This is a genomic window from Rhizobium sullae, assembly GCF_900169785.1.
In the GTDB taxonomy this organism is placed as follows: Bacteria; Pseudomonadota; Alphaproteobacteria; order Rhizobiales; family Rhizobiaceae; genus Rhizobium; species Rhizobium sullae.
In genome coordinates, this window is the sequence record NZ_FWER01000049.1 from 1 (window position 1) to 44,076 (window position 44,076).

Below are 44,076 nucleotides of genomic sequence, written 5' to 3' on the forward strand. Positions count from 1 at the left end.
ATTGGGAGAAAGCGACCGACCGGCTGCTTTGGGATAAGGACGTGAAGACGCCGGTCGGGCTGATCGTCCATGGCGCCCGGGAGGTGAACAACTTTTTGGCCGACGGCCAGTATTTCTTCGTCGACATCCTGCGCGAGGGCATCGTGCTCTACGAGCTCGACGACCGGCCGCTGGCCGAGCCGAAAAAGCTAACCGCCCTGGAGCGCTATAAGGCGGCTGCCAAACACTATTCGGCGATGCTACCAGCATCCGACCGCTTGTTGGAAACAGCGCGCTTTCATCTCGAAAAGACGAAAAGCGATCCGGAATGGACAAAGGATACTGCATTCACGCTGCACCAAGCGATCGAGCGACTGTATTCAGCGCTGCTCCTCACGCTGACCAACTACAGCCCGCCGTCGCATAATCTGAAATTCCTGCGGGGGCTGGCGGAAGACCAGGACCGCCGGCTCATCGACGCCTGGCCACGTGACCAGCACCGCTATATCGCCTGGTACAACATTCTCAACGAAGCCTATGTAAAGGCCCGATACTCGAAACACTTCGAGATCACCGAAGAAGCGCTAGCCTGGCTGCTTGAGCGAACGGAACACCTTCACCGGCTCGTCGAGGCCATTTGTAAGGAGCATCTGACGGAACTCGAGCGAGCAAGCCGCGACAATTGACAGTAACCTTGGTCTCGGTTGGTTCGCGACCGGGCGTGGGTAGCGCCGCCTGTGAAAAATTTTCGCCGCTATTTATCCGGCACCGCAGTGCTTTTGCGGACATCAGCATGGTGCGCTGCAGCACGTATTGCGGATTCCTTCTTTTTCTTGCCGTCGATCTCCTCTAAGTCTTGTCGTACCCGACGTGGCAACAAAGGTGATATATATGGCAGGTGAAACTGTTCTCGTGGTCGGCGGAGCCGGCTATATCGGCTCTCATACGTGCCTCGATCTGGCGAACAAGGGTTACAAACCCGTCGTCTTCGACAATTTCTCGAATGGTCATCGCGAATTCGTCAGGTGGGGTCCCACCGAGGAAGGCGATATTCGCGATCGCGCCCGGCTCGAGGAGGTGCTGGCCAAGCACAAGCCTTCGGCGATTTTGCATTTTGCAGCGCTGATCGAAGTCGGGGAATCGGTGAAGGATCCTGTTTCCTTCTACGAGAACAATGTTATCGGGACGTTGACCCTGCTTTCGGCCGCGCAGGCCGCAGGCATCAAGGCTTTCGTCTTCTCGTCCACCTGCGCGACATATGGGCTGCCGCAGAGCGTGCCGCTTGATGAGGCGCACCGGCAGGTGCCGATTAATCCCTACGGGCGGACGAAGTACATCGTCGAGCAGGCGCTCGCCGATTATGACCAGTACAAGGGTCTCCGTTCCGTGATCCTGCGGTATTTCAATGCGGCGGGCGCGGATTTCGAAGGACGGATCGGCGAATGGCATCAGCCGGAAACGCATGCCATTCCGCTTGCAATCGACGCGGCACTCGGCCGCCGGCAGGGTTTCAAGGTCTTCGGCAGCGACTACGAGACACGCGATGGCACCTGCGTGCGCGACTATATCCACGTGCTCGATCTGGCGGATGCGCATGTGCGCGCCGTCGAATATCTGTTGAGGGGCGGCGATTCCGTTGCGCTGAACCTCGGGACGGGGACGGGCACGACGGTCAAGGAATTGCTCGGGGCGATCGAAGACGTGTCGAAGCGGCCTTTCCCGGTCGAATATATCGGGCGCCGGGAAGGTGATTCGCACACGCTGGTTGCCAATAACGACAAGGCCCGCGATGTGCTTGGCTGGGTACCGCAGTATGATCTTTCGCAGATAATCCAGTCGGCCTGGAACTGGCATTCCAGATCCAATCACTGAGGCGGCTTTCATGAAGCGGCCGAACGTCCTCCTGATCACCGCGGATCAATGGCGCGGTGATTGCCTTTCGGCCGCTGGCCACGCCTGTGTAAGGACGCCGAATGTCGATGCGCTGGCAAGGGAGGGCGTGCTTTTTCGCAATCACTTCGCCGGCGCGGCACCCTGTTCGCCGGCGCGGGCGACGCTTTATACCGGCCTTTACCAGATGAACCACCGGGTTTGCCGGAACGGCTCGCCGCTCGACCGCCGCTTCGACAATCTGGCGCTGGCGGCAAGGCGCGCCGGCTATGACCCGACTTTGTTCGGCTATACGGATACCGCGCCTGACCCGCGCGAACTTGACAGGAACGACCCGCACCTTCAGACCTACGAAGGTCTGCTGCCAGGGTTTACCGCGCGCCAGCTCCTGCTTGAGCATGAGAAGCAGTGGCTTTCCTGGTTGCGCTCACGCGGGCATCGCGATGCAGTCAGCCGGCACATCCATGTTCCGGCAGGTAGCGCCCGCGGGGAAATTTCGGCGGAACCGACTAGGTATTCCAGGGATGAAACACAGACTGCGTTTCTTGCAGGGGAATTCATTCGCTGGCTTGGCGAACAGGACGCGCCATGGTTTGCGCATGTCTCATTCCTGCGGCCGCATCCGCCATTTTCGGTGCCTGAGCCCTTCGGCAGCATGTTCAAACCAGACGACGGACCGGAATTTTCACGGGCGAAAAGCCATAGGATCGAAGAGGCGCTGCATCCTTATCTCGGCTACTCGATGCCGAAGAACGACAAGGGCAGCTTCATATATGGCGCCGAGGGTTCGGTCAGCGACTGGAAAGCCGAGGATTTCGCGGCGATCCGGGCGATCTATTACGGGATGATTGCCGAGGTGGATGCGCAGCTCGGCCGGATCTGGCAGGGGCTGAAGGATGCCAGTGCTTGGGACGATACGATCGTCATCTTCACCTCCGACCATGCCGAGATGATGGGCGATCACTGGACACTTGGCAAAGGCGGGTTTTTTGACGGCAGCTATCACATTCCCCTGGTGATCCGCGACCCAACGGCGCCGGCAAGAGGTCATGTGGTCGAGCGCTTCACGAGTGCGGCGGATATCTTTCCGACACTTTGCGACAGCTTGGGCGTCGAGACAGCCAACCATGTCGACGGCCGCTCATTGCGCTCGTTTATCGATCATGGAGATGCGATCGACTGGCGGGAGGCGGCATTCTGGGAATTTGATTTCCGCGACATCGCCAATGGCGAAGCGGAGGGCCACTTCGGTCTGAAATCGAACCAGTGCAATCTCGCGGTGATCCGGAACGAGCGATTCAAATATGTGCATTTTGCCGCCCTGCCGCCGCTGCTCTTCGATCTCAAGGCCGATCCGATGGAGCTCAACAACGTCGCTCCCGATCCAGCCTACGCGGCAACGCGTCTGGAGTGCGCCGAGAGGTTGTTATCGCTCCGGGCGCGGCACCTCGACCAGACGCTTGCTTATACAGAACTGACGGAAAAAGGGCCGGTCACGCGCCGGCCCTGATGGTTCACGAGAAGCGACCGAGATAATCAATCTTGCCGACCGGTGCGCCCTGATTGCGCAGGATCGCGTGTGCCGTCGCAACGTGAAAATAGAAGTTCGGCAGTGCAAAGGTCGTGACATATTCGTCGCCGCGGAAGGTCATCTTGTTTCCGCCGGGCGCGATCGTCACTTCATTCGTCTCGGTGCCTTCGAGCGCTTCCGGCGCTATCGTCGCGAGATAGGCCTCGGTCTTGACGATGCGCTCGCGAAGTTCGGCGATCGTCGTTTCGCTGTCCTCGAATTTCGGCGCCTCGGTGGCGGTCAGGCGGGCGACTGCCAGCTTGGCGGTGTCGCTCGCGCGTTGATATTGGCCGGACAGCGGCAGCATATCGGGTGCCAGCCTGGCGGTGACCAGTTCATTCGGATCAATCCCCTTCTCATTTGCATAAGCCTCGGCCTTGTCGAGATAATTTTTCAGTGTCGCAAGCCCGCGCTGAAACACCGGAACGGTCAGGCGGTACATGGAAATGGACATGGCTTCTCCTTGGGGATTTTTGGTGGGCGCAGCGGTTTCTATCGTTACGTCCGCACATCTAGGCGCGCAGCGTGACGATTTCATCGGCCTGTCCGCCCGTCGCGGCTTTCTATTTTCATTTCCTTAAAAAGAGTTGACGCCGCGTGCAGAAAATGGAATGAATATTCCGCGAGACAAATTTTACGGTTTGTTTGTTCCGTTTTGGACGGGAACTGCGCAACGGGAGTGGCAGCGCGACATATTACGGCTTTTGGGCAGCGCCCAAAGCTCCGGCGTGAGGAGGGTGCAGCCGGACACCGTTTTGTGGAGGAAATAAAATGAGAAAGTTTATCCTGGGCACTGCGATGGCGCTCGTCATGTCGACGGCTGCTCACGCAGAAACCGTTGGCGTTTCCATGGCGCTCTTCGACGACAACTTCCTGACCGTTCTGCGCAATGGCATGCAGGATTACGCCAAGACGCTGGATGGCGTGACGCTGCAGGTTGAAGACGCACAGAACGACGTCGCCAAGCAGCAGAGCCAGATCCAGAACTTCATCGCATCCAAGGTCGACGCCATCATCGTCAACCCGGTCGATACAGATGCCACCACCGCCATGTCGAAAATTGCCGCCGATGCCGGAATTCCACTCGTCTACGTGAACCGCGAGCCAGTGAATGTCGATACGCTTCCGGACAAGCAGGCGTTCGTTGCTTCCAACGAACAGGAGTCAGGCACGCTGGAAACCAAGGAAGTTTGCCGCCTTCTCGGTGGCAAGGGCAAGGCTATCATCATGATGGGCGAGCTTTCCAACCAAGCTGCCCGCATGCGCACCAAGGACGTTCATGACGTCGTCGCGACCGACGAATGCAAGGGCATCGAGATCGTCGAAGAGCAAACGGCCAACTGGTCCCGCACCCAGGGATCCGACCTGATGACCAATTGGCTCTCCAGCGGCATTGAGTTCGATGCCGTCATCTCGAACAATGACGAAATGGCAATCGGTGCGATCCAGGCGCTCAAGGCTGCCGGCAAGGATTTGAGCAAGATCGTCATCGGCGGCGTCGATGCCACGCAGGATGCGCTCGCCGCCATGCAGGCCGGCGACCTCGACGTGACGGTGTTCCAGGACGCTGCCGGTCAGGGTAAGGGCTCTCTTGATGCGGCTCTGAAGCTCGCCAAGGGCGAAAAGATCGAGAAGAAGGTCTACATTCCCTTCCAGCTCGTCACGCCGGAAAACGTCAAAGACTTCGTTGCCAAGAACTGAGGCGAAGAAATTGCGGATGTGGGCCAAACGGCCCGCATCCGTTTCGTCCGTCGTCGGATATCCGGAGAGGAGATGAGATGGCCGTCAGCCCTTCCACTATGGCCGCTGTTCGTGCAAGCGGAGCCGTCCCGAACGCGGAATATCTCCTGAGCGCCGAGGGCATCCGCAAGGAATTTCCCGGTGTGGTCGCACTCGATGATGTGCAGTTCCGGCTGAAGCGCGGCTCCGTGCACGCGCTGATGGGAGAGAACGGCGCCGGCAAATCGACTTTGATGAAGATATTGGCCGGCATCTATACGCCGGACAAAGGTGACGTGCGCCTGAAGGGCGTGGAAATACAGCTCAAGTCGCCGCTCGACGCGCTGGAAAACGGCATTGCCATGATCCATCAGGAACTGAACCTGATGCCTTTCATGACGGTTGCCGAAAACATCTGGATCCGCCGCGAGCCCAAGAACCGGTTCGGCTTCGTCGACCATGGCGAAATGTACCGGATGACTGAAGAGCTTTTCCAGCGGCTCAATATAACCATCGATCCTGATATCGAGGTTCGCCACCTCTCGGTCGCAAGCCGTCAGATGGTCGAGATCGCCAAGGCGGTTTCCTATAACTCCGACGTGCTCATCATGGACGAGCCGACATCGGCGCTCACCGAGCGCGAAGTGGCACATCTTTTTGAGATCATCCGCGGCCTGAAGGTGCACGGTATCGGTATCGTCTACATTACCCACAAGATGAACGAGCTGTTCGAGATCGCCGACGAGTTTTCGGTATTCCGCGACGGCAAATATATCGGCACGCACGCATCGACTGATGTGACGCGCAACGACATCATTCGCATGATGGTCGGCCGTGAGATCACGCAGATGTTCCCGAAGGAAGAGGTTCCAATCGGCGACGTGGTACTTTCGGTCAAGAACCTGACTCTCAACAAGGTCTTCCATGATGTTTCGTTCGACGTGCATGCGGGCGAGATCCTCGGCGTTGCAGGCCTTGTGGGCTCAGGCCGTTCGAATGTCGCCGAGACGCTGTTCGGTGTGACGCCGGCAAGCTCCGGCACGATCGAGCTTTTCGGCAAGAAGGTCGATATCAGTTCGCCGACCGACGCGATCAGAAATCACATGGCGTTCCTCACGGAGGACCGCAAAGATACCGGCTGCCTACTGATCCTCAACGTGCTCGAGAACATGCAGATCGCAGTGCTGCAGGACAAATTCGTCAAGGCCGGCTTCGTGCAGGAAGGCGCAATAGAAGCGACATGCGAGGACATGGCGCGCAGGCTGCGTGTCAAGACGCCGAACCTCGACGAGCGGATCGAGAATTTGTCGGGAGGCAACCAGCAGAAGGTTCTGATCGGACGCTGGCTGCTGACCAACCCGCGTATCCTTATTCTTGACGAACCGACGCGCGGCATCGATGTCGGCGCCAAGGCGGAGATTCACAAGCTCGTGACGGAGATGGCCCGCAACGGCGTCGCGGTCATCATGATTTCGTCGGAGATGCCGGAGGTTCTCGGCATGAGTGACCGCATCATGGTCATGCATGAGGGACGGGTGACCGGTTTCCTCAATCGCGACGAAGCAACACAGGTCAAGGTGATGGAGCTCGCCGCACAGTGATCTGCGGCCCCAATCAATCGCCGGAGGGAGGTTTAACATGAATACTGAGGCAGCCGAAAGCCAGGCTCCGCTTGCAACACGGACGAGGCGGCACCGCGTGCCGCCGGAACTCAGTATCTTTTTGGTGCTGATCGGTATCGCGCTCGTTTACGAAATTCTCGGCTGGATTTTCGTCGGCCAGAGTTTCTTGATGAACCCGCAGCGCCTGACGATCATGATCCTGCAGGTGTCGGTGATCGGCATCATTTCGGTCGGTGTCACGCAGGTGATCATCACCGGCGGCATCGATCTCTCATCCGGTTCCGTCGTCGGTATGACGGCAATGATTGCGGCGAGTTTTGCTCAGGCATCGACATGGCCACGTGCGCTCTATCCAGGCCTGACCGACATGCCGTTTTTCGTGCCGATCGGCGTGGGCCTGCTGATCGGCCTCCTGGCCGGCTACATCAACGGACAGTTGATCGCCAAGACAAAGATTCCGCCCTTCATCGCGACACTCGGGATGATGGTCTCGGCGCGCGGTATTTCCAAATGGTATACGAAGGGCCAGCCGGTATCAGGGCTTACGGATCAGTTCAATTTCATCGGTACGGGCATCTGGCCGGTTATCGTGTTCCTTGTTGTGGCACTGATCTTCCACATCGCCCTTCGCTATACGCGCTACGGCAAGTTTACCTATGCGATCGGCGCGAACGTGCAGGCGGCGCGTGTTTCTGGTATCAATGTCGAAGCGCACCTGATCAAGGTCTACGCGATCGCCGGCCTTTTGGCAGGTCTTGCTGGCGTAGTCACGGCAGCTCGTGCTCAAACCGCACAGGCCGGCATGGGCGTGATGTACGAACTCGATGCGATCGCTGCAGCCGTTATCGGAGGCGCGTCGCTGACGGGCGGTGTCGGCCGCATCACCGGTACGGTGATCGGCACGGTCATTCTCGGCGTGATGACGTCGGGCTTCACCTTCCTGCGGGTCGATGCCTATTACCAGGAGATCGTCAAAGGCTTGATCATCGTGGCGGCCGTCATCGTTGACGTCTACCGGCAGAAGAAGCGGACAAAGCACTAATCAGGAATGGGGCCTTCGGGCCCCGTTTTTATTTCAAGCCAAGGCATTTACCCATCCGCATAAATTTCTGAGAAGGGGGCTGGTCAATTCTGCCAGCTTTTCTATTCTGCACGCTTGTCATTTGCTCGGCGGGGCAGAGCAGGAAAACAGATGCAGCTTGTCTTTGATGGCCACAATGACGTTCTCCTCAGGCTTTGGACACATGAAAGGGATGGCAACGACCCGGTTGCCGAATTTCTGAACGGAACGACGTCAGGCCATATCGACGGACCGCGCGCCCGGCAGGGTGGTCTCGCCGGCGGCCTCTGCGCCATATACGTGCCCTCTGGCGATCTCGTCTTTGCCGATCCCGATCAGAACGGACATTACGCAACGCCGCTGGCGGCACCTCTCGACCGGCTGCCGTCGCTCGGCATTGCGACCGAGATGGCGGCGATCGCACTGCGTCTTGACAAGGCAGGCGCCTGGCGTCTCTGCCGGACGGTGAAGGACATCCGCAATGCCATGGCGAGCGGTATCTTTGCCGCGGTCATGCATATTGAAGGCTGCGAGGCGATCGGGCCTGATCTTGCGGCGCTCGAGGTCTTTCATGCGGCGGGCTTGCGCTCTCTGGGACCTGTCTGGAGCAGGCATAATGTCTTCGGGCACGGCGTGCCCTTCGCCTTTCCGATGTTGCCGGATACGGCGCCGGGGCTGACTGGTGCCGGCTTTGAGCTGGTGCGCGAATGCAATCGCCTGGGCATCATGATCGATCTGTCCCACATAACGGAAAAAGGCTTCTGGGACGTCGCGAAGACAACAGATCAACCGCTGGTCGCTACGCATTCGAACGTGCATGCGCTGACGCCGGTGGCGCGCAATCTGACTGATAAGCAGCTTGACGCAATCAGGGAGAGCAATGGGCTTGTCGGTCTCAATTACGCGACAGCGATGTTGAGGCCCGATGGCCGCTCCGAGGGCGACACACCAATCAGCGACATGATCCGCCATATCAACTATCTCGTCGACCGCGTCGGGATCGATTGCGTTGCGCTCGGGTCCGATTTCGATGGCGCGACAATTCCGGACGAAATAGGCGACGCGGCCGGCAACCAGAAGCTGATTGCCGCTCTCCGGGACGTTGGATATGGTGAGGTGGACTTACGGAAACTCGCCAGCGAGAACTGGCTTCGCATCCTGGCTTCGGCGTGGGGGGATAAGAACGTCTGAGCCAAAATACCGCTTTGTAATCAATCAAGAACAAGGGAACAGACCGATGATGATTACCAAATTCAGCCGCAATTTTCGCGCCCTTTCCGCAGGGGCTGCGCTTTCGCTGCTCATGCTGACGGCGCCTGGCGCTTATGCCGAGACGCCGAAGGATACGCTCGTCGAAGGTTTCGCCATCGACGACATCATTACCATGGATCCGGGCGAGGCTTTCGAGCTTTCGACGGCGGAAATGACCACCAATACCTATAGCCTGCTGGTTCGCCTCGACCTGGACGACACGTCGAAGGTCAAGGGTGATCTTGCCGAAAGCTGGAGCGTCTCGGATGACGGCCTGACCTATACGTTCAAGCTGAAGCCCGGACTGAAGTTCGCCTCCGGCAATCCGATCACGGCTGAGGATGTTGCCTGGTCCTTCGAGCGCGCCGTCAAACTCGACAAGAGCCCGGCGTTCATCCTGACGCAGTTCGGTCTGACTGGTGACAACGTCACCGAAAAGGCCAAGGCGGCGGACGAAAATACCTTCGTCTTCACGGTCGACAAGGCCTATGCGCCGAGCTTCGTGCTGAACTGCCTGACGGCAACAGTTGCCTCCGTGGTCGACAAGAAGCTGGTGATGGAACACCTCAAGCCGATGACGCCGAGCGCGGAATACAAGTATGACAACGACTTCGGCAATGAATGGCTGAAGACTGGCTATGCCGGTTCCGGTGCCTACAAGCTGCGCGAATGGCGCGCCAACGAAGTCGTCGTGCTGGAGCGCAACGACAATTACTACGGCGACAAGGCGAAGCTGAACCGCGTCATTTATCGCTACATGAAGGAAAGTGCCGCGCAACGTCTGGCGCTGGAGGCGGGCGACATCGATATCGCGCGCAACCTCGAGCCAGGCGATCTCGAGGCTGTTTCGAAGAACGCCGACCTTGCGTCGACGAGCGCACCGAAAGGCACGATCTATTACGTCAGCCTCAACCTCAAGAACGAGAACCTGAAGAAACCGGAGGTACAGCAGGCCTTCAAGTATCTCGTCGATTATGACGCGATCAGTTCGACCCTCATCAAGGGCATCGGCGAAATCCACCAGACGTTCTTGCCGAAGGGCCAGCTTGGCGCGATTGACGAAAATCCGTTCAAGCTCGACGTTGCCAAGGCCAAGGAACTGCTGGCAAAAGCCGGCCTTCCGGATGGCTTCTCCGTGACGATGGACGTGCGCAACACGCAGCCGGTCACAGGCATTGCCGAATCCATGCAGCAGACGCTGGCGCAAGCCGGCGTGAAACTCGAAATCATTCCGGGCGATGGTAAGCAGACGCTGACAAAATATCGTGCCCGCACACATGACATGTATATCGGCCAATGGGGTTCCGACTATTTCGACCCGAACTCGAATGCCGATACTTTCACGGCGAACCCGGACAATTCGGATGCGGGCACAAACAAGACGCTTGCGTGGCGCAATACCTTCGAAACGCCGGAACTCGACAAGCAAGCCAAGGCCGCGCTACTTGAGCGCGATAGCGCCAAGCGTGCTGCGATATATCAGGACATTCAGAAGAAGTACCTTGAGAACAGCCCCTTCGTCTTTATCTTCCAGCAGATCGAAGTCGCCGGCTATCGTAAGAACCTGAAGGACTTCAAACTCGGACCGAGCTTCGACACGAACTTCGTCGGTCCGATCGCCAAGGAATAATCCGGCAGGATTCGTTCGTTGAGCATTCTGGAAACAAAAATGGAGGCGCGGCCCGCAAAGGGCCGTGCCGCTCCTCTCGCGAAAGCAATCGGGCGTTTCCTGGTTGCTGCCGTGACGACCTATCTCGGACTTCTGGCCGTCACCTTTTTCATCGGCCGTGTCGTGCCGATCGATCCGGTTCTTGCGATCCTGGGCGACCGCGCGCCGACGCATGTCGTTGAGCGCGTGCGTGAAGAGCTCGGCTTCAATCTGCCGCTCTATCAGCAATTCTTCATCTATATCAAAGGTATCCTTTCCGGTGATTTCGGCAATTCGGTTCTGACCACCAATCCGGTGATGACCGATATCCGGCGCGTCTTTCCGGCGACGATCGAGCTTGCGACCCTCGGCACCATCATCGGTGCCGTAATCGGCATTCCGCTGGGCGTGCTTGCAGCCGTCCGGCGCGGCAGCCTTGCCGACCAGATTGTGCGTGTCGTCGGGCTTGTCGGCTATTCCGTGCCGATCTTCTGGCTGGCGCTGATTTCGCTCGTCATATTTTATGCGCAGCTGCGCTGGGTGGCCTTTCCGGGGCGCATCGACATCGTCTTTGAATATACGTTCACGCCGATTACCGGCTTCTATCTGATTGACAGCATCTGGCAGAGGCAGTGGGATGTATTTTATGACGTCTTCCGGCACATCATCCTGCCGGCATCGCTGCTCGGCTATTTCTCGCTCGCCTATATCAGCCGCATGACGCGCAGCTTCATGCTGAACGAACTCAGCCAGGAATATATCGTTGCTGCACGCGCCAAGGGGCTTTCGGAAACCCGCGTAATCTGGGGCCACGCATTGCGTAATGCAGCGGTGCCGCTCGTGACTGTGATCGCACTTTCCTATGCCGGTCTACTCGAGGGCTCAGTGTTGACAGAAACCGTTTTCTCCTGGCCCGGCATTGGCCTTTACATTACCAATTCGCTTCAGAACGCCGACATGAACGCCGTCCTCGGCGGCACGATCGTCATCGGCACGGTCTTCATCGGCATCAACCTTCTGTCCGATCTCCTCTATCGGACGCTCGATCCAAGGACGCGAAGCCGATGACAGTTCCGGCCAGCCAGCCAGCGCCGATGAGCCGCCGCCAGTGGCTGCTTTCCGATCGTCCGCAATCGCGCATGCAGGCCCGTCTCGGTCGGGCCTATGTGACCTGGCGGCAGTTCAGTGCGAACAGGCTTGCCGTCCTTGGTCTCATTATCATTGTCGCGCTGCTGCTCGTTGCCGCCTTCGCTAATCTGTTGGCCACGCATTCGCCGGTGGTCGGCGACCTAAAGAATGCGCGACTTCTGCCGCCGGGTACCGGCGAGTATCTGCTCGGCACGGACGACCAGGGTCGCGATATCCTTTCTCGCCTGATCTACGGGTCGCGGCTGACGCTGTTCGTCGTCGTGCTCGTAGCGATCATCTCGGCGCCGATTGGATTGATTGTCGGCACGGTCTCCGGCTATGCCGGCGGATGGGTGGATGCAGTGTTAATGCGTATCACCGACATCTTCCTGGCGTTCCCGAAGCTGGTGCTGGCGCTTGCCTTTGTCGCCGCGCTCGGGCCGGGCATCCAAAATGCGATCATCGCGATTGCAATCACGTCATGGCCTCCTTACGCCCGCATCGCCCGCGCGGAAACGCTGACGGTGCGGCGCTCGGATTACATCTCGGCCGTCAGGCTGATGGGCGCATCGCCAGTCCGCATTATCATCCGCCATGTCATGCCGCTCTGCCTCTCGTCGCTGATCGTTCGCGTAACGCTCGACATGGCTGGTATTATCCTGACGGCTGCCGGTCTCGGTTTTCTCGGTCTCGGCGCGCAGCCGCCACTGCCGGAATGGGGCGCGATGATCGCCTCGGGTCGCCGTTTCATTCTCGATCAATGGTGGGTCGCAGCCATGCCGGGTATTGCGATTCTCATCGTCAGCCTCGGTTTCAACCTGCTTGGCGACGGCCTGCGCGATGCGCTCGATCCCAAGGAGACCGACCAGTGACGGCTTTGCTGACGGTTGACAATCTGAAGGTCAGCTACCCGACGCGCACCGGCGTGATCGAAGCTGTTCGCGGCGTTTCCTTCACACTGGTCAAGGAACGCCTCGGCATTGTCGGAGAGTCTGGATCCGGCAAGTCGCAGACCGGCCGCGCGATCATGGGGCTCACGCCGAAGCATGGCATCGTCACGGCCGACAGGCTCAACTTCGCCGGCATCGATCTGCTCCAGGCTTCAGCGAAAGAGCGGCGGCGTCTGCGCGGCAAGCGCATCGCCATGGTGTTGCAGGATCCGAAATATTCACTCGATCCGGTGATGTCGATCGGCCGGCAGATCTGCGAGACGCTGAGAACGCATGAGAAGGTCGGCAAGGCCGAGGCGACCGAACGGGCGCTTGCCATGCTGGAGGCGGTGCAGATCCGTGATCCGAAGCGTGTCTTCGATCTCTACCCGCATGAGGTCTCAGGTGGCATGGGCCAGCGTGCAATGATCGCCATGATGCTGATTGCCGGGCCGGAACTGCTCATCGCAGACGAGCCGACCTCGGCACTCGACGTCACCGTGCAGCTCGACGTGTTGAAGATCCTGGACAAGCTGGTTTCCGAGCGCGGCATGGGGCTTATCTTCGTGTCGCATGATCTGCGCCTTGTTTCCTCGTTCTGCGACCGCGTCATCGTGATGTATGCCGGAAAGATCGTTGAAGAGCTTAGGGCTTCCGACCTCAAAAATGCGCAGCACCCCTATACGCAAGGACTTTTGAATTGCATGCCGCAAATCGGCGAAGATCGCCATCCGCTGCCGGTGCTCGACCGCAAGCCGGAGTGGGCTGCATGAGTGCGGCGCTTTCGGTCGAGAATCTCAGCGTCATCTATGACGATTTTCATGCGCTTCAGGATGTCAGCATCGCGGTGGCATCCGGCGGCTCGTTCGGGCTGGTTGGGGAATCCGGTTCCGGCAAGTCGACGCTGCTTCGTGCGGTAGCAGGCCTTGCGCCAGTCAAGGGTGGCGCAATTCGCATTCATGATCAGCTGCTGCAGGGTTCAAAGCGCAGCAAGGCCTTCTATCGAAATGTCCAGATGGTGTTCCAGGACCCTTATGGCTCGCTGCACCCACGCCAGACGATCGACCGACTGCTGCTCGAGCCATTGGCAATTCACGGGATTGCCGACAGCGAGAAGCGCATCGAACGGGCACTGGACGAGGTCGGCCTTGGAAACGGCTTCCGATTTCGCTACCCGCACCAGCTTTCAGGCGGCCAGCGGCAGCGCGTGGCGATTGCGCGCGCCCTGATCGTCGAGCCGTCGATCCTGCTGCTCGATGAACCGACGTCGGCGCTCGACGCTTCCGTGCAGGCGGAGGTGCTCAATCTGCTGGAACAAATCAGGCGTGACCGCAATCTCACCTTTGTCATGGTGAGCCACGACCTTGGTGTCGTCACCCATATGTGCGAAAGGCTTGCCGTGATGCGCAACGGTGCCGTCGTCGAGCGGCTGACCTCGGGCCAACTGGCCAGCGCGGATGTTCACGAGGATTACACGAGAAATTTGATGATCGCGAGCAAAGGCTTCGTCAAAGCCTGAAGCGCGGTTTTTCAAATATTTGAAATCCCTTCGGGCATCGGTGCGCTAAGGTTAAGCGGCCGTTAAAAGACGACTATTCGACTAGACTATTGACAGCCGATTTTCATCTGTCATGATCATGTTAACGAGTGTTAGCTTTCGTGATCGTGGAGGTGAGGCATGTTCTTTCTCGGCGGAATGACCATGGGATATCTCGATCCTCCGGCCAAGGTTGAGCGGAGCGAGCAGACAACCATCTCCGTTCCTGCTGAAAAAGATCGCCGATTGATCGAGGCTTCCTCGGGTGCCCAGAGAGAGGAAAACGCGATCGAGCGTTCGTTGATCTGGGCATGGCGCACGCTTTGCTGAGCCGTCTGTGGGGCGTGGGTCAGATTTTCTATCCCTCGCCCTCTGGACGGAAATTTATCTCTACCTAGCTTATAGAGAATATAGGAATATCGGTGCCGGCTGATCGCCGCATCCACAAGAAGAGACGGAGGCAACACATGGCAGACTTGGGTATGTCGCATACTCACGCGAACCATTATGGTTCCGTACCGGCCAAGAAGCCGGCCTCAACGCGCCAGAAGCTTCATTTTGCGCTCAATGCCGCGCTGTTTGCCGCGGCGTTCGCGTTCGTTACAGCTTTGGTCTGCGGCGTTATCAGCTGATGGAGCTTTCGTGCTGACATATGTCGGCACGTAATGAACTTCCTTTTCAAATCGCTGGTTGAAGCAAGAACTTCGGCCAATCACAATTGCGGTCCAATCATGTTATAGATCCGGTGCCTGAGGGTGCCGGATTTTTCTTTGAACAGCGAATATCTGCCGAATTGAGATAGGCGAAGCTGCGCAATTCCGTGCCTCTTGACTTGAATTATCGGGATGGTGTCCAACTTTCCCGGATGGTTCTTCGGGGTGGAGGCAAATGGCAGCTATGACCGGCAGAATCGTGCCATAAATCAGGCCTAAACCGTTTCGTATCGAAAATCTGCGGCTTTCGCATCTTCCTGCAAAGGCCCTTGGCCGTTCATGTCGCAGTCATAATTGCCGGTGCAAAAGGCTAGGCAAAATCACCATAACTTAGTTTGGATCCAGAACCGAACCCATGACAATTTCCATTCCGTCTCCAAGCCCATCGCGCGAATCCGAAGTCAAGCACATCGATCACAACGACTCGATCCGCTCGACCTACCTGTCGATCGAAGACATCAAGGCGATGGGTGAATTGGTCGCCCGCAAAGGCGTCGATTCGCTGCCGGCCTTCACCGCCTTCGATTTTTTTGCACGGCATAAGGAGAACGAGAAGGAAATCCTACGCGTGTACCGCACGACCGCGGCCGACGTAGAAGCGGGCGAGACAATCACGCCTGCCGCCGAATGGCTTCTCGATAACCACTATATCGTCGAAGAGGCAATTCAGGAGGTCCGCCGCGACTTCCCGCGGCGCTTCTATCGCGAACTGCCGACCATCGATGTCGATGGCGTGCAGGTACCGCGCACGCTGGTGCTCGCCTGGCTCTATGTCGCTCACACCCACAGCACCGTTTCACAGGAAAGTCTGACGGCGCTTGTCGATGGCTTCCAGTTGGGCGAGACGCTGCGCATCGGTGAGCTCTGGGCTGTCCCATCCCTCGTCCGCTATGTTCTCGTCGAAAACCTCCGCCGTATTTCCAGCCGCGTTGAGCGTAGCCGGCGCATCCGCCGCCGTGCGAACGAGGCGGCCGATGAACTCGTGCGTTTGGACGATCCGGCGAAGGCTGCGGAATATCTGAGAACGCTGGAGCCGCTTGCCGAGGACAATACCTTCTCGACGCAGTTCCTCTATCGCATGCGCGACGGTTCGCAGGCGTCTAGCCTTGCGATCGCCTGGCTCGACGAGCGTCTGGAAATGCTCGGCCGTGATACCGAAGAAGCGACGATGGCGGAGCACAGCCGCCTGTCCTCCGGCAATGTCACGATGGGCAACATCATCCGGAGCCTTCGCGAGATCGATGACGCGGAATGGTCGGTCTGGGTCGAGCAGGTCAGCCATGTCGACAAGCTGCTCTGGGAGAATTCCGATTACGGCATCCTCGATTCGGGATCACGCAACAAATACCGCAAGCAGATCGAAAAGCTCGCCAAGCGCTCACCGCTGACGGAAATGGAAGTCGCGCAGCTTGCGCTCGACATGACTAGCCAGGCGAGGGCGTCGGAGGAGCCGCAACCGCATGAGCCGAACGTCGGCGGCTATCTTGCCGGCACGCATAGGCCGAAGCTTGAGGAACGTGCCAATTATCGCCCGACCCTCGTCCAGCATTTTGTCCGAACTGTCCGCAAGTTCAATTGGCTGTCGATTGCTGTTCCCGTCATGCTGCTTACGATCATCGCGATGGCGATCGTCGGGCGGCTCATGGCCAATGCCGGCATGGGCACGCTGGAAATCGCCATATTGCTGATCATGTTCTCTCTTCCGGCATCGGAGGGAGCAACAGGTCTTTTCAATACCTTGCTGTCCTTCTTCGTGACGCCGTCGCGCCTTGTCGGCTACGAGTTCAAGGAAGGCATTCCGGAGGATGCGCGCACGCTGCTTGTCGTGCCATGCCTGATTTCGAACCGCGACAGCGTCGATGACCTGGTTCGCAATCTTGAGGTTCACTATCTCGCCAATCCGCGCGGCGAAATCTATTTCGCGCTGCTGAGCGACTGGCCGGACAGCGACGCCGAGGAGACGGCAAACGATCTCGAAGTGCTAGACTACGCCAGGCGCGAAATCGCCAATCTTTCGGCACGTTACGCCTATGACGGCAAAACGCGCTTCTATCTCCTGCATCGCCGCCGCCTCTACAACCCGTCCGAGGGTGTATGGATGGGCTGGGAGCGCAAGCGCGGCAAGCTGCATGAGCTGAACATGCTTTTGCGCGGCGACAGCGACACGACTTATCTGCCGGGCGCCAATATTGCTCCGGCTGGCGTTCAATATGTCATGACGCTTGATTCTGACACGCGCCTGATGCGCGATGCCGTGACCAAGCTTGTCGGCAAGCTCTACCATCCGATCAACCGTCCGGTGATCAATCCGAAGAGCGGCCGCGTCGAAAGCGGCTATGGCGTGTTGCAGCCGCGCGTGACCCCGTCGCTGACGACCGGAAAGGACGCTTCGGTCTTCCAGCGCGTCTTCTCCATCAATCGCGGTCTCGACCCTTATGTCTTCACCGTTTCCGATGTCTACCAAGACCTCGCGGGCGAAGGCACGTTCACCGGCAAGGGCCTTTACCATGTCGATGCTTTTGAGACTTCTCTCAGGGGCCGTATCGATGAGAATTCGGTGTTGAGCCACGACCTTCTCGAAGGCTCGATGGCGCGTTGCGCGCTCGTCACCGATCTGGAGCTCGTCGAAGACTTCCCGATCCGCTACGAAGTCGAGACGTCACGCCAGCATCGCTGGGCACGTGGCGACTGGCAGCTTCTGCCATATATGTTCAATCCGAAATACGGCGTCACCGCTCTCGGGCGCTGGAAGATGTTCGATAATCTGCGCCGGTCGCTGACGCCGATCGCCTGGTTTTTCGCTTCCGTGCTCGGCTGGTATTTCATGGGCCCGCTTGGCGCACTCGTATGGCAGATACTCCTGATCTTCTGCCTGTTCGTTGCGCCGACGCTGTCGCTCATCCACGGCATCATCCCGCGCACCAGCGATATCGTCGCACGGGCACATCTCTATACCGTCTGGTCGGATATCCGCGCTGCGAACGCCCAAGTGGCCCTTCGTATCGTCTTCATTGCCGATACCGCTTGCATGATGGCCGATGCGATCGGCCGTTCGCTCTATCGTCTTCTCGTCAGCCATAAACTGATGCTGCAATGGCGTACCGCCGCCAGCGTTCAGGCGGGCGGGCAGGGAACAATCCTCTCCTACTACAGCGCCATGTGGCACGCTCCGGTGCTTGCGCTGCTCGCACTCGGTTTTGCGGCACTTCCCGGCGACAACGCATTTCTCGTCGGCATTCCGTTTTCCCTGTTGTGGATCCTTTCACCACTCGTTGCCTGGTATGTTAGCCAGTCAGCAGAAACCGAAGACCGGTTGGAAGTTGCCGATTCGGTATCGAGCGAGCTTAGAAAGATCGCGCGCCGCACCTGGCGTTATTTTGAGACCTTCACCACGGCGGAACAGAACTACCTGCCGCCAGATAATATTCAGGAAACGCCGCACGTCATCGTCGCGAGCCGTACCTCGCCGACCAATATCGGTGTGTATCTGCTCTCGGTCGTTTCCGGCCGCCAGTTCGGCTGGTTTTCCTTCGAGGAAACGATCGAGCGGCTGGAGCAGACGATCGCCACCATCGACAAGATGGAGAAGTACCGTGGGCACCTCTTCAACTGGTACCACACCGACACGCTGCAGACGCTTGGGCCGCGATATGTTTCCGCTGTCGACAGCGGCAATCTCGCCGGCCACCTGATCGCAATTTCGTCTGCCTGCCGCAACTGGGCCGAGGCGCCTTCGGCGCATATGCAGGGCAATCTCGACGGGGTCGGCGATACCGCCGGCATTCTCCGTGAAGTGCTCGCCGACCTGCCGGATGATCGCAAGACCGTCCGTCCGCTTCGCCGCCGTCTGGAAGAACGGATTGTCGGCTTCCAGAACGCGCTCGCAGCAGTCAAGCGCGAGCATGAGTTCGCTTCGATCCGCGTCATCAATCTTGCAGTTCTTGCGCGCGACATCCAGAAACTTGCGGCAAACCTCGATCACGAGGTGAAGTCGGCGCTTAGCGGCGAACTAACGCGCTGGGCGGAGTCGCTCGTCAGAGTTTGCGAAGCGCATATTTCCGACAGCACATTCGACCTTTCGAATATCGACGCGTTGCGCCCGCGCCTGATTGCGCTTCGCGACAAGGCCCGCGATCTCGCCTTTTCGATGGACTTCAGCTTCCTCTTCCGTCCGGAACGCCGTCTTCTTTCGATCGGCTACCGTGTCGAAAGCGGCGAGCTCGATCAGGCCTGCTACGACCTCCTGGCGTCGGAATGCCGTCTCACCAGCCTCTTCGGCATCGCGAAGGGCGACCTGCCGACGGAGCACTGGTATCGCCTCGGCCGCCAAGTCGTGCCGGTCGGTCCGCGCGGCGCTCTGGTCTCTTGGTCCGGCTCGATGTTCGAATATCTGATGCCGCCGCTCGTCATGCAGGAGCGCGGCGGGGGTATTCTCAATCAGACCAACAATCTGGTCGTGGTCGAGCAGATGAACTACGGACGCAAGCTCGGTATTCCGTGGGGCATTTCGGAAGCGGCCTTCAATGCTCGCGACCATAACCTCAACTATCAATATACGAACTTCGGCGTGCCTACGCTCGGCCTGAAACGCGGTCTCGGCCACAATGCCGTCATCGCGCCCTATGCCTCGATTCTCGCCAGCCAATACGACCCGCGGTCGGCACTCGAAAATCTGCAGCGCCTGCGTAAGCTTGGTGCGCTCGGCAAGTTCGGATTCCATGACGCCGTCGACTTCACGCCGACCCGCGTGCCGGAAGGCAAGAAATGCGCAGTTGTCTATAACTACTATGCGCACCATCACGGCATGTCGATCGCGGCCGTCGCCAACGTCGCCTTTAACGGGCATCTGCGCGAACTCTTCCATTCCGATCCGGTAATCGAAGCCGCCGAATTGCTGCTGCAGGAAAAGGCGCCGCGCGACATCCCCGTTATGAGCGGCAAGCACGAATCGGATACGCCCGCCAGCATCCAGGAAGACCTGTTGCGGCCGGAACTTCGCAAGATCGCCGATCCACTTTCGCGCGACCGCGAACTCGTGTTCCTGTCCAACGGTCACTATTCGATGATGTTGACGGCGACCGGTGCCGGCTATGCGCGCTGGAACGGCCAGGCCGTTACCCGGTGGAAGGCAGACCCGACGGAAGACCGCTGGGGGAGCTTCATCTTCCTGCGTGATACGGCGACCAACGAATGGTGGTCCGCGACGGCCGAACCGAAAAGTGTCGAAGGTGAAAAGGTCAATGTGCTTTTCGCCGACGAAAAGGCGGAATTCACCAAGGTCGTTGGCGACCTCAGCAGCGAATTGGAATGCATTGTTGCGACTGAACACGATGCAGAAGGCCGCAGGCTGACGCTTGTGAATATGGGATCGGAAGACCGCTTCATCGAAGTTACCTCCTATCTGGAACCCGTGATCACGACCGACGATACGGACAATGCCCATCCGGCATTCGCGCGCATGTTCGTGAAGACGGAATTCGGCAAACGCGGCGACGCCATCCGTGCCGAGCGCAACAAACGCGATCCGGGCGAACCGAACATGAGCATTGCCCATCTGATCGTTGATAGTGCCGGTCCTTCACGCCAGACGGAATTCGAGACCGATCGCCGCAAGTTCATCGGCCGCGGCCGCAGTCTCGCGGATGCCGCAGCTTTCGATCCCGGAGCGACCCTTTCGGGCACCGACGGCTTTACGCTCGATCCGATTCTTTCCCTTCGCCGCACGGTGCGTGTACCGGCCGGCAAGAAGGTCAGCGTGATCTTCTGGACCATCGTCGCCCCCAGCCGCGACGAAGTGGATAAGGCCGTCGCGCGCTATCGCCACGCCGATGCCTTCAACCATGAGCTCGTGCAGGCCTGGACACGTACGCAGGTGCAGATGCGCCACGTCGGCGTGACGTCGCAGCAGGCCGCCGCCTTTCAGTATCTCGGCCGGCATCTGGTCTATCCGGACATGGATTTGCGCGCCGATGCCGCGGTAGTTCGCGCTGGCATGCACTCGCAATCGTCGCTGTGGCCGCTCGCGATCTCCGGCGACTTCCCGATCTTCATGTTGCGGATCGATGACGATATGGATCTTGACATCGTTCGCGAGGCATTGCTGGCGGAGGAATATTTGCGCTCGCGCGGCGTGACGGCCGATCTCGTCATCATGAATGAACGTGCATCCTCCTATGCGCAGGATATGCAGCACGCCGTCGACCAGATGTGCGAAAACGTGCGCCGCATCGGCCAGGCCGATGGTCTTCGGCAGCATATCTTTGCCGTCCGGAAGGATTTGATGGAGGAGGCGACCTATCATGCACTGATGGCCACTTCGCGCGTCACCTTCCATGCGAAGAACGGCAAGGTTGTCGATCAGATCAACCGCGCCATCGCCCTTTCTGCGCCTTCCAAGGACGAAGTGCAGGAAATGGAACGCGAGCAGCGTAAGACTCCGGTCAAGCGCGTGGCGCGCGTCGTGAAGCCCAAGCCGCCGGCGCTTGCGATCGAGGAAGAAGGCGATCTCGACTTCTGGAACGGATTCGGTGGATTTGCACGCGACGGCCGCGAATATGTCGTCCGCCTTGCCGGCGGCACGGCGACGCCGCAGCCCTGGATCAACGTGATCTCGAACGACAAGTTCGGCTTCCACGTGTCTGCGGAAGGCGCGGGTTTCACCTGGAGCGTCAACTCGCGCGACTACCAGCTGACCTCGTGGTCGAATGATGCCGTCGTCAACCGCTCAGGCGAGGCGATTTACGTCACCGATCTGGAAACCGGCGCGCTGATGACGCCCTTTGCTGGGCTTTCGCAGCGGAGCGATGTCCGCTTCGAGGCACGCCATGGTCTCGGCTACTCCGTCTTCTCCAGCGAGCAGAACGACATCGCGCTGGAAGTGACGCAGACGGTCGATCGCCAGAGGCCGGTCAAGCTGCAGCGCGTCCGGTTGCGCAACATGGGCACTACGGCGCGCAAGCTGCGGCTCTATGGCTATGTCGAATGGGTTCTCGGCAATAATGCACAGCGCTCGGTGCCTTTCATACTCTCATCGAATGATGAGGAAACCGGCGCACTCCTTGCCGCCAACCAGTACAGTATCGACTTCTCGAACCGCGTGTCCTTCTTTGCCGCCAGCGTGAAGCCGTCCAGCTTCACAACAAGCAGGCGCGAGTTCATCGGCAAGGCAGGTACGATCCAAGCTCCTCAGGCGCTCAAGCCATCCGTTGCACTTTCCGGCGCCACGGAACTTGACGGCGATCCGGCAGCGGCGCTCGCAATCGATATCGAAATCGGCGCCGGGGAAGAGCGTGACGTCACCTTCTTCCTGGGCGACACGGCATCGCGGGAAGAGGCCCAAACCTTGATCGCCGAGATCCGCAAGACCTCCGTTGAGGACACCGTTCAGGCAAACCGCGATTTCTGGCAGAGCTTTACCGGCAAGGTTCAGATTTCGACGCCGAACCAGGCGATGAACAATCTCGTCAATGCCTGGCTGCCGTATCAGAGCCTCGGCTGCCGCATCATGGCGCGGTCTGCCTTCTATCAGGCAAGCGGCGCTTTTGGCTTCCGCGACCAGTTGCAGGATACGCTGGCTTTCGTGCTTCAGGAACCGTCGCTTGCGCGCAACCAGATCGTCAATGCTGCCTCGAGGCAGTTCCGCGAGGGCGATGTCCAGCATTGGTGGCTGCCGGGAACTGGCGCGGGTGTCCGCACACTGATCTCGGATGACGTGGTCTGGCTTGCCTATGCGATCCACCACTACTGCACCACAACAGGCGACAAGAGCGTGCTCGACGAGGAACTTCCTTTCCTTGAAGGGCCGGCGCTGCTCGAAGGCCAGCACGACTCCTTCTATCGTCCGGAAGTCTCGGACGACAAGGTCAGCATCTACGAGCATGCGGCATTGGCGCTCGATCTTGCGATCAAGCGCAAGGGGGCCAATGGCCTGCCGCTGATCATGGGGGGCGACTGGAACGACGGCATGAACCGGGTCGGTATCCATGGCCAAGGCACGAGCGTCTGGCTCGGCTGGTTCCTGGCCGGCGCGCTGCGGTCCTTCACGCCTTTTGCGGAAGAGCGGGGCGACACCGCCCGCGTCGAGCGCTGGACGAAACATCTCGTCGAATTGAAGAAGGCGCTCGAAACCGCCGGCTGGGATGGCGGTTATTACCGCCGAGGCACATTCGACGACGGTAGCCTGCTCGGTTCGAAGGAAAGCCTGGAATGCCAAATTGATTCGATCGCGCAATCCTGGAGCGTGCTTTCCGGCGAAGGCGATCCGGATCACGCGGTCAAGGCCATGGACGCGCTTCTGAACCGCCTCGTGGATAAGGAAGCACGGATCATCCGCCTGTTTACCCCGCCTTTTGCTACGTCGGTCAGGGATCCGGGTTATATCAAGGCCTATCCTCCGGGCGTTCGCGAGAATGGCGGCCAGTATACGCATGCAGCCACTTGGGTGGTCATGGCGCTTGCTCAGCTCAACCGGGGTGACGAAGCGATGGCCTGTTTCGAACTCCTGAACCCGATCACCCATGCGCGCGACAAGGCATCGGCCGAGCACTATCGAGTCGAGCCCTACACCGTCGCTGCCGACGTCTACGGCGAAGGTGCGTTAAAGGGCCGCGGCGGCTGGACGTGGTATACGGGTTCCGCGGGCTGGCTCTATCGTGCCGCAGTCGAGGGGATTCTCGGTATCCGTTTGAAAAACGGAAAGCTTTTTGTTCGCCCGGCGCTGCCGAGTGGTTGGGACGGCTTTTCGGCAGAGATCGAACACTCAGGTGTGAAATATCGCATTTCTGTCTCAAAATCGTCCCATCCGGACGGTTACACTTTGGAGATCAACGGCAGCGAAGTCGCCAATCCCCACGAGGGATATCCGGTCGGATAGCAGCATTTTCCACGCTCACACTCCGGCGATTCGTTGCAGCCAAAAGGTGAAACTTTTTGGCTGCAACTGCGTTTGCAGGTCAAACAGGAGAGACATCATGGCGGCTACGCCGGAAAACGCCATCGGCGCTGAGCGCTTGTCCCAATCCGCAGCGCGGCCAGCGCGCGATACGAGGCTCGATGTTTTGCGCGGCCTTGCCCTCATCACGATTTTCATCAATCACGTTCCCGGCCAGATATTCGAATACGTGACGACGAAGAATTTCGGCTTCTCCGACGCTGCGGAAGCCTTTGTGCTGGTTTCGGGCATTGCGGTCGGACTCGCCTACGGCTCCGGCTTCAAGGTCGGGAAGCGGCTGGACACGGCGAAGAAGGCGATCAAGCGTGCCTTCACGCTCTATCTCGCCCATATGATTACGACCTTCATAACGCTCGCGCTGTTCATTTGCGGCGCCTGGTTGTTCCACCGGCCGGGATTATTGGTCGAAATCAATATCCTCGCCGTCTTGATGAACTTAACCGATGGAATACCCGCTCTGCTTCTGCTTGGTCACCAGATCGGCTACAACAACATACTGCCGATGTACGGCGCCCTGATGCTCATGGTGCCAGTCATCTTGCTTCTGCACTCAGCCCATCCGCTGGTGGCGCTCGGTGTTTCGGGTGCTGTGTGGCTGCTTGCGGGCATCTATCAGATCGCGCCGCACAACATGCTCATCGCCGACTACTGGTTCCTCAATCCGCTCTCGTGGCAGTTCTTGTTCACGATCGGCGTTGTCGGCATCATGCATGTAAAGCGCGGCGGCAAGCTGCCTCAGCATCCGGCGCTTTTCATTCTCGCATCGAGCTATGTGGCGCTGTCCTTCGCGTGGGTGGTCGGTCAGCTTTGGGATCTCGGAAATTCGCTTGCGGCGCTTGGCTTGCCGCCTGTCCTTACCGGTTTCGACAAGACTTTCCTGTCACTGCCGCGGCTGCTGCATGTGCTGGCGCTCAGCTACCTCATAATCAATATTCCCGTGCTATCTCGTATCCTGCGCCGTCCGTCCGATCATCCACTGACCATCATCGGCCGCCACTCGCTGAATATTTTCGTCGCGGGAACAATCCTCGCGATGGCGGGTCAGGTGCTGCTCTACATTACTAATCACGACCAGATGATCGGTCCGCTCTTTGTTGTCGCAGGCATCTCGGGTCAGTTCGCTTATGCTTACCACCTCGAGCGCAAGCGCATCGACGGGAGCGCGAAGGCCAGGTCGATGGCGCGCAGCGCTTCCGTTCCCGTCGCCGTACGCGTTGGTGATGGCCCAAAGCTCTATCGGGACGGCCGGAAATAGCCCACTTCTTTGCGATACTAGAACCGGCTGGCGGATCCGGCAGCCGGTTTTGATCAATCGGCCGAGGGCAACGCCAGCCTGCGGTCGACAATTGACAATGGCGGGCCGGCTCTATCTGCACCCGCCTCAGATGCAATTGCTCGAGGAGAAATTCATGGTTGATGAAAAGCAACTGATTTCCAAAATCACGTGGCGGCTCATGCCGTTTCTAGGCATTCTTTATCTCATTGCCTACATCGATCGCCAAAATGTCAGCTTCGCCAAATTGGAAATGGTCGGCGCGCTTGGCATGAGCGAATATGCCTACGGCCTCGGCGCCTCGCTCTTTTTCATTGGTTATTTTCTGTTTGAAGTCCCGAGCAATCTGCTGCTCGAGCGGTACGGCGCCAGCAAATGGTTTGCGCGTATTTTGCTCTCGTGGGGCGCTGTTACCGTCGCGCTGGCCTATACGCAGAATGCGACGATGTTTTACATTCTCCGCTTTCTTCTCGGCGCCTGCGAAGCCGGGTTCTTTCCGGGCGTCCTTTATCTGCTGACACTTTGGTATCCGTCCACCTATCGCGGGAGGATGGTCGGATTGTTCATGATCTTCAGCGCTCTTGCCAATGCTGTCGGCGCACCGCTCGGCGGCGTGCTGCTCGATCTCGATGGGCTCTATGGTATTGCCGGCTGGCAATGGGTATTCATCGCGACGGGCATTCCCGCCGTCATAGCAGGCGTGGTCACTCTGTTTTTCCTCTCGGATCGGCCGGAGAGTGCAAACTTCCTGAGCGATGCGGAGAAGAGCTGGCTGAAACGCAGGCTTGAGGTGGAAAATGCAGACATGGACAAGAACGCGGAGAACGGCTTCAAGGCGCTCATCAACCCGAAGGTGCTTCTGATGGCATTGTGCTATGTCGGCTTTCCCCTTGCAGCCTACGGCCTCAGCTATTGGCTCCCGACCATCGTCAAGGAATTCGGCGTCAGCAACACGGCCAACGGCTTTCTAAACATCATACCCTGGGTTCTGGTGGCGGTGGCTCTTTATATCGTCCCGTCGATGGCAGACAGGGCAGTCTCGAAGACGCCTTATATCGTCATTCCAGCCCTGCTGGGCGCCATATGCCTTGTCCTTTCGGCTGTTATTCCGGATCATGGCGTTCAGTTTGCATTTCTCTGCATCGCTGCAGCGGGCATCTTCGCCGGCCAACCGGTTTTCTGGAGCCTGCCGTCACGCTTTCTGAGAGGTGCCGGCGCGGCGGCCGGGCTCGCCGCAATCAACTCCGTCGGCAATCTCGGCGGTTTTGTCGCCCAAAACGTCGTGCCCTGGATCAAGGACAGTACGGGAAGCACGATTGCGCCGATGTTTTTTCTTGCCGCATGCCTGGCTGCCGCCGCGCTGCTGGTGTTCGTGGTCGGGCGCCTGATGCCGCGTGGGCAGATTTCCGCCGAAGAAAGCGGGGCTGTGCAACAGCGCGCGCATACCTAACAACCGCAAGCGGAAGTCCCAGCAGAGATATAAGGCTGCTGGGGCTTTGGCTTTCGAGTTCTGTTCAGGGATCTCAGCAGGAGAAGGTAAACGTTAACCAACGGAGCCTAACAGTCTCATGGAAACATGGATTGATTCGATGGCATCTTCTTTCGACACCCCTCTCGCCGCGCTGACCGCAAGCGAAATCGTGATATTTCCAAGCATCCCCCGGCCAGGGGATATCGAGCGTTGCGCCGCGACGCTCGACGATCTGCACGGAGAACCGGCGGTCGGCTTCTGGAAAGCGGAATGCCGTCTGCTGGCGGACGAACTTGCGCGATGCGGCTTGCGCGAGGAGAAGATCCGGGAGCGCGTCATGTCCTTCCAGGCTGCAGTGCAAGCCGCCTTGGTAGAGAGACATCAGTTGCGCGCTTTATCCGAAAGCCGCGCGAGGCAAGACAGACAGCGCCGTCGCTTCTGATGCGACAAAGCGCTTGTCCTCTGCCGCAGCCGTAACCGGCATCAGCCTTGAGTCTCGTCTGAAGTACTGAGCCCGTATCGATTTACGATTCATCGTCAGCGCTGTTTCAGCCCCACGTTGTCCTTCCCGCCTTAATCTGTGATTGCCTTTCCATGGACGAGCGAAGGGAGTTTCTCCATGGAGAGTACATTGGAGGTGCTCACAACCAGGAAGTCCGAACGTGAGGTTCACCGGCACTGGCCGGACGAGGTTAGGGGCAGATCGTTTCGGAGAGCCTTCGGCCCGGCGCGATGGTGAATGAGGTCGCAGAGCGGCATGGCCTGAAGCCGCGGAGTTCGCCGTTGCGCCGGGCGCTAGAAAATGTTCTCGGTGGGAAGTCCGAGTGCGAATGAACCCGCGTATTGCGCCTGGGCTCCGGGCTGCATCGGATGATAGCGAGCGCCCTGTATGTCACGGAAACAGCGCTCCAGCCCATTCTCTCGATAGAATGCCGCGCCGCCTGCGACCTCCATTGCAAGCTCCGTCACCTCGATAGCGTGCCGCGCGACCAAGGAACGGCCGATCATAACCTCGTTGACGGTTTCCGCGGACGGTTCGTTTCGAGCAACCACCTCCAACATCCAGCGATGCGCAATCTGTGCGGCCCTCAGAGACGTTTCCATGCGCCCGACCAACTCGATCAGATGATCGCCGTTGGCCTTGCTTCGGACCATCTTGACTGCGATGTCGCGGGCGCTCTCGGCGACGCCAAGATAGACCGCGTAGATCAGAGGAAACGCGATCGTGGCGATGACTTGAAATACTGGATGCCATTGTCCCGCACTTCTGGAAAATGCGACACTCGCTTCCGGCACGAAGAGGTTTTCGATGATGATATCGTTTGACCCGGTTCCCCTCATTCCAAGTGTTCGCCACGTATCCTCTATCGAAACCTCTGGCGATGCCATCGGAACGCCGAAATGAATGACGGAGCGCGCGCCGTCCTGTTCTTCATAAACAGCACCGGTCATCAGGATGTTTCCTGCCGCCGCGCCGGAAGTGAAGCGTTTACGCGCGGTGATCCGGTATCCGCCATCAACTTTCATGGCCTTGCCCGATCCGCCGATCCAGTCTGATCCTCCGCTCGAGAGCAATATGATTTGCTCCGATGCAACACGTCTCAGGAGCGGCTCCACCACGGCCACCTTTTGATGCCGCCAGCGCCAGGCGGGGATGGCGACTTGATGGGTATGCATGGAAAAGGCAAGCGCAGTGGACCCACATGCACGAGCAATGGATTTGAGCATCTCAGAAAGTTCGGGCACTTCAGCGCCCAGCCCGCCCAATTCGATTGGAACGCCTGCCCGCGCGAGGCCAGATTCCTTTAGCAGCGCGTAATTCTCGCCGACGAAGGTGTCGCTCTCGTCGATCGATGCGGCGCGTTGCGCGAAGGTGGGCAGGACTGAATTGGTTAGTTCGACGATGCTCTGACCGCCGACAAGGTTCTGTGTTGGTTCTGCAAGCCCGCGCATATCAATGCCTCCTATCTCGTGAGGATTGAAACTCTGCGCTCGTTTCACAATTGCGGCTAGTACACGAACTGTACTGAACTCCGCCTCAGTATGAGTGGGCAAGGAGCGTTTGGCGGATTGGTTGCTTTGCAATATCGTGCCTGATCCAGACCGGTGGAGGGTCCTTATGGTAGAGCGTGACGGCTACGGGCAATTCTGTCCAGTATCAATGGCGTCGGAAATCCTCTGCTCGCGGTGGACGACCTTGGTCGTCCGCGAACTCCTTTGCGGATCGACGCACTTTAACGAGTTGCGCCGCGGTCTACCAAAAATGTCTCCTGCACTCCTGTCAAAAAGACTGAAAGAACTGGAACAATCGGGCGTCATCACGGTGACAAGGAGTGCGAACGGCATGACCGATTACCAACTCACGGCAGCGGGCGAAGAATTGAGGCCTCTGATCATAGGTCTCGGAAATTGGGCTCAACGGTGGATGGAATCGCGACTTTCCTTGAAGAATCTCGACCCTTCTCTGCTCATGTGGGACATGCGGAGGAGCCTCGATACAAAAAGACTTCCGCGCCGCCGTTGTACGATACAGTTTCTGTACCCGGAACTTTCGGCCGCGCAAAAGAGCTGGTGGCTTGTGGTCGAAAACGGAAAAGTCGATCTCTGTAACTTCGATCCGGGCTATGATGTAGACCTTCTCGTTGAAGGGTCGCTCCGTTCGATGACCGCAATTTGGATGGGCCTCACGACCATACGTCAGGAAACCGATGCAGAAACGCTGAAACTTGAAGGGGACAGGGGTCTCGCGCACGACATGCAGGAATGGCTCGGTCTTAGTGTGTTCGCCAAAACCCCCCGAATGAGGGTTTAAACTCGAAGGCGAGAGGTTATGACGGATACAACCCCAGGAACGAAGACCCGTCACCCAGCGGGAAAATAGGCACGCACTCCTGCAGAAGCCGATGTCCGCTGTCTGCGCATAGCCGCCGAAGGGGTCGTCTGCAGTCGGCCCGAAGCGGCCCTTGCTGGGCCGATTTGGCGGCTCGCAAGCGGACGTTGACCGGAACCAGTGACTTTGACCCGAAGCCGACTTAGGTATTGCGTGACGTGAACGGCAGCTCTGCGCCCCATAATGGTCATCGAGCCACCGGCCGCCGTTGCTGCAAAGCGGACATGACGCAGTGACAACGCGGGCCGCAGTTGCGCCAAAAGCCGCCATTCCGCCCCATGCGGGTGATTAGATCACGAATTCCTCCTCGTACGTCTGTGGCTCGGGAACGACACTAACCTCCACCGGAACGATCCAATTGGCCGCGTAGCTCTCGCAGTCGGAACGCTGGAGGTCGGGCTGCATGCACCCCGCCCCATCGATCGCGCGACATCGCAGTATATATCGCCCCACTTCTTCAGGGGTCCACATGTACTCCCACAAGCGCCATGCAAAGGGACGTTCTGTTTCGAGGAGCCTTCCCTCGCGCCAGCCCCTGCCATCTCCGGTGCAGACCTGCACCTGCCGGATAACAGCCTCTCCGCTCCAGGCGGCTCCGAAAATCCGGTACGGTTGGCCGGCGATGAGACGCGCCCCCTGTACGGGACGCGCGATCTGCGCTTTGACCTCCATCTCCGCAAGGGGGACCAGCCTGGGTTCCCCGAGGCTGCGCTCCCAACGGAAATAGTCGCGCGCCTGCCAGTAGCCAAGGAACGGTTGCTCCACAACCGTGATATGCGTGATCCACTTGACCCAAGCCATGCCGAACCAGCCACCCACGACCGCGCGTAGCGGGTAGCCGTGATCGCGCGTCAACGGCTCCTCGTTCATCGAATAGGCAAGGATCGTGCTGTCTGCGATGGCCTTCTCAAGCGGTAAACTGCGCGCAAAAGCGATGGGGCCGGGAGAAGCCGTTTTCTTGTTCGTGTCGACGACGCCGCTGTCGGCGCCTGCGAGCAGAACCTCACGTGCGGTTCGCTTAACGCCCGCCATTTCCAAAATCTCGCGCAGAAGAACACCTGTCCACGCGGCATTGCCGACGGCTCCGTTCTGCCACTGCAACCCCTCCTTCGGCGGCACATAGTAGACGCGCCCGTTCCCTGCGCACTCGACGACGGCGGTGAAAGTCGTGCTCCGCATCGCCTTGATGCTGTCGAGGTCAAGTTCGATCGGTCGCTCCACCGCCCCGCCAACGCGCAATCTCCAGTCTCGCGCATCGAGGTCCGGCGACGGGAAATGGTTTCGCACGAAGAACAGCTCGGTTGGGATCAGCCAATCGGAGAGCGACGCAAACGGAAACTCGATGTTCTGTGGGGATTTCTGTCGAACTATTAGACTGGGTTGCTGTGGTGTCGGCATCGTCCTCGTCTCCCCTTCCAAGAGCACAGTGTTGGCACTCGGTCGCGCGAATTCCGGTTCGATAACACCGCCCCTCGCAGCGTGTCTGTCGCGTTCCGCCTTCGGCCGCATTCTAGCACATACCGCACGTTCCTCGGATCGACCTCGAACGGCAGCAAAGGGCCCGAATGCTGCTATAGGCCCACGTCTCTTTCGCGCCACTTGTCGTTCAGGCACTACTGCTGGAGAAGACCAGCAACATATTGTTGGTAGGCATCTCAATCGTCTCACGGAGATTAAGTCCAGCGGCCTCACCCACTTGTTCAAGATCAGCGATATCACGCACACCCCAGGATGGGTTGCGCTCCTTTAGAGCCGCGTCGAAAGCAGCGTTCGAGGGGGCGTTGTGTGCCCCGTCGCGCATGAATGGGCCGTAGAGAAGAAGAAGCCCACCAGCGTGAAGCAAACGGCCAGCTCCTGCGAACAATCCTAAGCTTGCCGCCCATGGCGCGATATGGATCATATTGATCGACACGATGGCGTCAAAATGCCCCGTTTGTTCGACGCCCCATTGTCCTGAGCACACATCAATATCCCGCGGTGCCAGCACATTCTTCAGCCCTGTGAATTTGATCCAGCTAGACGTGCTGGTGCGGGCGGCGGCATCCGGATCGCTCGGCTGCCAGGTGAGGTTGGGCATTGCTCCCGCAAAACACACGGCGTGCTCGCCGGTCCCGCATCCAATCTCCAGCACGGCGCCATGTGTTGGAAGGACACGTTTTAGGACCGCGAGGATCGGCGCCGAATTTCGCGCAACAGAAGGCGAGAACATGCGCTGGTCGGCGCTTACGTCGCGCTTTTCCAGCGCAACAGGCGAACGGTCCTTCTTCTCTGGGGGCATTGGGCCTTGAATCCCCTTTGGGCGATGTCTCCCACCTTATAGCTGAAATGATGGGACTGAAACCAAGGATTTCGGACTTACGAAGGGGGGCGTCGGCGCGTGCGTTCGGCCGAGGGCGACCGAACGTCCACTTCGCGTCAGATCACGCGCCCGCCAGGCTCAAGGTCTGCTTTCGAAAATCGGAGCCCGGAAGCCGACCGACGGCTTTCGGCCCCGCTCAAGCCAGTCGTCAGGCCCGATCGAACGGCGACAAAGAGGTCTTAGTGGACTGGCTCCTTCAAGACGTTGGCCGCGACCGCCGATCACGTCTTGGTTTGGGTGGACTGCCGACAGGTAGGTTTTGGTCGGGTCGATCGCGATTGCTGCCGTTGTCGCATGCTCACGGCTTCCGGCCGGCCTCCGCTACCGACGCGCGGGGCGCGGTAGTGGACGGTCAATCATCATGAACTATGTAACACTACGTCGAACCCTTCGTCGGCAGCGGGGGGAACAAAATGCTTGGTGAAGAGGGAAAAGTCTTCATCGCTGACGTTAAACTCGTGCGTGCCGGCCACATTCCTCTGTCGAAGCCGGGCTTTGCAAACCTCGTCCGCTACATCAAGAAAGTGAAGTTTGTGGGCGCATCCGGCCTGCTCAAACAGGGTGCGCATCCATGCTCGACCCACAGGCGTGTTTGCAGGGAAATCCAGCACGACCGATAGCCCGGATCGCAGCAGATCGACGAGATGTGCGGCCATCGCATCACGTAAGCGCGTCGAATTATGCACATAGTCGGCAAGGCTATTTTGCTCGCCGGGGTAGAGCCGGGCCAGCCAATAGTCTTCTTTCACCAAAACCGTATTCGGCATTTTCTCCAAAGCGCTTGCGGGCGGCCGTAAAGATCGCTGCCACGGTCAAGCCCCGAGTGCTGAAGGGCGACCTGCGCGGGAGCGACTTAGTGCGGCTCTGCAGCGAAGCTCCAAAGGATGCTACCCTCGTCGTCTTTCACACAGCCGTCCTCGACTATGTTTCCGACCCCGCAGACAGAGAGGCTTTCGCTGAGCAGGTGATGCGTCTCTCTCCGTATTGGGTATCGAACGAGTTCCCTCGCGTATTCCCGTGCATCGCCACATGCGCCGGAAAAAGACGGCCGCCAGGCCGCTTCCTCCTATCTATGAACGGCTGCCCTGTCGCTTGGACCGACCCGCATGGCGCCTCGCTCGAATGGATCGCGGACGAGGCGTAGGCGGCTGGCAATGACAACGTCTCCAAACCGCTCGCCAAAGGTCAGCTATAGGTCCGGCTCGAGCCGTTGCGCGAACGGCAGCTTTGAGGGAGCGCCATGAAGGTCGCCTTTTGGCGCTTTCCGGAAGCGGCCGACCTTCTGCTGTCGGCCCGGAGCGGACATGCGCCGTGCCATTACGCAGTTTCGTGATTGTGTTTCGTAGCGCCTTGGTGGAGTGTCATGCGCAGAAGCGAAGGAGTTGGCACGCTGATGGGCTGGTCGGAGATACTTGCATTTTTGTTGGCGGCCACCTTTTTGGTTACCTCACCTGGGCCAAACGGAGTGCTGATTGCCAAGACTGTACCTACGTCCGGTCGCGAGGCCGGATTTGCCAATATTGCTGGCTTCTTTACCGCGTTCTACGTGCATGGTGCACTGTCGATCATGGGCATCTCAATCATCCTACTGAAATCCGCAACCGCCTTTACGATCGTAAAATATCTTGGAGTTGCATACCTGGGCTGGATCGGGATCAAGGCGCTGTTTGCCGCGTACAAAGGGAACGAAACGCTAGCGAACGTTGCGCCTGCACGACCTCATCGAAGTCTCCTCAGAGCCTTCGCTGAGGGATTCCTGACGAATGGCTTGAATCCCAAGGTGTCGATGTTCTATCTGGCCGTATTTCCTAATTTCATACCGCTAAATGACCATGCCATAGCGTATGCCTTTCTACTCGTATTCCTGCATTCTATGGTCAATGTTGTTTGGTTTGGCTCCATAGTTGTTCTATTCTCGAAATTGACGTTCGTCGCACGGCACGGGCGCTTTCAGCGCTGGCTGAAAGGTGTGACAGGCGTCGTGTTCATCGGATTTGGGTTAAAGTTGGCAACTTATCGGCCAACCGTCTGAGGCCTGGTGCCTTTGGATTTATTGTAAGCCGTGTTGATGTCGGCTTTTGGCGCATTTGAGACGTGCTCGCATGCCGCCTCACGGCCCGATGCAGACGATCGTCGACACGCTGTCGAAGGTCCGAAAAAGAGTACGGCGGACGTTCGGGTGCCGGAGGCTGCGGGGCAGCCGATGTGGCGATCTGTGTTCGCGTGGCTCAGGTAGAATGTGAACTCGAAAGCGGCCCCGCTGCTCTAGGTTGTGTTTTGGCGGCAATTGAGCTTTACCCTCGCTCCAAACGCAAATCAGGAGTATATTTGCTTATCGCTGGTTGGGACATTCCTGGTCCGGCGACTGAGAGCGTAAGACTCCCACATCTGGACTGGGCGCGCTTTGACTACACGGCGCGCTCACGAGACTATCCGCTTCTGCCGGAACGTCTTTTGTTCGGTTCCGACTGCAAACTGTTTGCGTCTTGTGGGAGAGCAGCATCCGATGCAGATCCAGAATCGCCGCCATTTCTTAGCCGGCGCTGCGGCAGCTGGTCTCGCGGGCCTTCTCGGCGGAGAGACAAGCGCCCGGGCCGAGCCCCCGCCTGAAACCACCTCCATCCGCCTTGCAAAGATCAGTGGCATCTGCATTGCGCCGCAGTACGTAGCAGAGGAACTGCTGCGCGCAGAGGGGTTCACCGACGTCCGTTATGTGGCAGCGGAAGCAGGCGTCGGGCAATCGGAGAAGATCGCGCGCGGCGAGGTGGATTTCAGTCTGAATTTCGCCGCACCACTCGCCCTTGCGATCGATACCGGTGATCCGATCACGGTGCTGGCGGGCGTGCACCCCGGTTGCTTTGAACTCTTCGGAAAAGAGAATATCCGCAGCATCACAGACCTGAAGGGCAAGAGTGTCGGCATACAAGGACTGGGATCAACCCCGCATGTGTTCGTGACCAGCATGGCAGCTTATGTCGGGCTCGATCCCGACAAGGACATCAGCTGGGTCTCCAGTCCCTCCGCAAAGCCCATGGAGCTTTTCGTCGAAGGAAAGGTCGATGCGTTCCTCGGCTTTCCGCCCGAGCCTCAGGAGCTGCGCGCCCGCAACATCGGCCGTGTGGTCGTAAATAGTGCTATCGATCGTCCCTGGTCGCAGTACTTCTGCTGCATGCTGGCGGGCAATGCGGAGTTCGTCCGGAACAATCCGGCTGCCACCAAGCGCGTATTGCGCGCCATTCTCAGAGCGGCGGACCTTTGTGTCACAGAGCCACGGAGCGTCGCGCAACAGATCGTCGAGAATGGGTTCACCGCCAACTATGACTATGCCCTCCAGACGATGAATGACGTGCCTTATGGCAAGTGGCGCGAATATGAGCCCGAGGACACCGTGCGATTTTACGCCCTGCGCCTACATGAAGCCGGCATGATCAAGTCAAGCCCACAGACGATCATCGCCGAGGGCACGGACTGGCGTTTCCTCAACGAGCTGAAGCGCGAATTGAAGACGTGAGCAACTGGTAAATATATGGCCTGGAGATTGCCATGCTGGCATGGCCGACGCTCGGGCTTGTGCACTTTGGAAGGGAGGTTCCCATGCATACCCTGTACCCCGGACGGTTCAGCCGACGGAGGTTCCTGCGTGGGATAACGCTGGCGGGGACAGCGGGGCTACTGGGATGGCACCCCAGGCGAGCCGCCGCTGCGGAGCCACCGCCTGAGACGACGCGGATCCGGCTCGTCCGGATTCCCAGCATCTGTCAGGCCCCCCAGTATGTAGCCGAAGAACTGCTGCGCAGTGAAGGGTTCACCGAGGTGCACTACCTCCAAAAAAGGGGGACCGCAGACATCGACACGGCCCTCGCCTCCGGTGAAGCCGACCTCAATGGGCATTTCGCCGCCCCGCTCCTTCTCCGCTTGGAGGCGGGGGATCCCATCGTCATCCTGGCAGGACTCCACGTCGGCTGCTTTGAGCTGTTCGGGACCGATCGCGTCCAGTCGATCCGTGACCTCGAGGGGAAGACCGTGGCCGTGCCGACGCTAGATTCCAGCCGATACGTCTTTCTCGCCGCTATGACGGCGTATGTGGGCCTGGACCTCCGTAAGGACATAAACTTCGTCACGCATCCGGGACCCGAGTCCATCCGGCTCTTAAGTGCGGGGAAGATCGATGCCTACCTAGGCTTTCCCCCCGAACCGCAGGAGATGCGGGAGCAGCAGATCGGCCATGTGGTGATTAGCAGCACCGTGGACCGGCCCTGGTCGCAATACTTCTGCTGCATGCTGGCTGGGAACCGGGAGTTCGTCCGCAAGTATCCGGTGGCCACCAAACGCGCCCTCCGCGCCATCTTGAAAGCTGCGGATTTCTGCGCCAGCGAGCCCGAGCGGTCCGCGCAGTTCATGGTGGACCAGGGCTACACTAAGCGCTATGATCATGCCCTCCAAGTCGTGAAGGCGATCCCCTACGGTTGGCGCGAGTATAGCGCGGAGGACACCCTGCGCTTCTACGCCCTGCGCCTACACGAGGTCGGGATGCTCAAGAGCACCCCCCAGAAGCTTCTGGCCCAGGGCGCCGATTGGCGTTTCCTCAATGAACTGAAGCGCGAGTTGAAGATATGAGCAGGTGGCTGGCCGGCGCTCTGCTGTTGGCGCTGCTTGTTCCCTGGCCAGCGCACGCGCACGACGCGCCACACGACCAGCGCCTGCCGAGGATCGGACCGGCCCCCGATTTTACGCTGACGTCGCAGGATGGAGCGCCCGTGTCGCTCCACGACTTTCGCGGCAAGGTGGTCGCCGTCACCTTCATCTATACTTATTGTCCCGACCTCTGCCCGATGCTGACCGCCAACATGGCGCACGTGCAGGACAAGCTAGGTTCTGCGTTCGGGCCCAGTGTTGCCTTCGTTTCGATCACCGTCGATCCGGAGCACGATACGCCCGAAGTGCTGAAGCAATATTCACAGGACTTCGGCGCTGATCTGGACGGTTGGGCGTTTCTCACCGGCGATCCGACGATCATCCGTGAGGTCGGACGCACGTACGGCATCTTCGCGAGGAAGGTGGCGAAAGGAGACGTCGATCACACGTTCCTGACGTCGCTCATAGACCCGACTGGCACCTTGCGTGTACAGTATCTCGGCGTCCGGTTCGACTTGGAGGAGTTCCGGGATGACCTTCTCAGCCTCTTGGACGAATCCAAATAACATCACAAACCGGCTGGTGGGCTGGGTTGCGCGGCTGCCGGCGCGCGTGCAGACCAAGCTGCTGATCGCGTTTCTGTCGATCGTCGGCCTGCTGATCGTGCTCGGGGCCGTCGGGTTGCAGGTGTTGAGCGGGGTCAACGATCAAACAAAAGAGTTGATCAAGCTGCAGCGCCGGATCGCAGCCTACCGCCAGGTTCAGCACGACACGACGAACCAACTCTACAGCATCTCCACCGCGCTCTTGCTTCAGGACGACCGGATGCTGGATGCAGCGCTGCGCCAGCTCAGCCAGTTTGGCTACGACCTCGACCGCATGGAGTTCGTGACCGAAAGTGAAGCGGCAGTGCTCGGCCAGGTCCGGCAAGAGTACGACCGGTTTACGGCGGGGGTGACGCATGTCGTGGAGCTCATCCGCGCCGGCCGCACGGACGAGGCGCGCAAGGTTCAGCAAGCTGAGATCATGCCATTGGCCGACCGCATCGAACGGCTGACGAACCAGTTGGTCAACATCGCCGAAGCCGACATGGTGACCGCCATCGAAACGACCAAGGGGGCGTACGGCACCTCCCGGCTGATCGTGGTCTCCTTTGCGGTGGGTAGCATTCTGCTGGCGCTGGCGCTTGGCTACATCATCTCCTGGTCGTTGATCGAGCCAGTCAAGAAGATCGAGACGCGTCTGCGCCAGATAGCAGCCGGCGACTTTGCGCAGCAGGTTGCCGTCGTCAATCGGGACGAACTCGGAGTGCTTGCCGGCAAGGTCAACCAGACGTCCGAGCAGCTGGGGCGGCTATATCAAGAGGTGCGGGCGCGCACGGCCGAGCTTGCGCGATCGGTCGGCGAACTGGAGGCGCTCGGGGAAGTCAGCAAGGCGGTCAATTCGACGCTCGATCTCGACACGGTGCTACAGACGATCGTGGCGAAGGCGGTTCAACTCTCGGACACGGATGCGGGCACTATCTATGTGTTCAGCAGCACCAGACAACAATTCCGCTCACGCGCGACTTATGGGATGCGCGATGAGCTCATTGCCGCGATTTCTGACCAGGCCATCGGGCTGAACGATCCCGGGATTGGCGACGCCGCACGGCGCCATGCGCCTGTCCAGGTACCCGATCTCAGCGAAGGAACGCCCTCTCCCGCTCAGAAGATCGTCCTCGACGCCGGATATCGCGGCGTCCTGGTGGTTCCGCTGCTCAGGCCGAACAAGATCGTCGGCGCGCTCGTCGTCAGGCGACGCAACCCAGGTGAATTCGACCAGCAAATCGTCCATCTGATGGAAACCTTTGCAGCCCAATCGGTGCTCGCCATTCAAAACGCGAAGCTGTTCCGCGAGATCGAAGAAAAAGGCCGGGAGCTAGAGGCGGCCAGCCGCCATAAGTCTCAGTTCCTCGCGAATATGAGCCACGAGCTGAGGACGCCGCTCAATTCGGTTCTGGGCTTTACCGAACTTTTGGTCGACGGGATTTACGGGGAGCTCCCGGACAAAGCAAAGGCGACCGTGGCGCGCGTGCAAGCAAACGGCCGTCATCTCTTGGGGCTGATCAACGACGTGCTCGATCTTTCAAAGATCGAAGCGGGTCAGCTCACGCTTGCGCTCGAGGATTATTCCGTTGGGCAAATTGTTCGGTCGACCGTTACAGCTGTGGAGCCGCTGGCGCGTTCAAAAGGGCTTTCGCTCGCTGCGACCGTCGCCGAAAACCTTCCGCTGGGCCGTGGGGACGAACGCCGCCTGACCCAAGTCCTGCTCAATCTTGCCGGCAATGCAGTCAAGTTCACCGAGAGGGGCGCGATCGACATCCTTGCCGACGCGGTCGACGGGCACTTCGAGATAATCGTACGCGATACGGGTCCCGGCATTGCACCCACAGACCAGGCGCTCATTTTCGATGAATTCCAACAGGTCGACAACAGCAGCACCAGGCAGAAGGGTGGCACGGGTCTCGGCCTGGCGATTTCGAAGCGTATCGTCGAAATGCATGGTGGAACCATAGGCGTCGAGTCCGTGCCGGGTTCAGGCTCGACATTCCGCATGAAGATACCGATCCGGGTGGGAGAGGATGTGAAGGCAGCATGAGCAAGAGAATCCTGATGGTGGAAGACACCGAGGACAACCGGCAGATCGTGCGCGATCTCATCGCCACCACCGAATACGAACTGATCGAGGCCGCGGACGGTGCTGCCGGCGTCGCTGCCGCCGCAGCGCAAAAGCCGGACCTGATCCTGATGGACATTCAGCTTCCGGTGATTGACGGGTATGAAGCTGCTAGCCGCATAAAGGCTGACCCGGCGCTCCGGCACATTCCGATAATCGCCGTCACCTCCTACGCATTGTCAGGCGACGAGGCGAAAGCCCTTGCTGCAGGGTGCGATGGCTACATTGCCAAGCCATTCAGTCCGCGCCAACTGCTTGCCAAGATCCGGGAGTTGCTTTCCTAGAGGAGACAGGGCCTTGCACGATCCGCCTCGCATTCTCGCCGTCGACGACACGCCGGAAAATCTCGAAATCCTGCGCATGCGCCTCGAGGCGAATGGCTACGAAGTGGTGACTGCAGCGGACGGCGAAGAGGGGCTTGCCATGGTGCGCAGCCTCAAGCCGGACCTGATCCTCCTCGACATCATGATGCCGAAGCTCGACGGGATAAGCGTCGTGCGGACGCTTAAGGCAGACGTTTCGCTGCGATCGATCCCGGTTATCCTTGTCACCGCAAAAGCCGATACACGAGATGTGGTCGAGGGATTGGATGCCGGCGGCGATGACTATCTAACCAAGCCGTTCGAGCACAGGGCACAAGTGGCGCGCGTGCGCTCGATGCTGCGCCAGAAGGCACTATACGATACCGTGGAGAGCCAGACGCGGCTCCTCGAGGATCAGGCAGCGCAATTGGCTGCATGGAATCGCTCTCTTGAACAAACAGTGGCGGAGCAGGTTACGGAGATCGAGCGAATGGGCCGGCTCCGACGGTTTCTTCCCTCGCAGGTCGCCGACCTTGTCGTTGCGGCAGGCAATGGAGACGCGCTTCTTCAAAGCCACCGTCGCGAGGTGACCGTCGTTTTCTGCGACTTGCGCGGCTTTACAGCCTTCGCCGAGACTGCCGAGCCCGAGGAGGTAATGGCGGTCCTTGGCGAGTACCATTCCTGTCTCGGCGAACAAATCGTTCGTCACGAGGGGACTTTGGAGCGGTTCGTGGGCGACGGTATCGTTGTTGTTTTCAATGATCCGCTGCCCTGTGCCGATCACACCGAGAGGGCTGTCTCAATGGCTGCGGCGATGCGTGACGCAATTGACGAGCATTCAGAGCGATGGCGCAAACGGGACTACTTGCTTGGCTTCGGAATCGGTATCGCCCGGGGCCACGCCACCATAGGGCAGATCGGTTTCGATCAGCGCGCGGACTATGCGGTGATCGGCACTGTGTCGAACCATGCGGCTCGATTGTGCGAGGAGGCCAAGTCTCGCCAGATTCTCGTCAGCCAACGGGTTCTTGGTGCCGTTGAATCATTGGTCGAATCCGTTCCAGTTGGCGAACTGAGGCTGAAGGGGTTTCGCCGCCCTATGCTGGCTTACGAAGTTGTCCGGTGGCTTGGCCGGTCAAGTTAGTGATGAACGCAGCCCAATGAGTGACCCGCGGGCGAACCGAGCGACGGCATGAAACGACCGCACCCGGTGTGGAAAGCGGTCGTTCGTCGGCAGCAAGCGAACGGCAGCAATTGGCGCGAAGCCGCCGAACGCGTTCGTCTGCAGTCGGGCCCAAAGCAGACACTTGCGACCCGCACTTATTTAGCCTGCACGTCGCCCAAGAGTGTCAGTGCCTCTGAGAGTTCATTGTTCGCATGCGTACGAGCGGCAAGTCCGATCAGGGTCCTCGTCAAAGTTTCCGTCGCCGCTGGGTCGGCACTGAGGCTGATTCTCGCCTGGTCCAGCATGATGCGCGTCCAGAGCGCCGCATAAGGGTCGCTCACGCGGGTCACGACCCGCAGTGCGCGTCCAAGCCATGCCAGCGCCTGTTCCAGCTGCCCTTCGCCCTCATGGGAGAGGGCGATCACACGGCATGCCGCAGCCTCCCAACACGGATCGGAAAGCTGACAGGACAACGCCAGCGTGTTTTCGAGCTTGGATCGGACTCTGGAAGGCGAAGATGTTTCGGTTCGAAGTTCGATCTCGCTGAGAACGGTTTCCGGCCAAGGGCGGAACGACAGCCATCTCTGGTCTTCACACTGGAGGATCGCGTCCTGTGCCCACACTTCGGCACGGTCCAGGTCCCCCGCCCGGAGGTGTCCCCATGCGCCCAATCCCAAGGCCCACGTCTGACGTCGCTTCAAGCCACGGCTTCGAGCGATTTCCAGGCAACGATCATATTCGTCGGATGCCTCTCGATAACGTCCCCAATCGGCGAGATTGAAGCCGGAGAAACAGTGCGCCGCCGCGAGACACTCAGGATCGTAATCCGACAACTCCAGCGCACGGAGGCTAAGCCGTCGAGCGTCCGGCCGTCGGCCCGCGAGCGCATCGGCATAGGATTGCTCGAGAACGGCTCGACATGCAACCGGACGGGTTTGCGCCAGCATAGCTGCCTCCTCAGCCTGCCGCAGGTAGACGATGCCCTCGTCGTCATATCCGCGCACGGAATGGATGAGGGCGGTGCCGAGCTCGACAAAACATCGGGCAAGCGGACCGGGATCGCCTGTCTGCTCCGCGGCGGCCGCCGCCCTGCGAAGGCAGTCGATGCCCGCGTCAGCCGCCCCTGCTGCAAGCGCCGCCTTACCCGCCTCGATGAGGGTTTCCGCCACTCTCGCCGGTCCAGTTCCCGGCGGCATGTCGGACACGCTCGCTCTCGCAGCGCTCCTGAGCGCCGCTGTCGGCATCTCGCCGAGTTCCCGCAGGAAGTCCGCTTCGACGTTCTCCACGTGAAGGCGCGCGGCGTTAGGATTGCCCGAAAGCACCAGCGCCTTGACGAGAAGCACATGGCGGCCTTCGTCGAAAGGGTCTCGCTGAACAGCGTGTCGCGCGAGGACGAGGGCCCTTTCGATATCCATGGTCGACAGGGAAGACAGCGTTTCGCGCCGCAGCCTTTCGTCCATGCGTGCGGCAATCCGGGTCCGCTCGACGAGCAGCCAGGTCGAGAACTCCGGCCCGCAGGCCTCCGGTTCGTGTCCCTCGAGGAGTTCGTCCGCTTCGATCGGATCGAAATCGGGATCGTCCAGCGACAGAACGTCGACGCGGCTGTTCTCGGGCAAGTTGGCACGGAGAGGATCGCCTGTCATCGCGTCGGGTCCCAGCGCGCGCCGGAGCGCTGCGAGACACCACCGCAATGCACCCAAGGGGTCTGCGGTGTCGGGGAATAGCTCAGCGGCGAGCTGACGGCGGGAGAGCGGACGATCCGCGAGCAGCACGCGCGCGAGCACCGCCCAGGCCTGATGTCCCCGCACGGGGCGCAGCGCTCCATCGAACGATGTGACGGTCGGTTTTCCGAGCAGCCTTATCCGCATCCCTGCCTCCAGCTGACGCTGCCACAGGTTCGTCCCGCGCCGTGTGCACTGGCGTGGGACAAAGCCTTAGCACCCGCTCGATTGTGCACACTACACCGCAAACGGCGCTGAGCTAAACCTGATCGTGCCAACTGGAACACAACAAGGAGATCATCATGCCAAAGTACCTCATCGAGCGCACCGTTCCCGGTGCCGACACGCTGTCCGCTGACGAACTTAGGGAGATCGCGGCCAAGTCGAACGCGGTCGTCGCGGGGCTAGGCGAGCCCTATGTTTGGCAGCACACCTATGTCGCGGGTGACAAGCTCTACTGCGTGCATGAGGCGAGCGGACCGGACATCATCCGACGCCATGCCGCAGAAGGAGGATTTCCAGTGGACGCCATTACGGAAATTTCTACGACCTTCGGGCCTGCGGCAGCAGGGCCGCAATGAACAGGCTACTGTGACGACGCGGTGGACGTCGCCGCACGTCGCACGGCAAAGCTTCACCCCGTCACGGGACGATTGCTGAGAACGGGCGTGCGAGAGTGGCTCGCAAGCCCGTTTGCTGAACCTGCCTGAGCGGGAGCAGCGCGAATGATTTCCTGCAGGGCCTGAACGGCCAGAACAGGCTGTTTGGCAAAGGCGGCAATGACATGCTGGAAGGGGGCGCAGGAGATGACACGTTGCTGGGCGGCGACGGCGACGATTTGATGCTTCCGGGAAAAGGCGGTTTCGATGCTGTTGATGGTGGCTCCGGAAAAGACATGGCGAGCTAACCTCCGCAGTGGCTCCGGTGGCGATATCGATGTCCATGGCAGGAATAGGCGCGCCTGTATCTCTCTGGATCATCACGGCGGCCGGATTCGCAGGAGCTGCGGCCTTTGCGGCGATCCCGCTGACGCTCAAGATATCGACCTCGAGATCAAGCGCCTAAGTGCGATTACTCATCAACGATGCCTTGCTACGCACATCACGTGGATTGGCAGTCGAAGCCGCCGAACGCGTTCGTCTGCTTTCAGCGGTGGGCTCACGGGATGAATGCAACACACTATTCTTTTGTCAAAGAGGAGTGTGGACATGAAGCGTCGACGTCGCATGTATTTTTCTGCTGCTCAGCGATCGGAGATCTGGGACCGATGGCAGGCTGGCGAGTCTATGAAGTCGATCGGACGCCTTTTTGATCGCGGATCTTCATCGATCTTCTCAGTGATCTCTCCCGCTGGTGGCATACGTCCGGCCGAGCGGCGACGAGCGCCTAAGGCACTCAGTCTGAGTGAACGGGAGGAGATATCCCGAGGGCTCAGCACGCAGTGTTCTTTACGATCGATCGCCCGCACGTTAGGTCGATCTCCCTCTACGATCAGTCGTGAAGTCCGTCGCAATGGTGGGCTGGCTTGCTATCGGGCAGCACGTTC

At 59.3% G+C, this 44,076-nt stretch carries 36 protein-coding genes; 30 read left to right on the plus strand and 6 right to left on the minus strand.

The features are described from left to right. The 3 genes from BN1800_RS30170 to BN1800_RS30180 form a co-directional block, all read left to right on the plus strand. Positions 1-665, plus strand: a 665-nt coding sequence (locus tag BN1800_RS30170; RefSeq protein ID WP_087002722.1) for a HEPN domain-containing protein, incomplete at its 5' end; no start/stop codon positions are given. A gap of 205 nt (positions 666-870) precedes the next feature. Continuing rightward, positions 871-1,851 carry a UDP-glucose 4-epimerase GalE gene (galE, locus tag BN1800_RS30175; RefSeq protein ID WP_087002724.1) on the plus strand — a complete coding sequence of 327 codons (981 nt, stop codon included), beginning with the start codon at positions 871-873 and terminating at the stop codon, positions 1,849-1,851. A gap of 10 nt (positions 1,852-1,861) precedes the next feature. Next, a complete protein-coding gene (locus BN1800_RS30180; protein WP_087002725.1) occupies positions 1,862-3,379 on the plus strand; it encodes an alkaline phosphatase family protein in 1,518 nt (505 codons plus the stop codon). A gap of 4 nt (positions 3,380-3,383) precedes the next feature. On the opposite strand, the gene BN1800_RS30185 is transcribed toward BN1800_RS30180, so the two are convergent. Beyond that, the gene (locus BN1800_RS30185) at positions 3,384-3,893 is read right to left on the minus strand and encodes a DUF1993 domain-containing protein (RefSeq protein ID WP_087002727.1); all 510 of its coding nucleotides are present in this window, start codon (positions 3,891-3,893) and stop codon (positions 3,384-3,386) included. Positions 3,894-4,210: 317 nt separating this feature from the next. On the opposite strand from BN1800_RS30185, the gene BN1800_RS30190 reads away from it, so the two are divergent. The 15 genes from BN1800_RS30190 (at position 4,211) to BN1800_RS30255 (ending at position 27,182) form a co-directional block, all read left to right on the plus strand. Then, positions 4,211-5,140: a sugar ABC transporter substrate-binding protein gene (locus tag BN1800_RS30190; RefSeq protein ID WP_027512025.1), complete on the plus strand. Its 930-nt coding sequence runs from the start codon at positions 4,211-4,213 to the stop codon at positions 5,138-5,140. 77 nt (positions 5,141-5,217) lie between these two features. Beyond that, the gene (locus BN1800_RS30195) at positions 5,218-6,759 is read left to right on the plus strand and encodes a sugar ABC transporter ATP-binding protein (protein WP_027512026.1); all 1,542 of its coding nucleotides are present in this window, start codon (positions 5,218-5,220) and stop codon (positions 6,757-6,759) included. A 37-nt stretch (positions 6,760-6,796) separates the two neighbouring features. Continuing rightward, positions 6,797-7,822: an ABC transporter permease gene (locus BN1800_RS30200; protein WP_087002729.1), complete on the plus strand. Its 1,026-nt coding sequence runs from the start codon at positions 6,797-6,799 to the stop codon at positions 7,820-7,822. Between the two features lie 150 nt (positions 7,823-7,972). Continuing rightward, entirely contained in the window at positions 7,973-9,031 is a 1,059-nt protein-coding gene (locus tag BN1800_RS30205; RefSeq protein WP_087002731.1) for a dipeptidase, read from the plus strand. Between the two features lie 46 nt (positions 9,032-9,077). Continuing rightward, the gene (locus tag BN1800_RS30210) at positions 9,078-10,721 is read left to right on the plus strand and encodes an ABC transporter substrate-binding protein (RefSeq protein WP_087002733.1); all 1,644 of its coding nucleotides are present in this window, start codon (positions 9,078-9,080) and stop codon (positions 10,719-10,721) included. Between the two features lie 18 nt (positions 10,722-10,739). Then, complete coding sequence (locus BN1800_RS30215) at positions 10,740-11,807, plus strand: ABC transporter permease (RefSeq protein WP_179213926.1); 1,068 nt, start codon at positions 10,740-10,742, stop codon at positions 11,805-11,807. Next, positions 11,804-12,739, plus strand: coding sequence for an ABC transporter permease (locus tag BN1800_RS30220; protein ID WP_087002737.1), 936 nt, complete (start codon positions 11,804-11,806; stop codon positions 12,737-12,739). Before BN1800_RS30215 ends, BN1800_RS30220 begins: the two co-directional genes overlap by 4 nt. Further along, positions 12,736-13,569, plus strand: coding sequence for an ABC transporter ATP-binding protein (locus BN1800_RS30225; RefSeq protein WP_027512032.1), 834 nt, complete (start codon positions 12,736-12,738; stop codon positions 13,567-13,569). Before BN1800_RS30220 ends, BN1800_RS30225 begins: the two co-directional genes overlap by 4 nt. After that, complete coding sequence (locus BN1800_RS30230; protein WP_087002738.1) at positions 13,566-14,315, plus strand: ABC transporter ATP-binding protein; 750 nt, start codon at positions 13,566-13,568, stop codon at positions 14,313-14,315. The genes BN1800_RS30225 and BN1800_RS30230 overlap by 4 nt, the downstream gene beginning before the upstream one ends. Before the next feature lie 159 nt (positions 14,316-14,474). Next, entirely contained in the window at positions 14,475-14,663 is a 189-nt protein-coding gene (locus tag BN1800_RS30235; RefSeq protein WP_027512034.1) for a hypothetical protein, read from the plus strand. Positions 14,664-14,800: 137 nt separating this feature from the next. Then, on the plus strand, positions 14,801-14,965 hold the full coding sequence (locus BN1800_RS41630; RefSeq protein ID WP_167333926.1) for a hypothetical protein: 165 nt from the start codon (positions 14,801-14,803) through the stop codon (positions 14,963-14,965). A gap of 436 nt (positions 14,966-15,401) precedes the next feature. Beyond that, complete coding sequence (locus tag BN1800_RS30240) at positions 15,402-23,918, plus strand: glycoside hydrolase family 94 protein (protein ID WP_087002740.1); 8,517 nt, start codon at positions 15,402-15,404, stop codon at positions 23,916-23,918. A gap of 97 nt (positions 23,919-24,015) precedes the next feature. Beyond that, on the plus strand, positions 24,016-25,251 hold the full coding sequence (locus BN1800_RS30245; RefSeq protein WP_087002742.1) for an OpgC family protein: 1,236 nt from the start codon (positions 24,016-24,018) through the stop codon (positions 25,249-25,251). A 154-nt stretch (positions 25,252-25,405) separates the two neighbouring features. Further along, positions 25,406-26,719, plus strand: a complete 1,314-nt coding sequence (locus BN1800_RS30250) for an MFS transporter (RefSeq protein ID WP_087002772.1) — start codon at positions 25,406-25,408, stop codon at positions 26,717-26,719. Positions 26,720-26,858: 139 nt separating this feature from the next. Then, positions 26,859-27,182 carry a DUF6074 family protein gene (locus BN1800_RS30255; protein ID WP_087002774.1) on the plus strand — a complete coding sequence of 108 codons (324 nt, stop codon included), beginning with the start codon at positions 26,859-26,861 and terminating at the stop codon, positions 27,180-27,182. Positions 27,183-27,535: 353 nt separating this feature from the next. On the opposite strand, the gene BN1800_RS30260 is transcribed toward BN1800_RS30255, so the two are convergent. Continuing rightward, entirely contained in the window at positions 27,536-28,693 is a 1,158-nt protein-coding gene (locus BN1800_RS30260) for an acyl-CoA dehydrogenase family protein (protein WP_087002744.1), read from the minus strand. Positions 28,694-28,859: 166 nt separating this feature from the next. Between BN1800_RS30260 and BN1800_RS30265 the strand changes: the two genes are divergently transcribed. Then, the gene (locus BN1800_RS30265) at positions 28,860-29,552 is read left to right on the plus strand and encodes a winged helix-turn-helix transcriptional regulator (protein ID WP_087002746.1); all 693 of its coding nucleotides are present in this window, start codon (positions 28,860-28,862) and stop codon (positions 29,550-29,552) included. Positions 29,553-29,918: 366 nt separating this feature from the next. Here the strand turns inward: BN1800_RS30265 and BN1800_RS30270 are convergent, their stop codons facing one another. The 3 genes from BN1800_RS30270 to BN1800_RS30280 all read right to left on the minus strand — a co-directional run bounded on the left by BN1800_RS30270 (position 29,919) and on the right by BN1800_RS30280 (position 32,756). After that, entirely contained in the window at positions 29,919-31,028 is a 1,110-nt protein-coding gene (locus BN1800_RS30270) for a sulfite oxidase (protein ID WP_280173979.1), read from the minus strand. A gap of 208 nt (positions 31,029-31,236) precedes the next feature. After that, complete coding sequence (locus BN1800_RS30275) at positions 31,237-31,908, minus strand: DUF938 domain-containing protein (RefSeq protein WP_087002750.1); 672 nt, start codon at positions 31,906-31,908, stop codon at positions 31,237-31,239. Between the two features lie 440 nt (positions 31,909-32,348). Next, positions 32,349-32,756 (minus strand): P-loop nucleotide/nucleoside kinase family protein, encoded by a 408-nt coding sequence (locus BN1800_RS30280; RefSeq protein ID WP_087002752.1) that lies wholly within the window; start codon positions 32,754-32,756, stop codon positions 32,349-32,351. A gap of 56 nt (positions 32,757-32,812) precedes the next feature. On the opposite strand from BN1800_RS30280, the gene BN1800_RS44110 reads away from it, so the two are divergent. From BN1800_RS44110 to BN1800_RS30320, 8 genes are all read left to right on the plus strand, one after another. Further along, complete coding sequence (locus tag BN1800_RS44110) at positions 32,813-33,133, plus strand: DUF2332 family protein (protein WP_425299078.1); 321 nt, start codon at positions 32,813-32,815, stop codon at positions 33,131-33,133. 249 nt (positions 33,134-33,382) lie between these two features. Further along, a complete protein-coding gene (locus BN1800_RS30290; RefSeq protein ID WP_027512055.1) occupies positions 33,383-34,021 on the plus strand; it encodes a LysE family translocator in 639 nt (212 codons plus the stop codon). A 474-nt stretch (positions 34,022-34,495) separates the two neighbouring features. After that, complete coding sequence (locus tag BN1800_RS30295; protein WP_087002756.1) at positions 34,496-35,500, plus strand: ABC transporter substrate-binding protein; 1,005 nt, start codon at positions 34,496-34,498, stop codon at positions 35,498-35,500. Between the two features lie 32 nt (positions 35,501-35,532). After that, complete coding sequence (locus tag BN1800_RS30300; RefSeq protein ID WP_244564706.1) at positions 35,533-36,606, plus strand: ABC transporter substrate-binding protein; 1,074 nt, start codon at positions 35,533-35,535, stop codon at positions 36,604-36,606. Then, positions 36,603-37,190: an SCO family protein gene (locus BN1800_RS30305; RefSeq protein ID WP_087002758.1), complete on the plus strand. Its 588-nt coding sequence runs from the start codon at positions 36,603-36,605 to the stop codon at positions 37,188-37,190. Before BN1800_RS30300 ends, BN1800_RS30305 begins: the two co-directional genes overlap by 4 nt. Further along, entirely contained in the window at positions 37,156-39,264 is a 2,109-nt protein-coding gene (locus BN1800_RS30310; RefSeq protein ID WP_087002760.1) for a sensor histidine kinase, read from the plus strand. Before BN1800_RS30305 ends, BN1800_RS30310 begins: the two co-directional genes overlap by 35 nt. Continuing rightward, positions 39,261-39,626: a response regulator gene (locus BN1800_RS30315; protein ID WP_087002762.1), complete on the plus strand. Its 366-nt coding sequence runs from the start codon at positions 39,261-39,263 to the stop codon at positions 39,624-39,626. Before BN1800_RS30310 ends, BN1800_RS30315 begins: the two co-directional genes overlap by 4 nt. A 13-nt stretch (positions 39,627-39,639) precedes the next feature. Further along, positions 39,640-40,788 carry a response regulator gene (locus tag BN1800_RS30320; protein ID WP_087002764.1) on the plus strand — a complete coding sequence of 383 codons (1,149 nt, stop codon included), beginning with the start codon at positions 39,640-39,642 and terminating at the stop codon, positions 40,786-40,788. A 176-nt stretch (positions 40,789-40,964) separates the two neighbouring features. On the opposite strand, the gene BN1800_RS30325 is transcribed toward BN1800_RS30320, so the two are convergent. Continuing rightward, complete coding sequence (locus BN1800_RS30325) at positions 40,965-42,677, minus strand: AfsR/SARP family transcriptional regulator (RefSeq protein WP_087002766.1); 1,713 nt, start codon at positions 42,675-42,677, stop codon at positions 40,965-40,967. Between the two features lie 155 nt (positions 42,678-42,832). Between BN1800_RS30325 and BN1800_RS30330 the strand changes: the two genes are divergently transcribed. The 3 genes from BN1800_RS30330 to BN1800_RS44115 form a co-directional block, all read left to right on the plus strand. Beyond that, positions 42,833-43,111, plus strand: a complete 279-nt coding sequence (locus tag BN1800_RS30330; RefSeq protein ID WP_087002768.1) for a DUF4242 domain-containing protein — start codon at positions 42,833-42,835, stop codon at positions 43,109-43,111. A 125-nt stretch (positions 43,112-43,236) separates the two neighbouring features. Further along, complete coding sequence (locus tag BN1800_RS43520; protein WP_143534158.1) at positions 43,237-43,437, plus strand: calcium-binding protein; 201 nt, start codon at positions 43,237-43,239, stop codon at positions 43,435-43,437. A 379-nt stretch (positions 43,438-43,816) separates the two neighbouring features. Further along, a partial coding sequence (locus tag BN1800_RS44115) for a helix-turn-helix domain-containing protein (protein WP_425299079.1) occupies positions 43,817-44,076 on the plus strand: 260 nt, incomplete at its 3' end.

Excerpts from the sequence above, each read along its gene's own strand:
- galE (WP_087002724.1), top strand. The coding sequence starts at position 871 with ATGGCAGGTGAAACTGTTCTCGTGGTCGGCGGAGCCGGCTATATCGGC.
- BN1800_RS30180 (WP_087002725.1), top strand. The coding sequence starts at position 1,862 with ATGAAGCGGCCGAACGTCCTCCTGATCACCGCGGATCAATGGCGCGGT.
- BN1800_RS30185 (WP_087002727.1), bottom strand. The coding sequence starts at position 3,893 with ATGTCCATTTCCATGTACCGCCTGACCGTTCCGGTGTTTCAGCGCGGG.
- BN1800_RS30190 (WP_027512025.1), top strand. The coding sequence starts at position 4,211 with ATGAGAAAGTTTATCCTGGGCACTGCGATGGCGCTCGTCATGTCGACG.
- BN1800_RS30195 (WP_027512026.1), top strand. The coding sequence starts at position 5,218 with ATGGCCGTCAGCCCTTCCACTATGGCCGCTGTTCGTGCAAGCGGAGCC.
- BN1800_RS30200 (WP_087002729.1), top strand. The coding sequence starts at position 6,797 with ATGAATACTGAGGCAGCCGAAAGCCAGGCTCCGCTTGCAACACGGACG.
- BN1800_RS30205 (WP_087002731.1), top strand. The coding sequence starts at position 7,973 with ATGCAGCTTGTCTTTGATGGCCACAATGACGTTCTCCTCAGGCTTTGG.
- BN1800_RS30210 (WP_087002733.1), top strand. The coding sequence starts at position 9,078 with ATGATGATTACCAAATTCAGCCGCAATTTTCGCGCCCTTTCCGCAGGG.
- BN1800_RS30220 (WP_087002737.1), top strand. The coding sequence starts at position 11,804 with ATGACAGTTCCGGCCAGCCAGCCAGCGCCGATGAGCCGCCGCCAGTGG.
- BN1800_RS30230 (WP_087002738.1), top strand. The coding sequence starts at position 13,566 with ATGAGTGCGGCGCTTTCGGTCGAGAATCTCAGCGTCATCTATGACGAT.
- BN1800_RS30235 (WP_027512034.1), top strand. The coding sequence starts at position 14,475 with ATGTTCTTTCTCGGCGGAATGACCATGGGATATCTCGATCCTCCGGCC.
- BN1800_RS41630 (WP_167333926.1), top strand. The coding sequence starts at position 14,801 with ATGGCAGACTTGGGTATGTCGCATACTCACGCGAACCATTATGGTTCC.
- BN1800_RS30240 (WP_087002740.1), top strand. The coding sequence starts at position 15,402 with ATGACAATTTCCATTCCGTCTCCAAGCCCATCGCGCGAATCCGAAGTC.
- BN1800_RS30245 (WP_087002742.1), top strand. The coding sequence starts at position 24,016 with ATGGCGGCTACGCCGGAAAACGCCATCGGCGCTGAGCGCTTGTCCCAA.
- BN1800_RS30250 (WP_087002772.1), top strand. The coding sequence starts at position 25,406 with ATGGTTGATGAAAAGCAACTGATTTCCAAAATCACGTGGCGGCTCATG.
- BN1800_RS30255 (WP_087002774.1), top strand. The coding sequence starts at position 26,859 with ATGGCATCTTCTTTCGACACCCCTCTCGCCGCGCTGACCGCAAGCGAA.
- BN1800_RS30260 (WP_087002744.1), bottom strand. The coding sequence starts at position 28,693 with ATGCGCGGGCTTGCAGAACCAACACAGAACCTTGTCGGCGGTCAGAGC.
- BN1800_RS30265 (WP_087002746.1), top strand. The coding sequence starts at position 28,860 with ATGGTAGAGCGTGACGGCTACGGGCAATTCTGTCCAGTATCAATGGCG.
- BN1800_RS30270 (WP_280173979.1), bottom strand. The coding sequence starts at position 31,028 with ATGCCGACACCACAGCAACCCAGTCTAATAGTTCGACAGAAATCCCCA.
- BN1800_RS30275 (WP_087002750.1), bottom strand. The coding sequence starts at position 31,908 with ATGCCCCCAGAGAAGAAGGACCGTTCGCCTGTTGCGCTGGAAAAGCGC.
- BN1800_RS30280 (WP_087002752.1), bottom strand. The coding sequence starts at position 32,756 with ATGCCGAATACGGTTTTGGTGAAAGAAGACTATTGGCTGGCCCGGCTC.
- BN1800_RS30290 (WP_027512055.1), top strand. The coding sequence starts at position 33,383 with ATGGGCTGGTCGGAGATACTTGCATTTTTGTTGGCGGCCACCTTTTTG.
- BN1800_RS30295 (WP_087002756.1), top strand. The coding sequence starts at position 34,496 with ATGCAGATCCAGAATCGCCGCCATTTCTTAGCCGGCGCTGCGGCAGCT.
- BN1800_RS30300 (WP_244564706.1), top strand. The coding sequence starts at position 35,533 with ATGCTGGCATGGCCGACGCTCGGGCTTGTGCACTTTGGAAGGGAGGTT.
- BN1800_RS30305 (WP_087002758.1), top strand. The coding sequence starts at position 36,603 with ATGAGCAGGTGGCTGGCCGGCGCTCTGCTGTTGGCGCTGCTTGTTCCC.
- BN1800_RS30310 (WP_087002760.1), top strand. The coding sequence starts at position 37,156 with ATGACCTTCTCAGCCTCTTGGACGAATCCAAATAACATCACAAACCGG.
- BN1800_RS30315 (WP_087002762.1), top strand. The coding sequence starts at position 39,261 with ATGAGCAAGAGAATCCTGATGGTGGAAGACACCGAGGACAACCGGCAG.
- BN1800_RS30325 (WP_087002766.1), bottom strand. The coding sequence starts at position 42,677 with ATGCGGATAAGGCTGCTCGGAAAACCGACCGTCACATCGTTCGATGGA.
- BN1800_RS30330 (WP_087002768.1), top strand. The coding sequence starts at position 42,833 with ATGCCAAAGTACCTCATCGAGCGCACCGTTCCCGGTGCCGACACGCTG.